Source organism: Arthrobacter sp. NPDC080073 (assembly GCF_040686575.1).
In the GTDB taxonomy this organism is placed as follows: Bacteria; Actinomycetota; Actinomycetes; order Actinomycetales; family Micrococcaceae; genus Arthrobacter.
In genome coordinates, this window is sequence record NZ_JBFBKR010000030.1 from 1 (window position 1) to 43,649 (window position 43,649).

At 64.2% G+C, this 43,649-nt stretch carries 45 protein-coding genes and 1 pseudogene; 35 read left to right on the forward strand and 11 right to left on the reverse strand.

Going from position 1 to position 43,649, the window contains the following annotated elements:
• The 13 genes and pseudogenes from AB0O52_RS21640 to AB0O52_RS21700 all read left to right on the forward strand — a co-directional run.
• Positions 1-226: pseudogene (locus AB0O52_RS21640) on the forward strand (hydantoinase B/oxoprolinase family protein); the annotation flags it as partial.
• A 25-nt stretch (positions 227-251) separates the two neighbouring features.
• Positions 252-1,274 (forward strand): sugar ABC transporter substrate-binding protein, encoded by a 1,023-nt coding sequence (locus tag AB0O52_RS21645; RefSeq protein WP_364542195.1) that lies wholly within the window; start codon positions 252-254, stop codon positions 1,272-1,274.
• An 89-nt stretch (positions 1,275-1,363) separates the two neighbouring features.
• Positions 1,364-2,890 carry a sugar ABC transporter ATP-binding protein gene (locus tag AB0O52_RS21650; protein ID WP_364542198.1) on the forward strand — a complete coding sequence of 509 codons (1,527 nt, stop codon included), beginning with the start codon at positions 1,364-1,366 and terminating at the stop codon, positions 2,888-2,890.
• 9 nt (positions 2,891-2,899) lie between these two features.
• Positions 2,900-3,883 (forward strand): ABC transporter permease, encoded by a 984-nt coding sequence (locus AB0O52_RS21655; RefSeq protein WP_364542201.1) that lies wholly within the window; start codon positions 2,900-2,902, stop codon positions 3,881-3,883.
• 84 nt (positions 3,884-3,967) lie between these two features.
• Complete coding sequence (locus AB0O52_RS21660) at positions 3,968-5,320, forward strand: hydantoinase/oxoprolinase N-terminal domain-containing protein (protein WP_364542204.1); 1,353 nt, start codon at positions 3,968-3,970, stop codon at positions 5,318-5,320.
• Positions 5,317-6,399 (forward strand): DUF917 domain-containing protein, encoded by a 1,083-nt coding sequence (locus AB0O52_RS21665; protein ID WP_364542206.1) that lies wholly within the window; start codon positions 5,317-5,319, stop codon positions 6,397-6,399. Before AB0O52_RS21660 ends, AB0O52_RS21665 begins: the two co-directional genes overlap by 4 nt.
• Entirely contained in the window at positions 6,392-7,927 is a 1,536-nt protein-coding gene (locus AB0O52_RS21670) for a helix-turn-helix domain-containing protein (protein WP_364542209.1), read from the forward strand. Before AB0O52_RS21665 ends, AB0O52_RS21670 begins: the two co-directional genes overlap by 8 nt.
• Positions 7,924-8,379, forward strand: coding sequence for a GAF domain-containing protein (locus tag AB0O52_RS21675; protein ID WP_364542212.1), 456 nt, complete (start codon positions 7,924-7,926; stop codon positions 8,377-8,379). The genes AB0O52_RS21670 and AB0O52_RS21675 overlap by 4 nt, the downstream gene beginning before the upstream one ends.
• Positions 8,380-8,440: 61 nt before the next feature.
• Positions 8,441-9,655, forward strand: a complete 1,215-nt coding sequence (locus AB0O52_RS21680; RefSeq protein WP_364542215.1) for an amidohydrolase family protein — start codon at positions 8,441-8,443, stop codon at positions 9,653-9,655.
• 10 nt (positions 9,656-9,665) lie between these two features.
• Positions 9,666-10,283: a phospholipase gene (locus AB0O52_RS21685; protein WP_364542218.1), complete on the forward strand. Its 618-nt coding sequence runs from the start codon at positions 9,666-9,668 to the stop codon at positions 10,281-10,283.
• A 154-nt stretch (positions 10,284-10,437) separates the two neighbouring features.
• Positions 10,438-11,448, forward strand: a complete 1,011-nt coding sequence (locus AB0O52_RS21690) for a LacI family DNA-binding transcriptional regulator (RefSeq protein ID WP_364542221.1) — start codon at positions 10,438-10,440, stop codon at positions 11,446-11,448.
• A gap of 17 nt (positions 11,449-11,465) precedes the next feature.
• Positions 11,466-12,203: an HAD-IA family hydrolase gene (locus tag AB0O52_RS21695; protein ID WP_364542223.1), complete on the forward strand. Its 738-nt coding sequence runs from the start codon at positions 11,466-11,468 to the stop codon at positions 12,201-12,203.
• Positions 12,204-12,244: 41 nt separating this feature from the next.
• Complete coding sequence (locus AB0O52_RS21700; RefSeq protein ID WP_364542224.1) at positions 12,245-14,635, forward strand: glycosyl hydrolase family 65 protein; 2,391 nt, start codon at positions 12,245-12,247, stop codon at positions 14,633-14,635.
• Between the two features lie 7 nt (positions 14,636-14,642).
• Here AB0O52_RS21700 and AB0O52_RS21705 read toward each other — a convergent pair whose 3' ends face one another.
• The 3 genes from AB0O52_RS21705 to AB0O52_RS21715 are packed head-to-tail and all read right to left on the reverse strand — an operon-like array spanning position 14,643 to position 16,863.
• Positions 14,643-15,932 carry a macrolide family glycosyltransferase gene (locus AB0O52_RS21705; RefSeq protein WP_364542226.1) on the reverse strand — a complete coding sequence of 430 codons (1,290 nt, stop codon included), beginning with the start codon at positions 15,930-15,932 and terminating at the stop codon, positions 14,643-14,645.
• A 37-nt stretch (positions 15,933-15,969) separates the two neighbouring features.
• Positions 15,970-16,683 (reverse strand): DNA alkylation repair protein, encoded by a 714-nt coding sequence (locus AB0O52_RS21710; protein ID WP_364542228.1) that lies wholly within the window; start codon positions 16,681-16,683, stop codon positions 15,970-15,972.
• 33 nt (positions 16,684-16,716) lie between these two features.
• Positions 16,717-16,863, reverse strand: a complete 147-nt coding sequence (locus AB0O52_RS21715) for a hypothetical protein (protein WP_364542230.1) — start codon at positions 16,861-16,863, stop codon at positions 16,717-16,719.
• 132 nt (positions 16,864-16,995) lie between these two features.
• Here AB0O52_RS21715 and AB0O52_RS21720 point away from each other — a divergent pair, with 132 nt between their 5' ends.
• The 4 genes from AB0O52_RS21720 to AB0O52_RS21735 are packed head-to-tail and all read left to right on the forward strand — an operon-like array spanning position 16,996 to position 20,050.
• Positions 16,996-17,799: a hypothetical protein gene (locus AB0O52_RS21720; protein ID WP_364542232.1), complete on the forward strand. Its 804-nt coding sequence runs from the start codon at positions 16,996-16,998 to the stop codon at positions 17,797-17,799.
• Positions 17,783-18,532: a 5-oxoprolinase subunit PxpA gene (locus tag AB0O52_RS21725; protein WP_364542235.1), complete on the forward strand. Its 750-nt coding sequence runs from the start codon at positions 17,783-17,785 to the stop codon at positions 18,530-18,532. Before AB0O52_RS21720 ends, AB0O52_RS21725 begins: the two co-directional genes overlap by 17 nt.
• Positions 18,507-19,157 carry a 5-oxoprolinase subunit PxpB gene (gene pxpB / locus AB0O52_RS21730; protein WP_364542237.1) on the forward strand — a complete coding sequence of 217 codons (651 nt, stop codon included), beginning with the start codon at positions 18,507-18,509 and terminating at the stop codon, positions 19,155-19,157. The genes AB0O52_RS21725 and pxpB overlap by 26 nt, the downstream gene beginning before the upstream one ends.
• On the forward strand, positions 19,157-20,050 hold the full coding sequence (locus AB0O52_RS21735; protein ID WP_364542239.1) for a biotin-dependent carboxyltransferase family protein: 894 nt from the start codon (positions 19,157-19,159) through the stop codon (positions 20,048-20,050). Before pxpB ends, AB0O52_RS21735 begins: the two co-directional genes overlap by 1 nt.
• A gap of 269 nt (positions 20,051-20,319) precedes the next feature.
• Here AB0O52_RS21735 and AB0O52_RS21740 read toward each other — a convergent pair whose 3' ends face one another.
• On the reverse strand, positions 20,320-21,681 hold the full coding sequence (locus AB0O52_RS21740) for a DUF445 family protein (RefSeq protein ID WP_364542242.1): 1,362 nt from the start codon (positions 21,679-21,681) through the stop codon (positions 20,320-20,322).
• 50 nt (positions 21,682-21,731) lie between these two features.
• On the opposite strand from AB0O52_RS21740, the gene AB0O52_RS21745 reads away from it, so the two are divergent.
• Positions 21,732-22,631 carry a glycerophosphodiester phosphodiesterase family protein gene (locus AB0O52_RS21745; RefSeq protein WP_364542244.1) on the forward strand — a complete coding sequence of 300 codons (900 nt, stop codon included), beginning with the start codon at positions 21,732-21,734 and terminating at the stop codon, positions 22,629-22,631.
• Between the two features lie 78 nt (positions 22,632-22,709).
• On the opposite strand, the gene AB0O52_RS21750 is transcribed toward AB0O52_RS21745, so the two are convergent.
• Positions 22,710-23,447 (reverse strand): fumarylacetoacetate hydrolase family protein, encoded by a 738-nt coding sequence (locus AB0O52_RS21750; protein ID WP_364542247.1) that lies wholly within the window; start codon positions 23,445-23,447, stop codon positions 22,710-22,712.
• Positions 23,448-23,618: 171 nt separating this feature from the next.
• Here AB0O52_RS21750 and AB0O52_RS21755 point away from each other — a divergent pair, with 171 nt between their 5' ends.
• Genes AB0O52_RS21755 through AB0O52_RS21765 form a run of 3 tightly spaced genes read left to right on the forward strand, consistent with a single transcriptional unit; the run spans position 23,619 to position 25,170 of the window.
• A complete protein-coding gene (locus tag AB0O52_RS21755) occupies positions 23,619-24,113 on the forward strand; it encodes a hypothetical protein (RefSeq protein WP_364542249.1) in 495 nt (164 codons plus the stop codon).
• Positions 24,110-24,862 (forward strand): AzlC family ABC transporter permease, encoded by a 753-nt coding sequence (locus AB0O52_RS21760; protein ID WP_364542252.1) that lies wholly within the window; start codon positions 24,110-24,112, stop codon positions 24,860-24,862. The genes AB0O52_RS21755 and AB0O52_RS21760 overlap by 4 nt, the downstream gene beginning before the upstream one ends.
• On the forward strand, positions 24,859-25,170 hold the full coding sequence (locus tag AB0O52_RS21765) for an AzlD domain-containing protein (protein ID WP_364542255.1): 312 nt from the start codon (positions 24,859-24,861) through the stop codon (positions 25,168-25,170). The genes AB0O52_RS21760 and AB0O52_RS21765 overlap by 4 nt, the downstream gene beginning before the upstream one ends.
• A gap of 55 nt (positions 25,171-25,225) precedes the next feature.
• Here the strand turns inward: AB0O52_RS21765 and AB0O52_RS21770 are convergent, their stop codons facing one another.
• A complete protein-coding gene (locus AB0O52_RS21770) occupies positions 25,226-25,846 on the reverse strand; it encodes a helix-turn-helix domain-containing protein (protein ID WP_364542258.1) in 621 nt (206 codons plus the stop codon).
• A 70-nt stretch (positions 25,847-25,916) separates the two neighbouring features.
• Here AB0O52_RS21770 and AB0O52_RS21775 point away from each other — a divergent pair, with 70 nt between their 5' ends.
• Genes AB0O52_RS21775 through AB0O52_RS21790 form a run of 4 tightly spaced genes read left to right on the forward strand, consistent with a single transcriptional unit; the run spans position 25,917 to position 28,450 of the window.
• Positions 25,917-26,240: a thiamine-binding protein gene (locus tag AB0O52_RS21775; protein ID WP_364542261.1), complete on the forward strand. Its 324-nt coding sequence runs from the start codon at positions 25,917-25,919 to the stop codon at positions 26,238-26,240.
• Between the two features lie 42 nt (positions 26,241-26,282).
• Positions 26,283-26,966, forward strand: coding sequence for an O-methyltransferase (locus AB0O52_RS21780; RefSeq protein WP_364542263.1), 684 nt, complete (start codon positions 26,283-26,285; stop codon positions 26,964-26,966).
• Between the two features lie 15 nt (positions 26,967-26,981).
• The gene (locus AB0O52_RS21785; RefSeq protein WP_364542265.1) at positions 26,982-27,485 is read left to right on the forward strand and encodes a GNAT family N-acetyltransferase; all 504 of its coding nucleotides are present in this window, start codon (positions 26,982-26,984) and stop codon (positions 27,483-27,485) included.
• A gap of 56 nt (positions 27,486-27,541) precedes the next feature.
• The gene (locus AB0O52_RS21790; protein ID WP_364542268.1) at positions 27,542-28,450 is read left to right on the forward strand and encodes a fused MFS/spermidine synthase; all 909 of its coding nucleotides are present in this window, start codon (positions 27,542-27,544) and stop codon (positions 28,448-28,450) included.
• Positions 28,451-28,511: 61 nt separating this feature from the next.
• Here the strand turns inward: AB0O52_RS21790 and AB0O52_RS21795 are convergent, their stop codons facing one another.
• A complete protein-coding gene (locus tag AB0O52_RS21795) occupies positions 28,512-29,408 on the reverse strand; it encodes a LysR family transcriptional regulator (protein ID WP_364542270.1) in 897 nt (298 codons plus the stop codon).
• Positions 29,409-29,538: 130 nt separating this feature from the next.
• Here AB0O52_RS21795 and AB0O52_RS21800 point away from each other — a divergent pair, with 130 nt between their 5' ends.
• The 8 genes from AB0O52_RS21800 to AB0O52_RS21835 all read left to right on the forward strand — a co-directional run bounded on the left by AB0O52_RS21800 (position 29,539) and on the right by AB0O52_RS21835 (position 38,797).
• Positions 29,539-30,927: an MFS transporter gene (locus tag AB0O52_RS21800; protein WP_364542272.1), complete on the forward strand. Its 1,389-nt coding sequence runs from the start codon at positions 29,539-29,541 to the stop codon at positions 30,925-30,927.
• On the forward strand, positions 30,924-31,667 hold the full coding sequence (locus tag AB0O52_RS21805; protein WP_364542275.1) for a 3-hydroxybutyrate dehydrogenase: 744 nt from the start codon (positions 30,924-30,926) through the stop codon (positions 31,665-31,667). The genes AB0O52_RS21800 and AB0O52_RS21805 overlap by 4 nt, the downstream gene beginning before the upstream one ends.
• A gap of 46 nt (positions 31,668-31,713) precedes the next feature.
• Positions 31,714-32,856 carry a GGDEF domain-containing protein gene (locus AB0O52_RS21810; RefSeq protein ID WP_364542277.1) on the forward strand — a complete coding sequence of 381 codons (1,143 nt, stop codon included), beginning with the start codon at positions 31,714-31,716 and terminating at the stop codon, positions 32,854-32,856.
• Between the two features lie 163 nt (positions 32,857-33,019).
• Positions 33,020-34,456: a glycoside hydrolase gene (locus AB0O52_RS21815; protein ID WP_364542280.1), complete on the forward strand. Its 1,437-nt coding sequence runs from the start codon at positions 33,020-33,022 to the stop codon at positions 34,454-34,456.
• A gap of 44 nt (positions 34,457-34,500) precedes the next feature.
• The gene (locus AB0O52_RS21820; protein WP_364542283.1) at positions 34,501-35,835 is read left to right on the forward strand and encodes an ABC transporter substrate-binding protein; all 1,335 of its coding nucleotides are present in this window, start codon (positions 34,501-34,503) and stop codon (positions 35,833-35,835) included.
• Between the two features lie 46 nt (positions 35,836-35,881).
• A complete protein-coding gene (locus AB0O52_RS21825; protein WP_364542285.1) occupies positions 35,882-36,763 on the forward strand; it encodes a sugar ABC transporter permease in 882 nt (293 codons plus the stop codon).
• Entirely contained in the window at positions 36,760-37,665 is a 906-nt protein-coding gene (locus tag AB0O52_RS21830; RefSeq protein ID WP_364542288.1) for a carbohydrate ABC transporter permease, read from the forward strand. Before AB0O52_RS21825 ends, AB0O52_RS21830 begins: the two co-directional genes overlap by 4 nt.
• 121 nt (positions 37,666-37,786) lie before the next feature.
• A complete protein-coding gene (locus AB0O52_RS21835) occupies positions 37,787-38,797 on the forward strand; it encodes a LacI family DNA-binding transcriptional regulator (protein ID WP_364542291.1) in 1,011 nt (336 codons plus the stop codon).
• Here the strand turns inward: AB0O52_RS21835 and AB0O52_RS21840 are convergent.
• Entirely contained in the window at positions 38,775-39,005 is a 231-nt protein-coding gene (locus AB0O52_RS21840; protein WP_364542306.1) for a helix-turn-helix domain-containing protein, read from the reverse strand. The genes AB0O52_RS21835 and AB0O52_RS21840 overlap by 23 nt on opposite strands.
• A gap of 2 nt (positions 39,006-39,007) precedes the next feature.
• Entirely contained in the window at positions 39,008-39,292 is a 285-nt protein-coding gene (locus tag AB0O52_RS21845) for a hypothetical protein (RefSeq protein WP_364542294.1), read from the reverse strand.
• 253 nt (positions 39,293-39,545) lie between these two features.
• On the opposite strand from AB0O52_RS21845, the gene AB0O52_RS21850 reads away from it, so the two are divergent.
• On the forward strand, positions 39,546-40,247 hold the full coding sequence (locus tag AB0O52_RS21850; RefSeq protein WP_364542296.1) for a hypothetical protein: 702 nt from the start codon (positions 39,546-39,548) through the stop codon (positions 40,245-40,247).
• A gap of 28 nt (positions 40,248-40,275) precedes the next feature.
• Here AB0O52_RS21850 and AB0O52_RS21855 read toward each other — a convergent pair whose 3' ends face one another.
• Positions 40,276-40,911, reverse strand: coding sequence for a LysE family translocator (locus tag AB0O52_RS21855; protein ID WP_364542298.1), 636 nt, complete (start codon positions 40,909-40,911; stop codon positions 40,276-40,278).
• A gap of 72 nt (positions 40,912-40,983) precedes the next feature.
• Positions 40,984-42,456 (reverse strand): amino acid permease, encoded by a 1,473-nt coding sequence (locus AB0O52_RS21860; protein ID WP_364542300.1) that lies wholly within the window; start codon positions 42,454-42,456, stop codon positions 40,984-40,986.
• A gap of 298 nt (positions 42,457-42,754) precedes the next feature.
• Here AB0O52_RS21860 and AB0O52_RS21865 point away from each other — a divergent pair, with 298 nt between their 5' ends.
• Positions 42,755-43,558 carry an IclR family transcriptional regulator gene (locus AB0O52_RS21865; protein WP_364542303.1) on the forward strand — a complete coding sequence of 268 codons (804 nt, stop codon included), beginning with the start codon at positions 42,755-42,757 and terminating at the stop codon, positions 43,556-43,558.
• Positions 43,559-43,649: the final 91 nt, after the last annotated feature.

Consider the following 43,649-nt stretch of genomic DNA (forward strand, 5'->3'; position numbering starts at 1 on the left):
GGACGCCCAAGGCCCCGAGGTCGTCTTCAACCCCGGCCGCAGCGACGAGGTCCGCACCCTGAAAGCCAACGCCCGCAAAGTCAAAGCCGGCGACACCGTCCGGCTCGCCGTCGGCGGAGGCGGCGGCTTCGGAGACGTCTCCCAGCGCTCCCGCGAAGACATCACCCACGACATCATCAACGGCTTCATCACCGAGGACTTCGCCAAGAGCCACTACGGATACTAAGCACCACCAGCAGAAAGACACCCCCGTGAAAAACATCAAGCAATCAGCCGCAGCCGCGGCGCTCATCGGGCTGGCCCTCCTGACGTCAGCCTGCAGCCCGCCCACGCAAGCGGCCGCAGGACCAGCTTCGACGGCGGACGCCGGTAAACCCCTCAACGTCGGATTCTTCGGCTTCGCCAAGTCCAACGGCTTCGCCCAAGGAACCTTCCTAGGCGTCCAGCAGGCGGCCAAGGCCAACAACGCCAGCGCCACGTTCGTAGATCCGAACTTCAACGCCCAGACCCAGGTCCAGCAGATCCAGGACGCCGTCACCTCAAAACAGTTCGAGGTGATGGTTGTCCAAGCGAACGACAACCAGGCCCTCATCGCCCCACTGCAGCAGGCCGTCCAAGCCGGCATAACTGTGGTGGTCGAGTTCTCGGTTGTCGGGCCGAAGTTCGACACTATCCAGCCCCAGGTCCCGGGCGCAATCAGCATCGTTGACCTTCCTACCAGCAACGGCAAGATGCTCGGCCAGATGGGCAAGGATGCCTGCGCCAAAGTCGCCAAAGACACCTGCAAGGTGGCCTACCTCGAGGGATTCAAGTCCCTGCCGCTGGACAACGCCCGGACCGAAGCAGTGAAAGCTGAGCTGGCCACTGATCCGAAGGTCAAGCTGGTGGCCAGTGTCGAAGGCGGATACACCCAGGACAGCGGCCGGCAGGCGTTCCAGAACGTTTCCCAGGCCAACCCGGACGTCGATGTCGTCATCGGCGCATCCCAGGCGATCACGGGTGCGGCGGCCGCGGCCGGCAATAGCAACATCAAGTTCATCGGCAACGGCGCGTCCACCTCGAATGTCGAGGCTGTCCGGTCCGGTAAGTGGTTCTCCATCTACGTGAGCGACGTGGTGGCGAATGGCGCCAAGGCCACGGAACTCGGCCTTGCCAAGGCCCGGGGACAGCAGGTGGAAACGGCAGTGGACGAGGCGAGCTTGGCTCCCAACAAGGCCAAGGGCACGAAGGAAGCCCTCGACGCCGTGAACTACGTCTCGAAGTACTCGGACTAGCCGACTTATCCCCCTCGTTGTCGTGTCCTGCCGGGGCTGAGGTCCCGGCAGGACCGGCCGAAACTTCCATTCCATCTCCCGAGGTCAAAATGGCTATACAACAGTTGGATTCACCAGAGCGAGTCAATCGGAGCGCCGCTCCGGAAATCACCGTCTCCGGAATCGGAAAGCGGTACGGTGCCAGCACTGTCCTGCGCGATATCACGTTGTCGGTGGCTCCGGGGGAAATCCACGGCATCATGGGGGAAAACGGTGCTGGCAAGAGCACGCTGCTGAAGATCCTCGGCGGCGCCATTGCGGCAGATTCCGGCGTCGTCAAGCTTGACGGCCGGGAGGTGAAGATCACCGAGCCCCGGGACGCCATCGCACAAGGAATTTCCCTCATATCCCAAGAGCTGGCACTCATTCCCGGCCTTTCAGTGCTGGAGAACGTCTTCCTGGGCCGATGGGCCAACACGGGAAGTCTGCTCCGTTCGCGGCGGGACGCCGATCACTTGGATCGACTCCTGGCCGAGACCGGCTTTGAGCTTGACCCCCGGGCGATGGCAGGGGACCTCCCCATCGGTCAGCAGCAGCAGGTCGAAATCCTGAAAGCCCTCGCCCGTGGCGCCAAGGTGCTGTGCATGGACGAGCCGACGGCGGTCCTGAACGAGGCGGAGAAGGCACAGCTGTTGAAGGTGATCAGGAGCCTCGCGCGTTCAGGCACCACCGTCATCCTCGTATCGCACTATCTGGAGGAAGTCCTGGGTTTGGTGGATCGCGTGACCATCCTCCGTGACGGACAGCACATCACCACTGAAGACGCCGCGGGGCACACGCCGGAGTCGCTCGTCGGCTTGATGGTCGGCAGGGAGGTCGATTTCCTCATCCCGGAGGTTCGGCCGGTGCCTGCGGAAGCAAAAACGGTGGTCCAGGTGGCGGGACTGAGCAGCTCAAAAGTGCAAGACGTCTCCTTCACGGTCCGCCAAGGCGAAATCCTGGGCATCGCGGGCCTGGTCGGCAGCGGCCGTAGCGAGACACTGCTCGCCATGTTCGGTGCTGATCGAATCACCGGTGGACATGTCCGGATCAACGGCCGACGCCTGCGCGCCAACTCCATCCGGGAAGCCATCAAAGCCGGAATGGCCCTCGTCCCCGAGTCGCGGAAAGAACAGGGACTGGTCATGTCCCGGCCGGTGGACGAAAACATCGCCCTTTCCACCTTGTCGGGCCGATCATTGAGCGGTTTCGTCAGGGTAGCCCGGGAAAAGGCAGCCGTATCGGAGATCAGCCATTCCGTCGACCTGCGCGGCGCCCGCCGCGGCTCGCTGATCGCCGATTTGTCCGGAGGAAACCAGCAGAAGGCGCTCTTCGCCAAGTGGCTGCTCGATCCTCCGGCGGTGCTGCTGGTGGACGAACCCACCCGTGGTGTCGACATCGCGGCCAAGGCGCGCATCCACGGCATGATTGCCGACCTCGCAGCGAAGGGCACGGCTGTCGTCGTCGTCAGCTCCGAACTCGAGGAAGTCATCGGCCTGTCCCACCGTATCCATGTCATGAGGCAAGGCCGCATCGTAGCTGAATTCGACCGGAACGCCTCCCGCGATGAAGTCATGACTTCCGCATTTCTGAAATAGGTGAATCTAATGACCACAGTTACCGTCGCCGGGTCCCAGCCGGCCGAGAAGAAATTCAAGCTCAACGTCAAGGATTTCGGGATCGTCTTCGGACTGATCGCCATCATGCTGTTACTGGCCCTCAACACCGGAACGTTCCTGACGGGCCGAAACTTCATCAACCTGTTCGACCAGGCCGCCATCGTGGGACTGTTGGCCGCTGCCGCCACACTCTGCATCATCAGCGGTGTCTTCGATCTCTCCTCCACCGCAAACCTGGCGGTCTCCGCCATCGCCGGAGTGATGATTACCCAGCACTTCGGGGTAATCGCGGGATTCTTCGGCGCACTGTTGGTGGGAGCCGCCCTGGGAACCGTCACCGGCCTGATCGTGGTCAGTACGAAGGTGAATTCCTTCATAGGCACGCTGGCGGTAAGCATCATTTATCGCGGCCTGGCCATCGTGATCACCGGCGGAGCCATCGTCTCGCCGCTGCCGGAGCAACTTGCCGCCTTCCAGACGTGGACCTGGCCGAGCCTCTTCGGCCTCACTGCCGGCTCTGTGCTCATGGTTGCCATGACGATCGTCCTGGGCATCGTCCTCTGGCGCACTACGTTTGGACGCAGGATTTACGCCGTGGGCGGCAATAAGGAAGCGGCACGCCTTAGCGGTATCCGCACCGGTTCCATCCACGTCGCCGTCTTTGCCATCAGCGGCCTGTGCTCCGCGATGGCCGGCATGATTCTTGCTTCACGCGCAGGCTCAGCCCAGCCGGCCATGGCCATCGGCATCGAACTCACGGCCATTGCCGCCGTAGTCATTGGAGGCACCAGCATTCTCGGCGGACACGGCGCTATGTGGCGGGCCTTCGTCGGAGTCATGATCCTGACCGTCATCGGCAACGGCTTCAACCTGCTCCACTGGGACACCACCTACCAGCAGGTTGTCACCGGCGTCCTCATTCTGCTTGCAGTCGCCGCCGACGGATTGTTCTTCCGGAAGCGCACCGGATAGGCCCTCGTGGGGGGACGCTATATACATGGAACATGGTCGTGACCTGTTGAGGGAGCTGCCGCAGGCTGAACAGGAGGCCGAACAATGCGCATAGGGCTGCGGTTGCAGGGAACAAGCTGCAGGGCCTTGGTGCTGGACGGGCACAGCGTGGTGGCTGCCGCGGCTGCGGCGCGATGCAACACGCTTGCGGAGGCAGTCGACACCACCTTCGAAAAGCTTCGTCGCGATCTTGGTGCGGAAATTGCGAAAGTCACGGACATTACCGCCGACGCCGGACCTGTCCTCGCAGCACGGAAACTAGCCTCGGTCATCGCGATCCGGATCTCCCCCCGCCCACCTGCGGACGCGTTCCACGTGACTGGGCTGCCGCCACTCGTCGAACCCGTGGTGGCCCGGACCGTCCACGTCGGCGGAGGCCACGACCTGAGGGGACGCCCCCTCGCTCCGCTCGGGTTGCAGGCTTTCCTGGCCGAACTTCCGGACATCCTCTCCCGAGAGGTACGGAACATTGCAATCACTTCCGTGGGGTCGATAGCGTCGAAGGATCACGAAACGCGCATTGCCGATGCCATCTTGTCCAGTGACAGCGAAATGCGCATCAGCATCTCCAGCGACTTCTATTCCAGCGTCTTCCGCGACCGTGACTACACAGCCATCCTGAACAGCGCCCTCATGGAAACAGGGGAGGGCCTGGCCGCGATGCTCGAAGCGTCGGGACAGCGGCATTTTCCCTCCGCAACGATGTGGTTCGCCAAGAACGACGGCGGCCGTGCGCCGCTTGCGCGGCTGGCTGTGATTCCGATTCACGGGTCGCGCCCCGAACCCGCCATGCAGATCCTCGGCGCGGCTACCTTGGCCGGCGCCCTGGACGGGGAGGTCGTCATCTGCGCAGACTCCGGGGTAACTGTGGGCCAAATCCGCGGGGGCCTCCCTGCTACGCGAAGCGTCATCCGCCAAGGGTACGAGGCGAGCCTCGCCAGCAACGCCGCCGTCGTCGAACCGTACACCGCCGACCATCCGGTCCGCCCTGAGGTCCCCTCGGTGATTGCCGACCTCCGAAGCGGGCAAGACACCCCGCTCCCGTTCGGGCTGGTTCCCACGCTGGCAGCTGCGCACGACGCCGCGCAGGTGGGGTCCGCCGTCGCGCCCCTGACCGCCTGGATCGACAGGTTGGAGACGGTGAGCGGGCGGGCGGACCTCCAGTTGGTGCAGCGTCGCGCGGAAGAAGATGCCGAGTCGGCAGCCGTTCAATTGGGGGCGAGTCCGGGGCTCACGCGGATCATTGAATCGAACGTGTACGCCATGCCCTACGGCAACCCCGGGATCGTGCGGATCAGGGTCCAAGCTGCTGGTGAAGTCTCCGGGGAAACCATTGAAGATGCCGCCGAAATTCAAGTTCGGGCACCTTTCGGGGCGGAAGAGGGTGCCACCCGATGAGCGCCCTGCTGACTGCGCGGGATGTCCGGCACCTGCGGACCGGCGCCCACTTCCTGGCCTGCACCATAGACCCGACAGCCATCTACGTTTACGCGGAGATGATCGAAAAGGCCATGGAAAACCGTGCTTTGGAACTCATCTCGATTGACGAGCTGGCCCCCGATGACCTCGTGGTTGCGGTGGGAATGGTCACTCAGGGTCTCTTGATCGCGGATATGCCCCCGGTAGGCGATGAGTTCATCGGGTGCATCCGTGCCATCGAGGCCACGCTCGGCCGACAGGTACGGGCGATCTATTCCTTAGCCGCCGCCAACATCAACGGAATTGTTCCCCTCATGGTCGGGCTGCAGTCCTCGCTGCCGGTGATTGATTCCGACCCCATGGGCCGTGTTTTTCCCTTGATCAGCCAAACAACGCTGAACATCGGCCACGTCCGCATCAGTCCGATCGCCCTCATGGGAGTTACCGGCGAACGGGCCGTGGTGGAGGCTGAGAACCCCCGGCGGGCCGAAACCCTCGTGCGGGCCCTCGTCACGGAGATGGGTGGGTGGGCCGCTACAGCCATGTATCCGTGCTCAGCGGGCCAAATGCGCGAGCACGGAGTCCACGGCTCTATCAGCCGGATGATCCGGATCGGGGAGATTCTCGACGCTGAAACCTCGGTCGAACGCAAGTTCCAGCAGCTCGCTGAATTTCTGGGTGCCACCCGGATTGCCCGGGCCCGGGTGAGCCACATCGAAGGCCTGTCGCGCCCTTCGGACCTGGGCCTTCCGGCGCTGCCGTCGAGCGTTACGCTCTTGGACGAACGGTCCGGGCAGATCATCCGCTTGGAGATCCAGAATGAAATCCTGTTGGTCCTCGTCGACGGCGCCATCGCTGCGGCCGTCCCGGACATCGTCTCGCTGCTCAACTCCGAGCACGGCACGGTCGTCAACATCGACGATGTGCGGGTGGGCGATGTCATTGACGTCTTGAAGATCAGGGCTGCGGCGCAGTGGTACTCGGAGGCTGGCCTTGATCTTGCTGAACCAAAGGCCTTTGGTATTCCGGTCGAGCACCCAAGGCGGCAACATGCGTAGATCGAAAAGCGAGAGCCATCTGGATGTCGCCGGACTTCTGGCGCACGGCTCCCTCCGCGGCACCACCCCGCTGTACCTCACCCCGTCCAGCGCGGCAATCGAAGGCGTCGTTCTTGTCTCCCGGCTTGATGCCATCCAGCGGGTACGGCCCAACACCGTCATCGTCCTGTCAGCGGAGATGGGCTCCGGCGGCTGGCTGGTGTCCGCCGCCCTGCGTCATGCCTGGGAGCGGAAGGCAAGCGCCGTCGTCGTCGCTGGAAGTACCTACTCCAGCGCGGTGATCGGCCTCGCCGAGCGGCTGGGTATCACCTTGCTGGCCGCCGAGGGCGAGACGTCGGGCATCGCCCTCGCACTGGCCGCTGAAATCGGCGCTGCCCTGTCTGTGGTGGACGCTGAGCTGGCGCGGTTTGCCCGAGCGGTCGCGAAGGACACTACCTTGGGAGCTGTCCTGAAGACCATCTCCAGGGAGCTGGACGGTATTGAAATCTTGCTGGAGTACGACGCCGTGAGCCTGGCGTCCGCGGGAACGCCCACCCGGGAGGCAGTCGAAATCATCACCGTGGATGTTCGCGGGACGAATACCTCCATCCCGTCCAGGCTCACCGCGCGAGTGCCAAGATCCGGAGTCCACAACCTGCAGCTCGTCCGGTCGATCCTCGAGGTGGCCACGCCGTCGGTAAACGCTGCGTGGCTGTTGGGGGATGTCCTCGACACCGCGCGTGCAGTACCCACGGCGGCACTGGTCGGCTTAAACCACGACCCCGATTCCTCCTGGACCACGTTCGTGGAACGTCACCGGCACTTGCTCTTCCAGCTGGGCTGGCGCGGGGAGGAGCAATATGTGGCCGTGTGGATCCGCAGGGCGTCGTTGGAACCCCATCGTCCGGAGCTTACAGCGGTGCTGCGGCTGCTCTGGCGGAAAGTCACAGTCCGCAGCCCCTTGGCCGAAGTCCAGGGTGGCTGGCTCGCCCTTGTTCCCGCCGGACACCAAGAGGCGGCGGATCAGCTCGAAGCGCGGATCCGGGTCCGTCTCGGGAAGTCTTTGGCGGAACTGGGCCTGGGGGCGGGACTCTCCCGCTGGCGCGAGGAACCCGCGGCACTGCCGAATATCGTCCGTGAATCCCGTTTGGCCGCTGAATCCGCTCTCTCGACCGGACCCGGCACGGTGGCAGGCTTTGGCAATCTTGACGTCGCGGCGGCCGCGACGTTCGTCGATGAGGACTCGGTCCTGCTCGTGGCCGAACTGACGCTGCCGCTGCTCATGGCCAGCCCGGACAGGGACCTCGTCATTGCGGCTGCGGGGGCCTTCCTCGACCACCACGGCTCCGTCAGCCTCGCAGCAAGCTCCCTTGACCTGCACCGGAACACCCTGCAGAGCAGGCTCAACCGTGCCCGCGAACTGGGCGTCCCCCTCGACATCCCAGCCAAGCTTCTGTCCGTCCATCTCATTCTCAGCACACTTCGCCGCTCAATCCACAGTAAGACGAGTTCCGCCAATCCCGGCACTAACCAGAAAGGACTCCCATGAGTTCCGAGTTCGACAACTTTGACGATGTCTATGCCGCCGCGCAGGAAAGGCCCGGCGTCATCCTGTTCACCGCTTCCGTCATCGCCGACGCAGGCACCAGCATGGCGCGCATTTATACGAGCCACCCAGGGGTCTACCCCGTCGGCGGAAGGAAAACCCTGGACGGGGACACCAACCCGGTGTGGCTCGAGCAGGTCCTCAAGGGCCAGCAGCCGTTCCTTGGGGCGGACAAGGAAGCAGTCCGGGCGTTCTTCTTCGACTCCGCAACCATTGAGTCGCTGGGTTGCGGTGCCATCGTCAACGTTCCCGTGGTTAGCAACGGAGAGACCATCGGATCCATGAACTTCCTCGCCCCCGAGGGTAGCTATGGTCAGACATCGGTGGATGCGGCCGTGGAGATCGCCCAGCGCTCCGTGCCGCTGTTCGAACAAGCGCTCACCACCACCAACTAATCCTTCGCGGGCGACCGCCAAGGAGCGGCGCCCGCGAAAACAGCTGAAAGGCCTTCCACACGTGACCAACACGACGCCGGGAACACTGACCGTCCGTAACGCACTCATCTTCGATGGCGAGACCCGGAACCTGCTCGAAGGTTCCATCACCGTCCGCGAAGGCCGGATCACGGAAGTGGGGCGAGACGTCGAAGAGGCCGGAACAATCGTTGACGCCGACGGCCGTACCGTGATTCCAGGGCTCATCGATGCGCATTTCCATGCCTATGCGCTCAGCTTGACTGCCGCTAAGAACGAAACAGGGCCATTGAGCTACTCTGCGCTCGCAGGGGCCAGGCGACTCGAGGCGGCCTTGAACAGGGGCTTCACGAGCGTCCGTGACGTGGCCGGGGGAGACATAGGCCTTGCCAATGCCATCGACGAAGGCTTGTACGCAGGTCCGCGGTACTTCTTTACCGGACCTGCCCTGAGCCAGACAGGTGGCCACGGTGATATCCGGGCCGCGGACGACGGCGGTTGCTTCCATGGCGGCCACATGTGCGAAGTGGTGGACGGTGCTGATGAGCTGTTGCGGGCCGTGCGCAACCGCTTCCGCACCGGAGCCACGGCCATCAAGCTCATGACGTCCGGTGGAGTCATTTCCCCCGTCGACCCCATCAGGGTTCCGCAATACAGCTCGGCCGAAATCCGCACGGTAACGGAAGAGGCGTCCCGCCGGGGCAGCTATGCGACGGCCCACGCTTACTCGCCCGAGGCCATCCGTCATTCGGTGCTCAACGGGGTGCGCTGTATTGAGCACGGCAATCTATTGGACGCCGAAACGGCCCGCTTGATGGCTGACCACGAGGTGTACCTGGTACCAACGTTGGCGACCTACGACGCGATGGCCCGGCGTGGCGAAGAAGTCGGTCTCACGGAGGTAGGGTCGGCCAAGAACCTGGAAGTGCTGAATGCCGGCCGGAACGCCGTCGAGCTGGCCCGCGAGGCGGGAGTCCGGATTGGATTTGGTACGGACCTCATGGGGGAGTTGGAGGATGAGCAATTGGCCGGGCTCCGCCTGCAATGCGAAGCATTGGGTGTCTACGATGCGCTTCGCTCGGCAACATCGACCAACGCAGCCCTGTTGCGTCGCGATGACCTGGGCCGTATAGCCGAAGGAGCCTTGGGAGACTTGGTCATCCTGGACGGAAACCCCGTCGACGACCCCTCGGTGCTCTGGGACGAAAGCCGCAAGCGTACAGTCATCAAGGCGGGACAGATCCACCCGCCCCACTAAGCTGTGGCCCATGGAAACAGTCGTCTGGTCCAAACCGGAAAAGGAGCGAGCAGGGACGCCGCTCCTCCTGATGATGCACGGGTATGGGACGGACGAACAGCGGATGGTGAATCTCTTTCCCCAGCTCCCCAAAGAATTCACCTGCGCCGCGCTCCGTGGGCCCATGCCGATCGGCGACCACTACGGCTGGTTCCTGCTGGACTACTTCCTGGCCAATGACTTTGCGGACGTCATCACCGCCACCAACAAGGTGTTCGCCTGGATTGAATCAGTCAAACGCAACCACAGCAGCGTGAGCCTCCTGGGTTATTCCCAAGGCATGGCCATGGCCAGTACGCTTCTGCGGCTCCGTCCGGAAGGCTTCCAAGCGACCGTGGGCCTCTCCGGATTCGTGCTGGAAAACGACCTCCTGGCGCTCAGCGAATCCTTCGACTCGCCACCGCCCTTCTTCTGGGGCAGGGACAAAGCCGATCCCGTGATCTTCAATGATGCCATTGAGCACACGGCGGATTGGCTCGAAAAAAACACCGCACTCACCGCGCGAACCTACCCCGGGATGGGGCACCGGATCGAGGCCAGGGAAATGGCGGATGTCAGCGCGTTTCTGAGGTTTTACGTCCTCCGTTGAGGTGAGGTCTGCGTCACATTCGGCGATGCTGGAAAACAACTCTTGATTGCCAAAATTGTAAGCGCTTACACTCTTCTTCGGCGGTGCACGGATGTGGCGCTAAATCCAGAAGATGAAAGGGTTGAGGCCGTGTTGAATGGTTAAGGCTCACCGCGTGACAATCCAGGACGTTGCCGTCCTCTCGGGCTTGTCGATCTGCACCGTTTCACGCGCTCTGCGGAACCTGCCGAACGTGTCCGAAAAAGCGCAAGCCAAAGTGGCCGACGCCGCCGCCAAGCTCGGCTATAAGGCATCCTCCGCGGCAGCCCGCCTGGCCGGCGGAAATACCGGTTCCATCGCCATCATTGCTCCCACCGCCACCGCCTGGTTCTTCGCCCAGGCCGTCGAAGCGGCCGAGGAAGTGTTCGGAGACAGCGGTTTCGACACCGTCCTGGTCAGCCTGCGCGGCAAGTCGAGCGTCAAGCGGAAGATCTTCGGCGATCTCCTTGGGCTATCCCAACGCGTGGACGGCGTGCTGCTCCTCAACGTCGATTTGAGCGAATCCGAGGTTGCCCTCCTGGCAGCGTCCGGCCTTGCAGTTGCGAGCGTGGGGATGACTTCCGTACCGTGGGATAACGTAGGGATCGACGACGAACTAGCGGCTTGGCAGGCCACCTCACATCTGTTGGGGCTGGGTCATTGGGATCTGGCGGTGCTTTCCGGCCGTGAAACCCGGGAGAATTCCGTGCGGACGTCCAGCGACAGGCTCAAGGGATTCGGCCGGGCATTGAAAGACCATCACCTGACCGTTCATCCGGACTTGGTCATCAACTCGGATTCCACCATCGACGGCGGACGCAACGCCATGAATGAACTCATTGCCCATCGAAGCCTTCCCACGGCGGTCTTTGCGGACTGTGATGAGGCGGCCTTTGGAGCCCTGATGGCCATGCGCGAGCATGGACTGTCTGCGCCGAAGAATGTCTCCATCATTGGAATCGACGACCATCCCATGAGCTGGTTCCTTGGACTGAGCACAGTAGCGCAGCCAGTGGCGGACCAGGGTGCCTTCGCCGCGAATCTGCTGGTGGACCGCCTCCAGAACGCCGACGCCCCCAACGAACCCTCCAACCATTTCCTTGACACGAAACTCATTGAACGCAAAACCACGCGCCGCCAGCGCTGAACGGACCACTCCACACCATGACTGATACCCGAGCAACCCAGAAGACCGCCTGGACGGGCGCTACTGCGCTCCTTTTCGACCTCGACGGCGTGCTGACGCCGACCGCCGTCGTGCATGAGCAGGCCTGGCAGGAACTCTTCGACGGCTACCTGGCCGAAACAGGGCACCCAGAGGGTTACCAGGAGAGCGACTACTTCGACCACATCGACGGCAAGCCACGCTTCGATGGAGTACGGGATTTCCTTACCTCCCGCGGAATCACCTTGCCGGAAGGACCCACAGACGACGATCCCGCCAACACGAGCGTGCAGGGCCTGGGCAACCGCAAGAACCGGATCTTCAACGAGATCGTGGATTCGCGCGGTGTCGAGCCTTACGCGGGCTCTGTCCGGTTCATCCACGCAGCCTTGGAGCTGGGACTCAAGCTCGCCGTCGTGTCCTCCTCCCGCAACGCGCCCGCCGTCCTGAAGGCGGCCGGACTGGATGGCTACTTCCCGGTGGTGGTCGACGGCCAGGTGGCGGCCGCCGTCGGGCTCCCCGGCAAGCCGGATCCCGCGACGTTCCGTTACGCGGCCGAGCTGCTGGACGTTCCTCCCGCAGGGTGCGTCGTCGTCGAGGACGCTGTGTCCGGCGTGCAGGCCGGCAGCGCGGGGAACTTCCGCGCGGTGATCGGGGTGGACCGGGGGGCCGGCCACCAGACCCTGCTCGACGCCGGCGCGACGTTTGTGGTCGACGACCTCGACGATCTTCTCTAAACAAGCCGTTTCACCAGAAACAGAAGGAACCCAACAGTCCCATGGCACTTATCAGCTCTGACCGGCTGCGATTCCCGTGCGAACCGTGGAAGCTCGTGGAGAGCATCCACGTTCCCGGTGACGCCGGTACGCTCGAAACCCTCTTCAGCCTCGGCAACGGCCACTTGGGCATCCGCGGCGCCCACTGGGCGGGAGCGGACGCCGAGCTCCCTGGAACGTTCATCAACGGTTTCCACGAAACGTGGGACATCAAGCACGCCGAGAACGCGTATGGCTTCGCCCGCATAGGACAAAGGATCGTCTACGTCCCGGATGCCAACAACTTCAACGTTGTCATCGACGGCGAACAATTGAGCCTCGCCGAGTCAACGGTGCAGAATTACCGCCGAAGCATCGACTTCGCCACGGGCGTGTACGAGTGCGCCATCACGTGGGAGTGCCGTTCCGGCGCCATCGTCACCACGTTGGAGCGCCGCGCCGTCGGGATCGATTCCAGGGGGTCCCTGGGCATCGAGCTGAGCCTCATCGCAGACCGCCAGGTTTCCGCTGACATCACGTCCTTGGTGATCAACCGGCAGGACCAGCCTGTGGAGGACCACTCGGCCCACGACCCCCGCCGTTCCGGCCGCCACGCGGGCCGTGTTTTGCTCCCGCTCCACCTCCAGGGCTCCGACGGATCCCTGCGCATGGCCTGGGAGACCGCCGAATCCCGCCAGCGCATCGGCATGGCCGTGGACCATTGGATTTCCGCGGAAGTCCAGCCGTTCGAAACCGTGGTGGGGGAGGACGAGTCCACGGTCCGCTACGTCATGGCCGTGAATGAGGGCGAGACCTTCCGGTTGGAGAAGACCGTCAGCTACGTCGTGAACAGTGCCGACGCAAGCGCAGCGGAGCCAGGCGAGATCCTGGCGTCGGACGCCGAGTTGGGACTCGTGCCGTTCGACGCGCTCCTGGCCGAAGGCGCGGCCCACTACCGTGATTACTGGTCCGCAGCGGACATCACCATCGGTGGCCAGCCAGAACAGCAGCAGGCCGTGCGCTGGAGCCTGTTCCAGCTTGCCCAGGCCACCGCGCGTGCCGGAGTCGCAGGCATCCCGGCCAAGGGCGTGTCCGGCTCAGGCTATGAGGGCCACTACTTCTGGGACCAGGAGGTGTACCTGCTGCCGTATCTGACGTACACCAACCCGGCCGCCGCCCGCCAGGTGCTGGAATCCCGCCACGCGATGCTTCCCGACGCCAGGATCCGGGCCAAGGAACTCAGCGTGGAAGGTGCGCTGTTCCCGTGGCGCACCATCAACGGCCACGAGGCCAGCGCCTACTACGCTGCGGGCACCGCGCAGTTCCACATCGCCGCCGCCATCGCCTTCGCCACCAACCGGTACCAATGGGCCAGCGGAGACGCCGGCTTCCGCGCCGAAGTGGGCGCCGATCTGTTGATCGAAACGGCCCGCATGTGGGCCTCGCTGGGCTTCTTCGGCAAGGACGGCTTGTTCCACATCCACGGCGTCACCGGCCCGGATGAATACACGGCCGTGGTCAACGACAACCTCTACACCAACGTCATGGCCCGCTTTAATTTGCGGGCCGCAGCGGCACTGGAACACCCGGACGTCCCGGAGACCGAGCGGATGGTATGGCAACAGGCCGCCGCGCGCATGTCCCTTCCCTACGATCCGGACATGGAGATCTACAGCCAGGACAACGACTTCATGACCCTGGAGCCGTGGGACTGGTCCACGCCGCGGTCCAAGTACCCGCTGTTGCTCAACTTCCACCCGCTGGTGATCTACCGGCACCAGGTCCTCAAGCAAGCGGACACGGTGCTGGCGATGTTCCTGCAGTGGCAGGACTTCACGGCCGAGGAAAAGCAGCGCGCGTTCGACTTCTACGATCCCATCACCACCGGCGACTCCACCTTGTCCGCGTGCGTGCAGGGTATCATGGCGGCCGAAGTGGGCTACTCCGACGTCGCGCTCAAGCACTTCACCGAGGCCTTGTTCATCGACCTGGACAACACGCACAACAACACCGTTGACGGCGTGCACATCGCTTCCACCGGCGGCATCTGGAGTTCCTTGGTGTGCGGTTTCGCGGGTATGCGGGACCAGGGCCAGGTCCCGCATTTCGATCCGCGGCTGCCGGCCGAGTGGGACAGCCTGTCCTTCCGGCTCAAGATCCGCAGGCGGCTGTTGTCAGTAGAGCTGCGCCCGGGGTCAATCAGCCTTGCGCTGGTTCCGGGTTCAGGTGCTCCAGGTTCAGCGTCCGACGCCGGTACGTCACCTTTGGAGGTCAGCGTGCGCGGGCAGCGGGTCGTCGTAGGCGTCGAGACCGTCACGGTGCCGCTTGACGACGTGCCGGTCCCCGCGCCGTCGGTCTTCCCGAGCCTCTTCCCGACGGCGGGACTTCCCGTGATCGGGAGCGCGCGGGTCTAACGGCTCCCTACGCGGGACGAGGATGGGCTTCTTCGTCCCGCGTAACCGGACCGCGCAGGAACTCCTCAATCGCGTCCGCGGCTGCGGGGGACCCGCCGGCACTGCGGACGCGCGCACTCATCGCCTCGAGGTTGCCGCGGATCGCGTTGTCGCCGCTGACAGCAATGACGGTTTCCCGGATCAGCTTTGGCGAGAGCCCCTCCAGGGGGAGCCGCCGTCCAAGTCCCAGATCCTCTACCCGGCGGGCATTTGCTCCCTGTTCGGGCTGCAACGGGAAGGCAACCAACGGCACGCCGAAATAAAGGGCCTCCATGGTCGAGTTCATCCCGGTGTGGGAAAGGAACGCATCGGCACGGGGTAGGACTTCCAGTTGCGGAAAGAAGGGGCGCACCTCAAAGTTTTCCGGGATCTCTCCCAGCTCGGACTCCTGGACGCGCTCGCCGATTGCCATGGCAACTTGCCAGTGCGTGCCTGCAAATCCGTCCAGGCACATCCTGAAGAAGTCCGGCCGGTCATTCAACGGCGTGGTGCCCAGCGAGACGAACAACAGCGGCCTGTCCTTCGTCCGCGGCCGCCAGGCCTCCTCCTCGTTGCCCCGCGCGCCAAGGCATGGGCCCACGAAATGGAACCTGGCATCGAAAGTCTCTCCCGAGGGCTGGAATTCCCTCGGGATGAAGGAGATGTTCAACGACGCCGGGGGACCACCCATGAATTGCAGATGGCCTACGCCATGCTCGGCGGCGAATTCATTGATCCTCTGATTCGCCTGTTTCCATGCCTCGACCATGCCTGGCGGCGGCGGGCCCGGCATGAGATCCCGCATCGAGAAATGTTCGTTGGTGGCATAGCTCGGAAGCAACGCAATATCGGGCAAGGCCAGCTTCGCTGCAGCCATCTTCCCGGAGAGCGTCATGGCGTCGTAGCACACCCCGTTCGGCGGATCCTCGCTTAGCCGGGCCAGCAGGGCCGGGAATTCTTCCCTTGCACCCTTGAGGATCCGCTCAAGAAGTCCCGCCATCATTCCGGACGGCATTCCGGCGAACATCCCCGCCATCGGTGCCGGTGCCGGACTGCCCCCTGCCGGGCTGCCATCAGTGGAACGCCCGCGCGGGGGGAGGAAGGCCGCCAGGTCCTCTCCACTGGGAAAGAATGCGGCGCCGACGGATTCGACCGCCTTCGCGTACTTCGCCGATGTGGCATAGCTGACCCGGTGCCCTCTGCGAACCAGCTCGGCAACCACTGGCAACGTCGGGTTCACATGGCCCGCTGCGGGCAAACAAATGAAGGCTATGTGCACGCAGCCAGTCCTAACTGATCACGGGACACTGGATGTTTCACTTGGAAAGGTCGGTGCCATGGACGCTGCGCCGGCGCGATTTCAGCCCGGTCTCCAGCTTGGTCCGTACCTCGCGCTTCACGCGGGCCGCAAGCTCGGTCTCATGCATTTCCAGGAACGTTCGGACGGCGCGCGGATCCCACGGCACCAAGGACCGCAATGCCCAGCTGACGGCCTTGACGACAGTGTCGTCCCGATCGTTGATCAAGAGGCCGACGACGCCGAGCGTCCGTTGCGTGTCCCCCGTTCCCCACCGTGACCTCGTGTTGAGCACGGTAGTTGAGACAAGCGCTATGCGCCGCCACCAATGGTCCGGGCTCCGCGCCCAGCGGTCCACATCGGCGTCCGAGATGAGCCCCTCGCGCCACGCGGGTCCCACCAGTACGGTCGCGAAGGCATCGGCCTGGCCCCAAGTGGAGATGCCTTCTCCCAAGTGTTCAAGCCGGGCCGGCGTGAGTTCAGCGAAGGCCGCCCGATGGGCATTGATGAACTCCCATCCCTCCCAATCAAAGCCGGCTTGCACAAGCCCTTCGGCGAGACTGAAGACGACGGCGGCGTCCATCGTGGCGATTTCCGCGGAAACCCTGCGGCGGACGGTGCGGAAGCTCGCGGCGTCGTGCTTCTCCAAGGCGCGCAGTTCCTCAAGGACGCGCGCCAACAATTGCCCCGGTTGGGTATCCCCCGGGGAGACGAGCACCCCGTGCGAAGACACTTTCAAGCCCCCGATTCCGCAGGCTGAAGGCTACTATGCGGGAGCGTCGTCGGTATCCGGCCCTTCGGCAGGTTCCTGGCTGTGAAGGCCGGTATCGTGGGGCACCCAGCCCTCGGTTTCCCCTTCGGCAGGGGCGTCGCTGTGATGGCGGACCTCGTTCGGATCTGCTGTCTTGCTCATTCCGGATACTCCCTGTCCTTCGTTGGACTGTTCCCGCGAACGTCTTAAAGTCTACGCCGGGACAGGGGCGTGTGGCCTAGGCTAGGCAAGGAACTACTGAACGAATTCAATGGCTGAATGCAGAGGTGAAGAATGGCAAAGCGACCCAACCAAGCAGTAAGGATTGCGCAGGAAACGGCCCACAACGCCATGTTCGACGCCAGTGGCAATGCAAAACCCGGTGTCCACAACGTGCTGCTCCGGGCCGTCGAGGTCCAACGTCCCCTTGTCTTGGCGAACCTGCGCCGCCTGCAGCGCAAATACCCACGCGCCACGGCAGCGCAGCTGGCCGCCAAGCTGGAGAGGGACTATCTTGCCGCAGTCACCGGCGGGGGTGCCGCCGTCGGGGCAACCGCCGTCGTGCCCGGTATCGGCACCGCAGCCTCGCTAGGCCTCTCCGCGCTGGCCACCATCGGCTTCCTGGAGGGAACCGCGCTGTACGCCGCTTCCCTGGCCGAGCTCCACGGCATCCGCCTGACCGATCCGGATCGGGCACGAACCATGGTCATGGCCATCATGCTCGGAGAGGAAGGCACCGCCCTGCTGGGTGCGCTGAGCGGACAATCGCTCGGCAAGGGCAAAGGCGTCACGCAGGCCTGGGGCAAGACCCTCACCAGGAACCTGCCCGGCGGAGGATTCGGGGTCATTCGCGACGCCATCCAGCGCGCCTTCCTTAAGCGGCTCGTCCAGCGCCAAGGCGCCGCTTTCCTCGGCCGTGCCCTGCCTTTCGGCGTGGGGGCCGTGGTGGGCGGAGTCGGAAACCGTGTCATGGGCCGTGCCGTAGCGGCCTCGGCGAGGGAAGCATTCGGTCCCATGCCCGACATCATCCCGGGCGAGCTGCTTCCAGCCGCCCGGCAGAACGCGCTGGAAGGCGGAACTAGTGGATCTCAACGCTGATTCGGGGGAGTCGTTCGGCTCCTGGACCATGGGGAACGACGCTTCAATGTTCCGGATTGTCAGCTCCGCCAACGTGGCGTGCGGCTTCCACGCCGGGGATCCGGTGACCATGCTGGACAGCTGCCGTGCCGCCTTCGAGCTTGACGTCCGGGTCGGCGCCCACGTGGGTTACCGCGACCTGCACGGCTTCGGCCGCCGATCGATGGACATGTCCTTCGATGAGCTCTTCGGCGACGTCCTTTACCAGCTCGGTGCCTTGGACGGCATGGCCCACGCAGTGGGCGCCTCCGTGGACTACGTCAAACCCCACGGTGCCCTGTACAACAGGATCGTCAACGACGTCGAGCAGGCCGAAGCGGTGGTGGCCGCGATTCACGCCTACGATCCCGGACTACCTGTCCTTGGCCTGCCGGGTTCGGCACTGTTGCGCCTCGCCGAGGAATCCGGGCACCCGGTGTTCCGGGAGGCTTTCGTGGACCGCGGCTACATGCCCGACGGCTCGTTGGTGCCGCGCTCGCAGGATGGCGCAGTGGTGCACGACCCCGCCGCGGTAGTTGAACGGGCCGTGCGCTTTGCCGTACGGGGCGAGGTGTTGGCTGTGGACGGCACGGTGGTGCCGGTGAATCCCGATTCATTGTGCATCCACGGTGACACCCCTGGCGCGGTCGAGCTGGCTGCGGCGGTGCGCGCTGGCCTTGAGGAAGCTGGTGTGGAGATTGAGTCCTTCGCTTGAGGTTCTGCCCTGCGGCGACAGCGCCTTCTTGGTGGAACTGCCGGAGCTTGCCGCCGTCGTCGCGTACTATCGCGGGCTGACCGGGGCCGGCACGCCGGCCGGCGTTTCAGCGCCGCAGGGGATCATCGACGTCGTGCCGGCCGCGCGCACCGTGCTCGTCACCTTCGATCCCGAGACGATCCGCCCCTCGGAAGTCCGCGACTGGCTGGAGTCAGCAAAACCGGCCGAGGGGATCTCCGGGTCGGGCAGCGAAGTGACCATCGAGGTCTCCTACAGCGGCCCCGACCTTGCCGAGACGGCACAGTTCCTCGGCATGAGCGAGGCCGAAGTGGTCAAGCTTCACACGGGCTCGGCCTGGACAGCCGCCTTTTCCGGCTTTGCGCCCGGCTTCGTCTACCTGGTCACCACGCATGAGCGCCTCCGCGTTCCGCGTCGGAACACTCCACGCACGGCCGTGCCGGCTGGCTCTGTTGGCCTTGCCGGCGAGTTCAGCGGGGTCTACCCGCGATCCTCTCCAGGCGGTTGGCAACTGATCGGAACCACGACGGCGGCCCTGTGGGACGCGTCCAAGGCCGAGCCTGCGCTGATCCGGCCGGGTGACCTGGTCCGGTTCGTGGAGGCCTGATGGGGATTGTTGTATTGGACCCTGGCCCCCTCACTTTGGTGGAAGACCTTGGCCGGCAGGGTTGGGCTTCCTTGGGGCTGAGCCCGTCCGGTGCCCTCGACCGGCAATCACTTCGCCTCGCCAATCTGCTGGTGGGGAATCCTGTGCAGGCGGCCGGATTGGAGATATTGCTGGGCGGGCTTCGCCTGCGGTTCGTCACGGCGTCGACAGTCGCGGTGGCAGGCGCCGAGGGAATCGTGACACTCAACGGTGCCGAGATTCCGCTCAACCAAGCCGTGCGGGTGGCTCCGGGTGCGGTGTTGGACTTCAGTGCTCCGCTGTTCGGGCTGCGATACTACCTCGCCGTGCAGGGCGGCATCGATTCCCCCAAGCTCCTTGGTTCAAGCAGCACGGACATGCTCTCCGGTGAAGGTCCCGCACCGTTGACATCGGGTGCGCAGTTGGGAATCGGACACGTTTCCGCGGGCAACGGCCTGGTTTCTGGCGGGGCTTCCGGGACCGTTAACAACGCACACGCGCACCCTCCCATCCGCCGCGCTCCTGATCCTGGGCGCGCCATCACAGCCCGCGTGGACCGCGGCCCCCGCGCGGACTGGTTCGACGACGACTCCTGGCGCCGCCTTGTCAGCCAGGAATGGACCCTGTCGCCCGACTCCAACAGGATCGGTGCCCGGCTGGTGGGCCGCCCGCTGACCCAGACCCGGCTCGAGGAACTGCCCAGCGAAGGCATGGTGCTCGGCGCACTGCAAGTGCCGCCGTCGGGCCTTCCCACGGTATTCCTGGCTGATCATCCCGTGACGGGTGGCTACCCCGTGATTGCCGTGGTGCGTCGCGCGGACCTGGACTTGTTGGGCCAAGCCCGCCCCGGCCAGAGGATCCGGTTCCTGGGCTGAGGGACCGCCTCCACCGGACATGCGCCTTGCTGCCTGCCGGGTGCCCGCGTTGGACATGCGCCGTCTTCGCCGCGAGGAGTGGACATGTCAGGATTATGCCCGCTGGCCAGGGGCAGGGGGGGACATGTCCCTTCCTGACTGCCCCTGACTGCCGGAAGCCCACGCTGGACATGCGCCTTCCTGGGTGCGTGGAGGGGACATATTGGCATTATGTCCGTTGCTTGCTGTAAGCGGTGGGCATGTCCCTTGCTTGGTGCCGGCCGACCCCGTCAGCCGAACACCAGATGCGCCACGGCGAAGATTGCCAGCCCGGCCAGTGACCCCACCACCGTGCCGTTGATGCGGATGTACTGCAGGTCCTTGCCGACCTGGAGTTCGATCTTTTGCGAGGTTTCCTCGGCATCCCAGCGCGCCACGGTGTCCGTGATGACCCCCGCGATGTCCGAGCGGTACGTTTTGACGAGGTACCCGGCAGCGTCGCCGATCCAGGCATTGACCTTGCCGGCCAGCTCGTCATCGCTGACAAGCCGCGAACCGAAATCCCGGACGGCGCTCTTGAAACGCTGCGTCAGTTCGCTGTCGGGATCGTCGACGGCGGTGAGCAGCGCGTTCTTGATGGTGCCCCACGTGCGGGAGGCAAGTTCCCGGACCTCGGGATCGCCAAGGACTTGGGTCTTGATTGCCTCGGCCCGGGCAATCATTGCAGGATCGTGCTGGAGATCCTGGGCAAGATCGCCGAGGTATGTATCGATCGACTGGCGCACTTGATGATCGGGATCCTGCTGCACCGCCTTGATGAACTTGGCGATTTCGTTGTAGACCCGGTCGCCCACGATGTCATCCACGAAGGACGGAACCCAGAGCGGCGAACGGTCGGACACGAGCCGGTTCACCGTGGAGTGGTTCGCTTCCACCCAATCCGCCGCCCGGTCAACCAGCAGATCGACGAGCTTGTGGTGGTGGCCCTCGGCAAAGATCCGTTCGGCCATCCGGCCCACGGGCGGTCCCCAGGGCGGCGCGAGCAGGTGCTTGCGGACCATGCCCTCGATCACTGCCTGGACGTCGTCGTCGTTCAGCACGGTGAACGCTCCGCGGATCAGTGCTGAACCTTCCTTGGCGATACGCTCGGGGCCGCCCGGGGAAGCGAGCCACTTGCCAGCTTTCCGTGCGATGTCCACGCTCGCGAGCTTCTCCTGCACCACCTGCTCGGACAGGAAGTTGGTCTCAACGAATTCCCCGAGCGAGGCGCCGATCTGGTCCTTGCGCCGCGGAATGATGGCCGTGTGCGGGATTTTCAGGCCCATGGGGTATTTGAACAACGCAGTGACCGCGAACCAGTCGGCCAACGCTCCCACCATGCCGCCCTCGGCGGCGGCCCGCACATATTCCAGCCATGGATACTGCCTCTGCAAGGCGAAAGCAGCGGTGAAAACCACCGCCATCACAATCAGGAGCGCGAGCGCCACCGATTTCATCCGGCGCAGGGCAGCGGCTTTTTCGGCGTCGCCGTTTCGTTGCCCGACGCCGGCCGCAACCGTGGAGCTGTTCCCGGCACCTGTGTGCCGGGCCGCCTCCATGGTCGGGTCGCTATTGCTGTCCGTCACCGGGATTTGTTCAGAGTTCACCTGCATGTGCCCAGCGTAGCCCCGTCGCTGTCATGGGCGTGGGCTACCGTATCCCCATGACGAATGACGAGCCCGGTCGCCCGGACCAAAGCACGGAGCAAAACACGCGGCCCATGGTCTACGCCCACCGCGGAGCGAGTGCCGCATTTGCGGAGCACACGCGCGCAGCATACTTGAAGGCAATCGCCGACGGCGCCGATGGCGTCGAGTGCGACGTCCACCTGACCCGGGACCAGCACGTTGTCCTGCTTCACGACGCAAATTTGGACCGTACCTCGGACGGCACGGGCCCCGTGGCTGAGAAGACGCTCGAAGAACTGCGGCAGCTGGATTTCTCCTCCTGGAAGGGCGCCCGGATTCCGGACCAGTACGGCGCAAAGTCGGACCAGCTGCTGACGCTCCCGCAGTTGCTGGACATCCTGCGCGATGCCGGCAGGACAATCGGCCTGGCCATTGAGCTCAAGCACCCGAGCCCGTACCAGCTCAAGCTTGAAGACCGTGTGCTCGAGGTTCTGGGCAGCCGAGGCTGGAACGCAGAGACGTCCATGCTGGACAACATCCAGGTTTCCTTCATGAGTTTCAGCCCGGATTCGGTCAAGCACCTGCTCCGGTTCGTTCCCGCGGAGCACATCTGCCAGCTGGTGGACGACGTCACGGTGGAGGAAATCCGCGATGAACTGGGCCTGGGGGTCATCACCGGGGGCGCGGTGGCCAACGTGATGAAGGCAGCCCAGCAGGAGGGCGAGCGGATCCTGGACGACTGCGAGGTGGGACTGGCCGGCCCGGGCATCGACTACGTCCGCAAGCACGCCCGCACCGTCCAGCGATGGCTTGAATCTGGCCGCCGCTTCAGGGTTTGGACCGTCGACTCGGAGAACGATGTGGCGCTCTGCCAAGGCCTTGGCATCCACGAAATCACCACGAACAAGCCGGCGCAGGTCCTCGCACAGCTTTAGGACAGCCCAGCTTTAAGGCAGCCCAACTGACTCGCAGTTGTTGTCGTTCTGGGCCCTCGGAACGACAACAACTGCCAGTCAGATGACCGTGTTGCTGAGGGTTCCGATGCCGCCCAGCGTGATGTCCACCCGGTCGCCGGGCTGGACAGCCACGAAGGTGTTCGGGGCTCCCGTCATGATGATGTCTCCCGGCTCCAGGGTCAGCCATTCGGTGACGTAGACAAGGCAATCCGTAATTGAGGAGGGCAGGTTGAAGGAACCGGACCGGGCCTTGACCTCGCCGTTGACCAGAACCTCGGTGCTGACGTTGTCCGGGTCCTCGATCCCTGTTTCGATCCACGGTCCGAGCGGCGTGTAGTTGATGCCGGACTTGCCTTGGAAGAGCTTTTCGTCGACCTGGTTTTGGTCCACATTGGTGACGTCGTTGACCACCGTGTAGCCCAGGACGTGGCTCAAGGCGTTCTCGACTGTGAGCTTCTCTGCCCGTTTTCCGATGACTGCGGCCAGCTCGCCTTCCACGTTCACCGTGCCCGCGTTGCGCACGGCCACGATGTCGTCAGCGGGGCCGGCGATGCTGTGGACCGACTTGTGCCAGGCCTGGATGGGCAGCACGTGGTTGTTGTTGCCCAGGTTGTGCCCGATTCCGAGCACCACCGAAGGCCGCACCGGGGCGAGGAACACGGCGTCCTCCGCGGAACTGGATTCCCCGGTAAAGGAAAGGACCTCGGCAAAGGGATCCTCGATGTGGTCCCAGCTTTGGCCGCGCAAGACTGCGTGCTTCGGGCCGGAAGGGGTCTGTAGTCGGGCGATGCGCATGGAACTCCTCGTTGAATTTCTTGTAGCGGCGGACGGTGCCGGGCACAGCCTCAAGAAAAAGATACATCATACTGAACTTAGTCCAGCATTCTGAACACTCGTGAACCGTGTTTGCTTCGCCCGTCAGCACTCCGGTTACCGCGCCGGGCAGGGCTGTGGTTGCATGAAGACATGCCTTTTTCATGGTCCGCCCGGACAACCCAGACAATCTCCGCGGCGGCCATGAGTGCACTGTTACTCGTGAGCGCCAGAAAGCATTTCCAGCAGCCGAAGTTCTTCGCTCCCGTCGTCCCGGACTATCTCTGCCGAGAGGACTACGCGGGCGAAGACATCGAACTCGAAGTCGGCCAACACAAGGCCAAGGCAACTGCACCGCGGAACGGCGCCTTGGCGGTCATGTCCCGGGAGGAATGGATCGCGGTGAGCGGACTGCTTGAGGCCGCGGCCGCCGTCGGGCTCCTCATCCCTCCCGCGCGAAAGGCCGCAGCTTGCGGCGTCACGCTGATGTTCACGGCATTCCTCGCCGGCCACGTCGACGCGCTCCGCCGCGCATACTCTCCTGCCGGGACCCCGTCCGCGCGGCGGATTCACACGCTACGCCTGCCCTTGCAGGTCCCCTTGATCCTGTGGGCTTGGAGTTTGGCCGCAGCGAAACGGGCCGCATGAAACTCCTCGAATCCCCGGCGGTGAAGGTGGGCCTCTCCATCAGCATCGCAACAGGCCTCTACGGCATCTCCTTCGGGGCGTTGGCCTCGGCGTCCGGGTTCAGTTTCTGGCAGACCATGGCGTTCAGCCTCCTTATGTTCAGCGGAGGCTCCCAGTTCGCCTTCATTGGCGTCGTGGCAGGCGGCGGTTCCGGCATTGCCGCCATGACTGCCGCCGCGCTGCTGGGCTTGCGCAACGGCATCTACGGGATGCAGATGAACGCACTGTTGCGCCCCGGCGGTTGGCTCAAATACCCGCAAGCCCACATCACCATCGACGAATCCACGGCCACCGCCTCTGGCCAGGGCGACCCGGATGAACAGCGCCGTGGCTTCTGGACCGCCGGCGTGGGGATCTTCGTGCTGTGGAACATCTTCACGGCGTTCGGTGCCCTGGCCGGCGACGCCTTGGGCGATCCCAAGCAGTGGGGGCTCGACGGCGCCGCCGTGGCGGCGTTCCTGGGCCTGCTTTGGCCGCGGCTCAAGGGCCGTGAGCCGTGGGCGATTGCCGCGGCGGCCGCCCTGGCAACCATCATCGCGGTCCCGTTCGTTCCGGCGGGCGTGCCCATCCTCGTGGCCGCCGTCGTGGCCGGGGCCATCGGCTGGTTCAGCCACGGACGCAGTGACGAAGGCATGGAGCCCGACGTCGATCCCTACCCGCATGGTCATTCAAGCGCGGACCCTGCCAGCCGCGAAAGGAATGCCGAATGAACCTCTGGCTCTGGATCCTTATCGCCTGCGGACTGGCGTACCTCACAAAGCTTTCCGGCTATTTCGTGCCGGCGAAACTGCTGCGGAGTCCACGGATGATGCGCGTGGCCGGCACCATGACCATCGGCCTGCTGGCGTCCCTGACCGTTGTCAACGCTGTGGCATCCGGACAGTCCCTGGCCTTCGATGCCCGGCTCGGGGCACTGACGGCGGGGGCCGTCGCACTGTGGCTTCGGGCCCCTTTCCTCGTGGTGGTCATCGTCGGATCGGCGGCTGCCGCCTGCCTGCGGCTGCTCGGCTGGCGCTGAACCGCCACGGGCGGTTCCAGCCGCTGCTGCGGCGCGCAACGCCGTCGTGCGCTGGTTACTGGAAAGTCATCCCGGGGATGGGGGTTTGCTGCGGCAGCGGGCGCGACGGGCGTTCAGTGCGGATGGCGTCCTCAAGCAACGCAACAGGCCGTTCCCAAGCGCGGGAGCCCGGCTCCATGGTGTCGACGGCGCCGATGAGCATGGCAACAAGGCGCACCATGTCCTCGATGGAAATGTCCCGGCGCAGCGAACCCTGGCCCTGGCCGCGGCTAAGCAGTTCAGCCATGGAATCGATCAAGCCGCCGGTGATGCCCACCAGGAGTCCGCGGCGGCCGGCGACGGCGCCAAGCAGGTTCGCATCTTCGCTGGCAACCTGCACCACGGCGTCGATCACGTTGATGAGCCCGACGGCGGCATCCATGCCCGCGAGGGCATCTTCCACGACCGGGTCCACATGAAGCCTGAGTTGCCGCGACAAGGCGGCCAGGACGAGTTGTTCTTTGTCGGCGAAGTTGCGGAACAAGGTAGCCGGGCCAACACCTGCGGTGGTGGCGATGGTCTGGAGGGGAACCTCCGGGCCTAGTTCGCGGAAGCACTGGCGCGCTGCCGTAATGATCTTGTCTACATTGCGCGCAGCATCAGCTCTAAGTGGCTTGCGTTCGAAGGGCCGGTCCATGATGCTCACAGTAGCAACGGAGGGGCTCCAATCACTTTTGTGACATTCTTGCCCGTGAAAGACTGGATTCATGTTGCTTGCCTTTTCAGTTGCCCCGTCCGGCCAGCCCGCTGCTGGCACCGTATCCAGTGATGGCTCGGTGCACGACGCCGTTGCCGAGGCCGTGAAGATCGTCCGCGAATCCGGGCTCCCCAACCGGACGGACTCGATGTTCACCACCATCGAGGGCGAGTGGGATGAGGTGTTCGACGTCGTCAAGCGCGCCACCGAGGCCGTGGGCAAGTACGGAAACCGGGTGTCCTTGGTGATCAAAGCCGATATCCGGCCGGGATACACGGGGGAACTCACGGGCAAAGTCGAGCGGCTGGAGAACGCGATCGCCCAAGGGGAATAGCTGGTCCTTCCCTCCGCCCGTGCCCGGTGCCAGACTTGGGCCATGTTTGAACACAAGGCCCAGCCTGACTGGGTGGCCGTCGAGGAATACTTGTCCACCGCCGTCGTCCGCCCGAACGCCGCGCTCAAACACGCGGTGCAGTCCGCCCTCGACGCCGGGATGCCGCCTATCGAAGTGGCGCCCAACGCCGGGAAGCTCCTCAAGATGCTGGTGCAGGTATCGGGTGCGCGGCGCGTGCTGGAAATCGGTACCTTGGCCGGTTTCAGCGCGATCTGGATGGCCCAAGGACTGCCCGATGACGGCCGCCTGGTCACGTGCGAATACCTCCCGAAACACGCTGAAATCGCCCGTGCGAACGTGGACATGGCCGGGATCGGCCACAAGGTAGACATCCGGATCGGCCCGGCGTTGGAGACTCTTGCGGCGCTGGCCGAAGATCCCGAGCGGGACGGCCCGTTCGATTTCGTCTTCATCGACGCCGACAAGGAGAACGACTCCAACTACCTGGACTGGGCGATCCGGCTCGGGAGGCCGGGCACGGTGATCGTGATGGACAACGTCATCTGGGAGGGCGCCATCCTGGATCCGTCCATGGATGAAGTGAACGCTCAGGGCATCGTTGGGGCACTGGAGATGATGGGCAACGACCCGCGCCTCGACGCAACGGCAATCCAGACGGTCGGATCCAAGGGATGGGACGGCTTCGCGATAGCCCGGGTGGTGTGACGCTAGGCTGTGCCAATGGAATTCACCCTTCGTCCCGCCACGGTGGACGACGCCGAGCCCCTGACACGAATGCACGTGGCTGCCTGGCGGGAAAGCTACGGGCACCTCTTGCCTGAGGAGTTCTTCGCCTTCCGCGAGGCCACTATCAACGCCCGGATCGAGAGACAGCGGGAAGCCTTGGCGGGCTCGTATAAGCCGATGCTCGCCCACGACGCCGACGGTGCCCTGGTGGGCATCGCCTCAGCTGGTAAGGCCCCGGACGAGGATTCGCCATGCGAGCTGCAACTGCAGGTGATCTATACATTGCGCCACGTGCACGGTTTGGGCGTGGGGCAAGCATTGGTCGACGCCGTGATCGGCAACTCGGCCGCGTTCCTCTGGGTGCTTGAAGACAACCCACGGGCCCAGGCTTTCTATCGCAGGAACGGCTTCCGGGCCGACGGAACACGTCAGCTCTTGCCGCCGGAATGGCACGAACTACCGGAAATCCGGATGGTGCGTGCCGCCGTCGGGGGCTGAACGCAAGGCAGCGGCGTCAACTAGGGTTGAAGCATGACCGGAAGAAGGCAGCTGTAGTGGGGAAGCGTGGCAAGGGCAGGGGCGCCGGGCAAGCTGCCGGGGTCATTGACGTGCCCGCGGGCACGAAGCCGAACGGTCCCGTAGAGGGCGTTTACTACATCGACACCGGCGACTGCGAACTCGTTGCCGACCCGGACAACTCCAACGGGTGGCTCCTGAAGATCAACGGCGTCATGAGCTCGCACATCGATGTGGCAGAGCCGCTGTTCCTGGACTTCGAGTACATGCGCTGGATTGCGGCCCTGGTGGAATCCAAATGGCCGCCCGAGTCCAGGCCGAAGCTTCGTGCCTTGCATCTCGGCGGCGGAGCATGTTCCCTGGCCCGGTACTTCCACGCCGCCTACCCGGATGCACGCCAGGTGGTGGTGGAGCTCGACGGCAAGCTGGCCGAATACGTACGCGGCTGGTTCGACCTCCCGAAGGCCCCGTTGCTTCGAATCCGTGTGGGCGAAGCCAGGGAAGTCACGGAAGGCCTCACCCCGGACACCCGCGACCTCATCATCCGGGACGTTTTTGCTGGCGCCTTCACTCCGAGGGCACTCACAACGCGCGAATTCAACGATCACGTACAGAAGGTGCTGGCTCCGGGCGGGCTCTACGTCGTGAATTCCGGAGATTCTCCGGATCTCAAGAACGCCCGCGAAGACGCCGCCACCATCGCAGACACCTTCGCGCACACCATGATCATTGCCGACCCCGCGATGCTCAAGGGTCGCCGGTACGGAAACATGATCATGGCCGGCAGCCACGAGCCCTTCGGCGACGATCCCCAACTGGCCCGGAAGCTCCTCGGCGGGGCAGTTCCCGCGCATATCTGGAACGATGCCAAGGTCCGGGCATTCGCCGTCGGCGCCCAGATCCGGCGCGACCCCCTTGCTGAAAAGCCGGCGCGAACAGGCAGTTAATGCCCTTAAAGCGCGAATTTGGGGACATTAGCTGCCAGTTCGCGCGGCCAGGGGAGGCACCTCAGTGGCGCGCCAGCAGCAGCTCGCGGTGGGCGGCCGTCTCCTCCTGCAGGGCGTGCACGACGGCGGCAACGGCGGGGCGGCGCATCGAATCGGGCCTCAGGACCATCCAATAGGGGAGCAGCTCCGCGAAATCCGAGGGCAGCAGCCGCACGAGGTCCGGGTGCCGGTCCGCCATGAAGCACGGCAGGAAGCCGATGCCGGCCCCGGCACGCGTCGCCTCCACATGGACGAAGACGTTGGTGGAGCTCAGGCCGTCGCGCATGGACGGGACCAGCCGGCGGGGGGCATCGAGGTCGTCCACTTGCAGCATGGAGTCCACGAAATAGACCAGCTGATGCCGCGTCAACTCGTCGACTGTGGCGGGCACGCCGTGAAAAGCCAAGTACTCGCGCGAGGCGTACATTCCCAGCATGTACTCGCCGAGCAGCACAGCCTCGGCCCGGTGCACCTGCGGTTCGCCAACCACCACCTCGAGGTCCAGGCCGGAACGCTGCTGAAGCGCCCGGCGGGTCACGGTGATGATCTCCACGGTGAGGCCGGGATGCGATCGCCGCAAGCGCGCCACGGCCGGTGCCGCGATGTACGCGCTGAAACCGTCAGTTGCTGTCATGCGTACGACGCCGGCAATCGGGTCCGGCGCGCGGTCCTCCGGTCCCAGCGTGCCTACCGCCGCTTCAATCCGCTCCGCCACGCCCACGGCCTCGGCTCCGAGCTCCGTGACTTCCCAGCCACCTGCCGCCCGCGCGAGGACCCGGCCGCCGAGCGCCTTCTCGAGCGCGGCGATCCTGCGGGAAACGGTGGTGTGGTTCAGGCCCAAGGCTTGGGCCGCCGTCGTGAACTTCCCTGAACGTGATACCGCGAGGAGGACGAGAAGGTCGTCGGGATTCGGATTCATATCTGCAATTGTGCACACACTTGGTGCCATTTTGGTTATTGAAGCACCGAAGTTGTGCGGCAATACTCATTGGAGCATTTCGTGTTGTGGATCACAGCACGTGTCAGCGTGGACACTAAAGGAGATGGACATGAGCGTAGGACAACGCTCCGCAGCAGGCGCAACTGGCCACGGGCCAGGAAACAAAGGCGCAGGCCTCAAGAAGATCGTCGCCGCCTCGATGGTGGGCACTGTGGTGGAATGGTACGAATTCTTTCTCTATGCCACCGCCGCAACGCTGGTTTTCGGCAAGTACTTCTTCCCGCCCACCGGCAACGACCTTGACGGCATCATCCAGGCGTTCCTGACGTACGCGGTGGGCTTCGTGGCCCGGCCCCTTGGCGGCATCGTCTTCGGCCAGATCGGCGACAAGCTCGGCCGCAAACCCACCCTGCAGCTCACCATCGTGATCGTTGGCGTGTCCACCTTCCTGATGGGCTGCCTCCCCGGCTTCGCCAACTTGGGTTACTGGGCGCCGGCCATGCTCGTGGCGCTCCGCTTCATCCAAGGCTTCGCGCTGGGCGGCGAATGGGGCGGCGCGGTGCTGCTGGTGGCGGAACACAGCCCCAAGGAGTCCCGCGGATTCTGGTCAAGCTGGCCGCAGGCCGCGGTTCCCGTCGGCAACCTCCTGGCCACGCTGGTCCTCTTCATCATGTCCACGACCCTCAGCAGTGCAGCGTTCCTGGGCTGGGGATGGCGTGTGGCGTTCTGGCTCTCGGCGGTGATCGTCTTCGTGGGCTATTACATCCGCACCCACGTGACCGAGGCCCCGATCTTCCTTGAGGCGAAGGCCCAGGTGGAGAAGGAGCAAGCCATCAGCTACGGCGTCGGGGAAGTCATCCGCAAGTACCCCAAGGGCATCCTGCAGGCCATGGGACTCAGGCTCGCCGAGAACATCATGTACTACCTCGTGGTGAGCTTCTCCATCGTGTACCTCAAGAGCGTGGACAAGTACGACACCTCCTCCTTGCTGCTCGCCCTGCTGATCGCACACGTCGTCCACTTCCTCGTGATCCCGCAGCTCGGCCGACTGGCAGACAACTGGGGGCGCAAGCCGGTTTACCTGATCGGGGCCATAAGCGGTGCCACCTGGCCGTTCTTCGCCTTCCCCATGTTCGACACCAAGAATCCCGTGGTGATCGTTGCGGCCGTGACCATCGGCCTCTGCCTGCATGCCTTCATGTACGCAGGGCAGCCGGCCATCATGACCGAGCTCTTCCCCACCCGCATGCGCTACTCGGGCGTCTCCCTCGGTTCGCAGGTCACCTCGATCTTCGCCGGTTCACTGGCTCCGCTCCTGGCGACACAGTGGCTCAAGGACACCGGATCCTGGATGCCTACGGCCATCTACCTGGTGATCTCTTGCGCCATCACCGCCGTCGTGGTCCTGACGCTCAAGGAGACCCGCGGGGTGGCGTTGGAAGACGTTGACAACGCCGACGCCGTTCGCCACGGCCTGCCCATCGGTGCCCGCGCATGACCCTGGAAGGCCGCAAGGCCCTGGTCACCGGCGGGGCTAGCGGAATCGGGGCAGCATGCGCCACGGCCCTCGCCGCGCGCGGTGCGAAGGTTGTGGTGGCCGACGTCGACGCCTCCGGAGCCTCAGCGCTCGCCGACAAGCTGGGCGGCACCGCCTGGGCCGTCGACCTGCTCGACACGGAGGCCCTCGCCGGACTCAGCCTGGACTGCGACATCCTCGTCAACAATGCCGGTATCCAGAAGGTTGCCCCCATCGAGGAGTTCGAACCGGCAGACTTCCGCCGCATCCTGAGCCTCATGTTAGAAGCCCCTTTCCTGCTCATCCGGGCCGCGCTCCCGCACATGTACGCCAATGGATTCGGCCGGATCATCAACATTTCCTCGGTCCACGGGCTGCGGGCGTCGGCCTTTAAGAGCGCTTATGTCTCGGCCAAGCACGGGCTCGAGGGGCTCAGCAAAGTGACGGCCCTCGAGGGCGGCCAGCACGGGGTCACCTCGAACTGCATCAATCCGGGGTACGTTCGCACGCCGCTCGTCGAGAAGCAGATCGCGGACCAGGCACTGCTGCACGGCATCCCCGAATCGGAGGTCCTGGCAAAGGTCATGCTGACGGAGTCCGCGGTGAAGCGCCTCGTGGAGCCGGAGGAAGTAGCGTCGCTGGCCGCGTGGATAGCGTCCGACGACGCCGGCATGGTCACCGGGGCCAGCTACACGATGGACGGGGGCTGGTCCGCCCGCTAACCACGCCCCCTGATGTCGTAGGCTGGTGCCCACGAGGGGAGCGAATATGGGTCTCGATCCGGCCAGCTTGAAGATAGCTCTGGGCATTGTCGCGTTTACGCTCTGCCTGCTGTTTTACGGATCGTTCCGCCGGACCCGCTCCGCGTACAGCGGGTGGTGGTGCCTCGCCCTCGTTTTCCTGCTCTCGGGGAATATGGCATACCTGCTCACCGGGACTTCCCAGCAAATCTGGGCTGGTCCCCTCGGCAACGCGTTGCTGGTAGCCGGGGCGTTCAGCGTATGGGCGGGCTCGCGTTCCCTGCGCTTGCTTCCGACGCCGCGATGGCAGCTCCTCGCCGGACCCGTCGCCACAGCTGTGGCCGCCGCGCTGGAGAGCCCGGCCACCAACGCGTGGTCCGGTGGCCTGGTGTATTTGGCCATGATGTCCTTGGGCATGGGTTTGGCAACAGTTGAACTTTGGCGTTTGAAGCCCAGCGTTTCACAGGCCTACCGCTCCTTGGCGCTCGCCGCGGGAGTGCTGGCCTCATTCTTTTTCTGCCGGGGGATTGCCTACGTCGTGGAAGGGCCCAACGGTCCGGCTTTAGCAACCTATCTCAGCTCGGCAACCACCAGCGTGGTCACCATCGTGCTTCTCGTCACTGTGTCCTTCAGCATGACGGCACTGAGTAACGAACAGCTCATCAACGGGCTCAACGAACGCGCCACCCGGGACGGCCTGACGGGGCTCCTTAACCGCACCGCCTTCATGGAGCTGGCCACCCAGGAAATGAGCAGGCTGAACTCCGCGGGATCGATCTCCACCTTGATCCTCGCCGACCTCGACCATTTCAAGGCCCTCAATGACAGTCACGGCCACGCTGCCGGTGACATCGCCATCCAGGCCTTCGCCGCCGCGTGTCAGGCCTCGGTCCGCCACACGGACCTGGTCGGGAGGTACGGCGGAGAGGAATTCACCATCCTGCTTCCAGGGGCCGACGTGGAGAGTGCCGAAATCATCGCCAACGAAATCAGCCGCCGTCTGGCCTCGGCAACTGCACCGGACGGCGTCACCTTCCCCACGGTGAGCTACGGGATCGCCCCCAGCACCGTTGCCAACGCCGAGGTGGCCCGCATGATCGCGGCGGCAGACCAAGCCCTGTACCAAGCCAAGTCCCTTGGACGGAACCGCGCGGTCTGCGCAACTGCCTAGCTGCGCACCCCGCCGTCGTACGTTGACGCCCGCACCGCAGAGCCGATCCCGCAGCGCTCGGGCCAGTCCGCCAAAACAATCTGCTTAAACGCTTGATCAAAAATGTGACCTCGGTTACGCTTGCAGTGATCAAACGCTTTAGCAGAAATGGACATCAACGCCGATGACTTACTCAGTCTTCTTCCAACCCGCCGACGGATGGGTTGGAGACGTGATCCCGTTCCAGAAAGACGGGGAGTTTTGGCTCTTCTATCTGCACGAGGTGCGGAGCGACCCGAAGCCGGGAACGTCCTGGAACCTCGTGACCACCAAGGACCTCACCCGGTTCGAGGACCAGGGAGTGTCGCTGCGCCATGGCGGGGAGGGCGAGGCCGACTTCAATGCGTACACGGGCAGTGTCGTGTGCGACGAGTCCGGAATACACCACCTGTTCTACACCGGACAGAATCCCCGGCACCTCGGCTCCGACGGGGCCCCGCTGCAACTCGTCATGCATGCCACGAGCACGGACGGAATGCTGACGTGGGTCAAGCATCCGGAGCTGACCTTCGGCGCCCCGGCCGGCTACGAATCCGGCGACTGGCGGGATCCGTTCGTCTTCAAGGACGAGGCAAGCGGTTTGTGGCGGATGCTGCTGGCAGCTCGGCACGCGGACGGTCCGGAGCGCCGGCGCGGAGTAATCGCCCAATGCGTCTCCCCGAACTTGATGGATTGGGAGCATACCGAGCCGTTCTGGGATCCCCGCCGGTACATCACGCACGAATGCCCGGAGGTTTTCGCCTGGGGTGACTGGTGGTACCTGGTCTATTCGGAATTCTCCGAGTCCTTCACCACCCGCTACCGCATGGCGAAAAGTCCCGGTGGGCCATGGACCGTGCCGGCCCGGGACAGCGTTGACGGCCGGGCCTTCTATGCGTCGAAGACGGCCGAGCGGGATGGCCGCCGGTTCTTCTTCGGCTGGATCGCCAGCAAGGAGGACAACCGCGACGACGGCGCCTGGCAGTGGGCGGGTACGATGTCCGTCCTCGAGGCGCGCCAGAACGATGACGGCACCCTCGCGTTTTCCTTCGCCGACGAGCTTGTCGAGAGCTTCTGGGACGACATCCCGGTAACGTTCGGCAGCGCCCTTCCGGCGGCGCTGCATGCTCCCGACGGGTACACGGCCATGGTGTCCGATGAGGTGCTCCCTCGGCAGTTCTACGCCCGGGCGGTGTTGCAGATAGAACCCGATACCACCGAATGCGGCTTGCTGCTCCGCTCAAGCGCGGACGGAGACGAGTCCTACATCATCCGCCTGGAACCGAAGCGCGGCCGCCTGGTGTTTGACCGATGGCCCCGCGAAATCAACGGCGACGCGCAATGGCACATCTCGGGGGATGTCCCCTTCGAGATCGAACTGGAACGCCCCTGCGAGCTCGTCCCCGGAGAACACACCCTCGAACTTGTCGTTGACGGGGACCTGTGTGTCGCCGTCGTCGACCGGCAGGTCGCCTTGAGCACCCGGATCTACGGGCTGCCGGACGGCCGGATCGGCGTTTTCGCCGGTGAAGGCACCATAGCTCTCACTGACCTTGAGATACGTAAGCGCACAGACAACTAAATACCCAGCGCCCGACCTCCGTTCAAATCAAAGGAGATTTCCCCATGAAGAAACTCATGCGAACAGCCGCCGTAGCAGCGGCCGTCACCCTCGCCCTCGCCGCATGTGGCAGCGGCGGCGGCAATCCCGCAGCCAACGTCAGCCCCACCGGCGAAATCAAACCGCGGCAAATCTCGTGGCTTCTGTCCCGGCCTGCTGACGGTGCAGTCATCAACATCATGAAAAAGGTCGCCGATGAGTACGCACAGACCCATCCCGGCTTTTCCCTCAACCTGATCACCACCCCGGACCGGCCCTCGTACATCCAGAAGTACGAAACCCTCGCGGCGGCAAACAAGCTTCCGGAGCTGTTCGACACGGACGCCACCCCCTTCGCCCAGCAACTCGCCAAGAAAGGCACGATGGTCGATGCCGAAAAGCTGCTCAAAGACCTCGGTGTCTACGACACCTACCGGACGAACGCCCTGAATTACCAACGCTTCGACGACGGATCCCTCTACATGATCCCGTTCCAGTTCGAGCTCGAGTACTTTTGGTACAACAAGGCTCTCTTCCAGCAGGCTGGAGTATCAGTGCCGAAGTCACTCGACGACATCCCCGCGATGTGCACGGCCCTGCGCAAGGCCGGCATTACGCCCCTCGCCCTGGACGGCCAGGACCAGTGGCCGCTTGAACGCTACGTCTCCTACCAGCCCTTCCGCGACGCCGGACCCGACTTCGTGCAGAAGCTCAAGAAGGGTGACGCGAAGTTCAGCGACGCCACCGGCCAAAAGACAGTCAACTGGATAAGCCAGCTCGGAGGGGCCGGTTGCTTCCAGGACGGGTTCTCCTCGCAGGGCTACTCCGACGCCCAGAACCTCTTCACGTCCGGCAAGGCCGCCATGTACAACATCGGCACATGGGAACTGCCCAGCCTCGCGACCGACAAGCTGAATCCGGCGGTGCGTAACGACGTCGACTACTTCACGCTTCCGGCCACGCCAAGTTCCGCCACGGCCGCCAACGAGTACGTGGCAACGTCAGGGATCGGCATGGCGGTCAACTCAAAGACCTTTGACCCGCTCGTGAGCGACTTCCTGAAGTTCGCCCTCGCCAAGTACCCTGCCGAGTACGCGGCCACGGGCGCCCTCTCGCCGACGACGAACGTCCAGACGACGATTCCAGCCAACGCCACGCCACTGTACAAGAAGGCAATCGAGCAGGCGAAGGATCTCGGATCGAAGCTCGCGATGCCGTGGGATACGCAGCTTGATCCGACCACCAACAGCAGGCTGCAGCAAGAGCTCGTGCTTTTGGCCCAGGGCAATGTCAAGCCTGCCGAGTTCACCAGCACGATGGATAGCACCATCGCACAGAACGCTCCCAAGTTCTTCAAATAACACGCAGCGGTGGGGGGCCCAGGCCCCCCACCCGAAAGGCACTCCCATGCTTCCCAATCGATCACGACTCTCGGTCCTGGTCTTCCTGCTCCCGCCGCTGCTTCTCTACGGCGTCGCGGTGCTGTTCCCGATCTTGCAATCGCTGTTCCTCAGCTTCTTCTCCTGGAACGGCATCAGCGACATGGAGTTCGTGGGCTTCGCGAACTACCTGCACATGCTCACCGGTGACGGCGTGTTCTGGCGTTCCTTCTTCAACGCCCTCGGCTACCTCGCCATCTGCCTCGTCCTCCAATTGGGCGGCGCACTGTTCGTCGCCAGTCTCCTGACCTCGCTGCGAAGAGGCCGCGAGCTCGTCAAGACCCTCTATCTCCTGCCTGCGGTGATCTCGACGGTGGCCATCGCCTTCCTCTTCGTACGGATCTACTCGATCGATCCGGTGGGGCTTCTCAACCAAGTACTTGGCTGGATCGGTCTCGGCGGCCTCGAACGCCCCTGGCTCTCGGACGTCAACACTGTCCTCGCAGCAGTTTCAGCACCAGAAGGCTGGCGGTTCACGGGACTCTACATGCTCATCATCTACGCCGCGCTGCTCGCCGTCCCGCAGGAACTTGAAGAGGCGGCGCGCCTGGACGGAGCCAACCGATGGCAGCTGTTCACCAAGATCAGGTTCCCCCACATCCGGCCCGTGTGGATCACCACCACCATCATGGCCACAACCTACGGCCTGCGCGGATTCGATATCCCCTACCTCATGACCAACGGCGGCCCCGGACAGTCCTCGGAGCTCCTGACGACCTACATGTACAAAACCGCGTTCACCAGCACCGACTTTGGCTACGCGAGCACCATCTCTGTGTTCATCGTCGTCGAGTGCCTCGTCGCCGTCGGATTCATCCTGCTCATGCTCAAACGAAAGGCTGACGCATGACCGCGCAAACAGCCCCGGTTACCCGGCCGATCCCTGCACCGCCAAGCAGCCCGGCTCCCCGACGGCGACGGCGCAAGCCAAACGTCTTCCGAAGCTTGTCCAGTGTGCTGATCGTCCTCATCGTGGCCGTGCAGGTCTACCCCCTCGCCTGGCTGTTCCTCACGAGCCTGCGCAACGAGCATGACTTCGCCACCGGGGATCCCTTCGCGCTGCCGAGCTCCATCAGCTTCGACAACTACGCCCGCGCGTTCCAGACCGGCAACCTCGGACAGAACATCCTGAACAGTTTCATCGTCACGATGGGCGCCAACCTCCTGATCGTCCTGCTGGGGATGATGGCGGCGTATGCGTTGCAGGTCCTCGGATTCCGGTTCAGCAAGTTCGTCCGTGGCCTTTTCCTGATCGGCATCATCGTGCCGGTGCAGATCGCGCTTGTGCCGCTGTTCATCGACTACTCTTCCGTGAACCTGCTGGATACCTACCAATCGATGATCATCCCCTTGGCTGGATTCGCCCTTCCGATGTCGATCTACCTCTTCTCGTCATTCTTTGAATACATTCCCAGGGAGACCTACGAGGCAGCCTCCCTGGACGGTGCTGGACCGTACCGGATCTTCGGGTTGATCACCCTTCCGCTCTCGACCAATACGGTAGTGACGGTGGTCCTGGTGAACAGCATCTTCATCTGGAACGATTTCATCTTCGCGAACACGTTCGTTCTTTCCGAAGGGCTCAAGACCATCCCGCTGGGGCTGCAGAACTACATCGGTGCGATGGGCAAGGTCGACTGGACTGCAACGTTCGCCGCTGTCTGCATCACCATCACTCCATTGCTGCTCGTGTTCCTCGTCCTCAACAAAGCGATGATCCAGGGCCTTGAGAGCGGGGCAACGAAGGGGTGAGGAAGCGGCCACTGGATAGACTGTGAGGGGAGGGCCAATGACGTCTGAAAAAAGCTTGAAAGAACCCGAGGTTAACCCCTCGCATCCACCGGCGACTCCGAGGACGAGTCATCCGGTCACGATGCGTGAGGTAGCGGAAGGGGCTGGAGTCTCCGTTGCTACGGTTTCCCTCGTTGTCAACAACAAGAAAGACGCCAGGATCGGCGCCGGGACCCGCAAACGGGTCTTGGACACCATCCGCGAACTGGGGTACCGCCCAAACGCCCTCGCCAAGAACCTCGTGAGCGGCAGTTCACGGTTCATTGGCCTCGTCGCTGACGCGATCGCCACAACCCCCTTCGCGGGGCAAATCATCCACGGAGCACAGGACGAAGCCTGGAAACACGGATTCGTGCTGCTGGTCGCCAACACCGAGGGCGACGAGCCCGTGGAAAAAGACGCTATCTCAATGATGCTCGAGCACAAGGTCCGCGGCATCCTGTACTCCACCTGGTTCCACCGCCCCACTGAGATACCTGCCGCTTTGCAAGAGACAGACTTCGTGCTGGTGAACTGCTTCTCCCCGGACTCCGACGCCTTGGCCGTGGTCCCGGATGAAGTCCACGGCGGACGGGAAGCCACCGATATCCTTGTGCGCAAGGGTCACCGGCGGATCGCGTTCATCAACGCTACGATTCCCGCGCCGGCGAAGGACGGACGCCTCCAGGGCTACCGGGACGCGCTCGAAGCTGCAGGGATCGCATTCGATCCGCACCTCGTGTTCGACGCGTATCCTGACCAGGAAGGCGGCTACGGAGCAGTCGAGGAGCTCCTCAAACGGGACGTCACGGCAGTCTTCTGTTACAACGACCGCATGGCCATGGGTCTCTACGACGGGTTGAAGCAACAGGGGCTATCCATTCCGGATGACATGGCCGTGGTGGGTTTCGACAACCAGGAAGTCATCGCCGCCCACATGCGGCCACCGTTGTCCACCGTCGCGCTACCGCACTATGAGCTTGGCGCCGCAGGTGTGCGCTTGCTCCTCGGCGTCGACGAACCGGCCGGCAGCCAGGTGGTAAAGCTTGAGTGCCCGCCGGTGGAACGCGACTCCGTTGGACCGAATACCCTCACGCGTTCCCGCTTGCCTTAGACGGGTTCTGCCCGGCCTCGTCCACGGCGGAATGCTCTATGTAGGACTCCACAGCCGACTCCGGAACGCGGTAGGACCGCCCGAACCGCACCGCATGGATGGCGTGCGAGTTCACGAGGCGGTAGACGGTCATTCTGGATACCCGCAGGGCCTCGGCAACCTCGGCGATCGTCATGAAGCGGTTGGCCGGAACGCCGGCGGTGGACATATTCACCACGGCCTCCTCAATTGGCGGTAGTCGTAGTAGACCAGGGTGCCACGCGTTGGCACGACGGTTCGCAAGCCAATCGATGAGCCGTTGATGACGACCACCACGCCTTCCTGGGACCCGTTAAAGGGATCGTCCCCAGCTACGTAGTCGCCCACCTTGAAACGGGAGGCAGCCGCTTTGGCCTGCTTGGATGCCCTGGAAAATACCTGGACAAGTCGCGAGGCCAGCGCATGGCGGCGCTGCTTGCGCATCCGGGCGGCGTGCGTTGAGTAAGGATCGAACATCGGAATCACTCCTTGCAGTCGCGATCCTCCAACGGTAGGTGCCGACCCCACAAGACACATGAGTGACTTTCACCCGTTGTGGCACATTGGCCACTCACGTCACTTGGACCACTACTCGGACAAAGACCCCAGGATGAGCAAGTGGTGGCCCCGCTGGTCCGCGCAAAAGACGGGTAGGGGATACGCATGCCAGGCCGGCCGAACAGTCCCTACGCTCAAAGCACATGTTCCGTCAGGTCTGGGAGGGGGAACTATGCGACGAGCTGCAAGAGCAGGAATCGTCGTTGCGGGCGTGGTTGCAGTCGGACTGGCCGGGGCGATCACCCTCAACGCCACGCAGACGTCGTCGAACTCCGTTGCCGGCGCCACGCCGTCGGTTGCCGTCAGCGCGCCGGCTTCGACGCCGGGTGCCGGCAAGACGTCGGCCGCGACGCCGGGTGCCAGCAAGACGTCGGCCGCGGCGCCGGGTGCCACCGCTTCAGCGCCAGCCGCCAGCTCTTCCGCCAGCGCTGCGCCTTCGGGTCAGGCCCCGGCCGCCGCGCCGGCGACGAGTGCTAAGCCCGATGCCCCGGTTCCACCGGCACCCGCGGCTCCTGCTCCGGCCCCCGCGGCACCGGCTCCGGTGGCGCCTGCTCCGGAGGCACCGGGTCCGGTGGCACAGGGCCTCGACGCGGCCGGAATCCAACGCATCAAGGACACGTGCACCGCCCGGCTGCAAAGCGATGCCGCGCACTCTTCGATTGTGACCGGAACGGTGGTGCCCCGGCCATTCACTGTGGTCTCCATCGCCTATTCCGGGAACCCCGTGCAGTCAACGGCGGCCTCGGGCGTGGCGTCGTACGACATCCTCATGAAGATCACCACCAAGCTTGTCGATGGTCCTGCCCAGGACAGCGTGCGGGTTTGCCGGGTCTACGACTCCGACTCGCACGTGGATTGGCTTCCTGCAGGCTGACTCCGCGGTTGCTCCCGGTTCCAAAGCGCTAAGACTTGGCGCCTGTGAGCGCCAGGGTTCCGCCGAGTCCGATCATCATGACCCCGCCCGTGACACCCAGGGTGGAGATCCGCCGCGGGGAGCGGGCAAACCAGTGGCGTGCCGTGCCGGCTGCGAGGGCCCAGATACTGTCGGAGATCAGGGCGATCACTAGGAAAACAGCCCCGAGTTCAGCAAGCTGAAATGGAATGCCGCCGTTGGCGTATTCAACGAACTGGGGCAGCACGGCCACGAAGAACACGATCGACTTCGGGTTGCTCGCACCCACGATGAAGCCTTCGCGGATGAGCCGCCACATGGACCGCGACGGCGGCGGGCCGGCCGCCGTCGAACGCCCGCCGCGGTGACGGATCGCCTGCACCCCGAGGTACACCAGATAAGCTGCGCCGCCGAACTTGACGATGGTGAACAGCATGATCGACTGCGCCAGGAGCGCGCCGAGCCCCAGCGCCACTGCGGTGATCTGCGGGACCATGCCAAGCGCGTTTCCGAGGACGCTGAGGAGCCCGCCTTTGCGGCCGAGGGCGAGGGAACGTCCAATCACGAACAGGACGCTGGGACCCGGGACTGCGATCAGGACCATTGCGGCCAGCGCAAACGCCAGGAGGTTGGTGAACGGAACCATGCCTGATCATAGCGCTGGCCTGCGGTGACGGTCGATGGTTAGTGGCGGGCCGCCGTCGTCGGGGAGCGTCCGCTATGGGCGCCCGGCCACCACGGGGATCGAGGCTGTTTCGTCGACGAGCTCGGCGCGCACCCGGCCGCCACCTCGAACCCACAGCTTGTAGGCCAGCACCAACAGCCCGAGCCACACGGCGCCTACGTACAGGGCCACGCGGGTGTCCTCAAAGACGCCAAGGATGACGATTACCAGGGCCATGAAGGCGATGGTCAGCACGGACGCTGCCGGCCACCACGGCGACGCGAATTCCGACGCCGGGAGCCCCTTGTGCTTGATCTCGCGCTTCATGGCCACGTGCGAGGCGAGGATCATGACCCACACCCACACCGTCGCGAAGGTGGCGATGGAAGCGATCACGAGGAACACGTCCTCGGGGATTACCGCGTTGAGCACAACGCCCACCAGCAGGATGCCGCCCATGAGGACCACGGTCATCCAGGGAACACCGTGCCTTGAGATCTTGCCGAAACTCTTCGGAGCATGTCCTTGCTGGGAAAGCCCGAAGAGGATGCGTCCGGCGCCGAAAATGTCGCTATTGATGGCTGACAGAGCCGAGGTGATCACCACGGCGTTGAGGATGTGGGGCGCCGCGGGGATGCCGAGGCCGCTGAAGATCTGCACGAACGGGCTGCCGTTGTTCCCGATTTCGTTCCAGGGGAACAAGCTCATGAGCACGCCGAGCGTCAGGACGTAGAACAGCAGCACGCGCACCGGGACGGTGTTGACGGCCTGCGGTATGACCTTCTTGGGGTCGGCGGCTTCGCCTGCCGTGATGCCGATCGTTTCGATCCCGCCGAAGGCGAACATGACGACGGCGAACGAGGCCAAGAGCCCGCCGAAGCCGTTCGGGAAGAGGCCGCCGTGGTCAACGAGGTTCCCCAGCCCCGGTGCCGCACCGCCATTGCCGGAATGGAAGCCGAACACGATGATCGCAGCGCCGCCCGCAATCATGGCGATGATCGCCACCACCTTGATGAGCGAGAACCAAAACTCGAGCTCCCCGAAGACCTTGACGCTCAGGAGGTTCATGGCGCCAAGGAGGAGGATGATCGCCAGGACCCAGATCCATCGGTCCACCTGTGGGAACCAGAAGCCCATGTAGATACTGAACGCCGTTACGTCCGCGATCGCCACGATGGCCATTTCGAAGACGTAGGTCCACCCGGTGATGAACCCTGCCAGCGGTCCGAGGTAGCGGCTGGCGTACTGGCCGAACGAGCCGGAGACGGGGTGGCGGACGGCCATTTCGCCGAGGGCACGCATCACCATGAAGACGGCGGCTCCACCGATCATGTACGCGAAGAGAACCGACGGGCCGGCCTTTTGGATCGCAGATGCGGAACCGTAGAAGAGGCCTGTCCCGATGGCCGAACCGAGGGCCATGAATCGGATGTGGCGGACATTGAGGCCACGGCTGAGAACGGTGGTGACCGCGCCTTCGACGACTTTGGCGGCCGGCGTCCTGACGGCTGTTGGGGCTTGCTGCATGCGAATACCTTCTCGTCATTGGGAGGGGGACTATTAACCAGCAGACCATTCCGGAGCGTCCTGTGATGGGTCTCACGGCGCATCGTTGTCTCGGTTCTCAGACGCTGTGCCACTCAGCGGTTCATGGCCGGCCTTTCCTGTGCGCAAATGTCTGGTATTCCAGACAGCTTAATGTTCTTATTGGTTTTCGGATCCGCCCCACGGGGCGCACGCTTAAGTACGGGATCCCGGACACCCGCCCTGCCGCCTTTGTGGCGGAGAGGCGGCCCGGGCATTACCGTGCACTCGAAGAGGAGCCATGACCACACAGCCGTCCACTCACGGCCGGGCCGCTTCCAAGGTCCCGGCCGCAGAGAACACCCTGCGCATCCTGAAGTTGCTCGCTTCCCGGCGTGGCCCGATGGCAGCGTCCAACATCGCCACGGCGCTGGGCCTGCCCCGGTCCAGCGTCTATCACCTGCTTGGCGTCATGGAGGCGAACGGCTTCGTCCTGCATCTCCATGAGGAGCAGCGCTACGGGCTGGGCATCAGTGCCTTTGAACTCAGTTCGGCATACTCGCGTCAAGAGCCCTTGTCGCGGCTCGGCCGCCCCATGCTTGCCGCCCTTGTGGATGCGATCGGCGAGAGCGCGCACTTGGCCGTCCTGCACGGCCGCGATGTGCTCTACATCGTGGAGGAACGGGCCAAGAACCGCCCGTCCCTCGTGACCGACGTCGGGGTCCGGCTTCCCAGCCACCTCACCGCGAGCGGGCGCGCGATCCTGGCCGCCCTGCCGAAATCGCAGGTCAGGGCCCTGTACCCGAATGCTGCCGCCTTTACTGCCCGGCACGAGATGGAATCGCCCATCATGAAATATTCGGCCTTGTCCTCGCATTTGGACCAGGTCCGGCAGCGCGGCTACGCGACCGAACATGGCGAAGTCACGCCCGGCTTCGGCTCGGTGGCCGCCGCCGTCACCGACCATTTGGGATGGCCGACGGCGGCAGTCGCGGTGACATTCCTCGAGGACAAGGTGCCGGTTGAGGAATGGCCCGCCCTGGCCGCCCGAATCCAGAAAACGGCGGACGAACTGTCGATCCGCATCCACGGCCGCCCCTCCTAGGAGACTGCTGAACTAATTGCTTTGAGGGGCTGGTCCGGGGCGTTCATGTGTTCCGGGCCAGCCCTTTGTCATTTGTCTGGGTTTTCGGGAC

Excerpts from the sequence above, each read along its gene's own strand:
- AB0O52_RS21650 (WP_364542198.1), top strand. The coding sequence starts at position 1,364 with ATGGCTATACAACAGTTGGATTCACCAGAGCGAGTCAATCGGAGCGCC.
- AB0O52_RS21655 (WP_364542201.1), top strand. The coding sequence starts at position 2,900 with ATGACCACAGTTACCGTCGCCGGGTCCCAGCCGGCCGAGAAGAAATTC.
- AB0O52_RS21660 (WP_364542204.1), top strand. The coding sequence starts at position 3,968 with ATGCGCATAGGGCTGCGGTTGCAGGGAACAAGCTGCAGGGCCTTGGTG.
- AB0O52_RS21665 (WP_364542206.1), top strand. The coding sequence starts at position 5,317 with ATGAGCGCCCTGCTGACTGCGCGGGATGTCCGGCACCTGCGGACCGGC.
- AB0O52_RS21670 (WP_364542209.1), top strand. The coding sequence starts at position 6,392 with ATGCGTAGATCGAAAAGCGAGAGCCATCTGGATGTCGCCGGACTTCTG.
- AB0O52_RS21675 (WP_364542212.1), top strand. The coding sequence starts at position 7,924 with ATGAGTTCCGAGTTCGACAACTTTGACGATGTCTATGCCGCCGCGCAG.
- AB0O52_RS21685 (WP_364542218.1), top strand. The coding sequence starts at position 9,666 with ATGGAAACAGTCGTCTGGTCCAAACCGGAAAAGGAGCGAGCAGGGACG.
- AB0O52_RS21695 (WP_364542223.1), top strand. The coding sequence starts at position 11,466 with ATGACTGATACCCGAGCAACCCAGAAGACCGCCTGGACGGGCGCTACT.
- AB0O52_RS21700 (WP_364542224.1), top strand. The coding sequence starts at position 12,245 with ATGGCACTTATCAGCTCTGACCGGCTGCGATTCCCGTGCGAACCGTGG.
- AB0O52_RS21715 (WP_364542230.1), bottom strand. The coding sequence starts at position 16,863 with ATGAGCAAGACAGCAGATCCGAACGAGGTCCGCCATCACAGCGACGCC.
- AB0O52_RS21720 (WP_364542232.1), top strand. The coding sequence starts at position 16,996 with ATGGCAAAGCGACCCAACCAAGCAGTAAGGATTGCGCAGGAAACGGCC.
- AB0O52_RS21735 (WP_364542239.1), top strand. The coding sequence starts at position 19,157 with ATGGGGATTGTTGTATTGGACCCTGGCCCCCTCACTTTGGTGGAAGAC.
- AB0O52_RS21740 (WP_364542242.1), bottom strand. The coding sequence starts at position 21,681 with ATGCAGGTGAACTCTGAACAAATCCCGGTGACGGACAGCAATAGCGAC.
- AB0O52_RS21745 (WP_364542244.1), top strand. The coding sequence starts at position 21,732 with ATGACGAATGACGAGCCCGGTCGCCCGGACCAAAGCACGGAGCAAAAC.
- AB0O52_RS21750 (WP_364542247.1), bottom strand. The coding sequence starts at position 23,447 with ATGCGCATCGCCCGACTACAGACCCCTTCCGGCCCGAAGCACGCAGTC.
- AB0O52_RS21755 (WP_364542249.1), top strand. The coding sequence starts at position 23,619 with ATGCCTTTTTCATGGTCCGCCCGGACAACCCAGACAATCTCCGCGGCG.
- AB0O52_RS21760 (WP_364542252.1), top strand. The coding sequence starts at position 24,110 with ATGAAACTCCTCGAATCCCCGGCGGTGAAGGTGGGCCTCTCCATCAGC.
- AB0O52_RS21765 (WP_364542255.1), top strand. The coding sequence starts at position 24,859 with ATGAACCTCTGGCTCTGGATCCTTATCGCCTGCGGACTGGCGTACCTC.
- AB0O52_RS21770 (WP_364542258.1), bottom strand. The coding sequence starts at position 25,846 with ATGGACCGGCCCTTCGAACGCAAGCCACTTAGAGCTGATGCTGCGCGC.
- AB0O52_RS21775 (WP_364542261.1), top strand. The coding sequence starts at position 25,917 with ATGTTGCTTGCCTTTTCAGTTGCCCCGTCCGGCCAGCCCGCTGCTGGC.
- AB0O52_RS21780 (WP_364542263.1), top strand. The coding sequence starts at position 26,283 with ATGTTTGAACACAAGGCCCAGCCTGACTGGGTGGCCGTCGAGGAATAC.
- AB0O52_RS21785 (WP_364542265.1), top strand. The coding sequence starts at position 26,982 with ATGGAATTCACCCTTCGTCCCGCCACGGTGGACGACGCCGAGCCCCTG.
- AB0O52_RS21795 (WP_364542270.1), bottom strand. The coding sequence starts at position 29,408 with ATGAATCCGAATCCCGACGACCTTCTCGTCCTCCTCGCGGTATCACGT.
- AB0O52_RS21800 (WP_364542272.1), top strand. The coding sequence starts at position 29,539 with ATGAGCGTAGGACAACGCTCCGCAGCAGGCGCAACTGGCCACGGGCCA.
- AB0O52_RS21805 (WP_364542275.1), top strand. The coding sequence starts at position 30,924 with ATGACCCTGGAAGGCCGCAAGGCCCTGGTCACCGGCGGGGCTAGCGGA.
- AB0O52_RS21810 (WP_364542277.1), top strand. The coding sequence starts at position 31,714 with ATGGGTCTCGATCCGGCCAGCTTGAAGATAGCTCTGGGCATTGTCGCG.
- AB0O52_RS21815 (WP_364542280.1), top strand. The coding sequence starts at position 33,020 with ATGACTTACTCAGTCTTCTTCCAACCCGCCGACGGATGGGTTGGAGAC.
- AB0O52_RS21820 (WP_364542283.1), top strand. The coding sequence starts at position 34,501 with ATGAAGAAACTCATGCGAACAGCCGCCGTAGCAGCGGCCGTCACCCTC.
- AB0O52_RS21825 (WP_364542285.1), top strand. The coding sequence starts at position 35,882 with ATGCTTCCCAATCGATCACGACTCTCGGTCCTGGTCTTCCTGCTCCCG.
- AB0O52_RS21830 (WP_364542288.1), top strand. The coding sequence starts at position 36,760 with ATGACCGCGCAAACAGCCCCGGTTACCCGGCCGATCCCTGCACCGCCA.
- AB0O52_RS21835 (WP_364542291.1), top strand. The coding sequence starts at position 37,787 with ATGCGTGAGGTAGCGGAAGGGGCTGGAGTCTCCGTTGCTACGGTTTCC.
- AB0O52_RS21840 (WP_364542306.1), bottom strand. The coding sequence starts at position 39,005 with ATGTCCACCGCCGGCGTTCCGGCCAACCGCTTCATGACGATCGCCGAG.
- AB0O52_RS21845 (WP_364542294.1), bottom strand. The coding sequence starts at position 39,292 with ATGTTCGATCCTTACTCAACGCACGCCGCCCGGATGCGCAAGCAGCGC.
- AB0O52_RS21850 (WP_364542296.1), top strand. The coding sequence starts at position 39,546 with ATGCGACGAGCTGCAAGAGCAGGAATCGTCGTTGCGGGCGTGGTTGCA.
- AB0O52_RS21855 (WP_364542298.1), bottom strand. The coding sequence starts at position 40,911 with ATGGTTCCGTTCACCAACCTCCTGGCGTTTGCGCTGGCCGCAATGGTC.
- AB0O52_RS21860 (WP_364542300.1), bottom strand. The coding sequence starts at position 42,456 with ATGCAGCAAGCCCCAACAGCCGTCAGGACGCCGGCCGCCAAAGTCGTC.
- AB0O52_RS21865 (WP_364542303.1), top strand. The coding sequence starts at position 42,755 with ATGACCACACAGCCGTCCACTCACGGCCGGGCCGCTTCCAAGGTCCCG.